The organism is Spartinivicinus poritis, from assembly GCF_028858535.1.
Taxonomy (GTDB): domain Bacteria; phylum Pseudomonadota; class Gammaproteobacteria; order Pseudomonadales; family Zooshikellaceae; genus Spartinivicinus; species Spartinivicinus poritis.
The window spans coordinates 1-44,561 of sequence record NZ_JAPMOU010000043.1 but is presented as its reverse complement, the minus strand read 5'-3'; the positions used below and the strand labels follow the sequence as shown (position 1 = coordinate 44,561).

General features: G+C 40.7%; 64 protein-coding genes. 49 read left to right on the top strand and 15 right to left on the bottom strand.

Going from position 1 to position 44,561, the window contains the following annotated elements:
* Positions 1-349: 349 nt before the first annotated feature.
* The 7 genes from ORQ98_RS22920 (at position 350) to ORQ98_RS22890 (ending at position 6,041) form a co-directional block, all read left to right on the top strand.
* Positions 350-2,185, top strand: coding sequence for a UvrD-helicase domain-containing protein (locus ORQ98_RS22920; protein WP_274691145.1), 1,836 nt, complete (start codon positions 350-352; stop codon positions 2,183-2,185).
* 380 nt (positions 2,186-2,565) lie between these two features.
* Positions 2,566-2,838: an RNA recognition motif domain-containing protein gene (locus ORQ98_RS22915; protein WP_274691144.1), complete on the top strand. Its 273-nt coding sequence runs from the start codon at positions 2,566-2,568 to the stop codon at positions 2,836-2,838.
* 579 nt (positions 2,839-3,417) lie between these two features.
* A complete protein-coding gene (locus tag ORQ98_RS22910; protein WP_274691143.1) occupies positions 3,418-3,633 on the top strand; it encodes a hypothetical protein in 216 nt (71 codons plus the stop codon).
* Positions 3,634-3,694: 61 nt separating this feature from the next.
* The gene (locus ORQ98_RS22905) at positions 3,695-3,976 is read left to right on the top strand and encodes a low molecular weight protein tyrosine phosphatase family protein (protein ID WP_274691142.1); all 282 of its coding nucleotides are present in this window, start codon (positions 3,695-3,697) and stop codon (positions 3,974-3,976) included.
* Positions 3,977-4,531: 555 nt separating this feature from the next.
* Positions 4,532-4,771 (top strand): hypothetical protein, encoded by a 240-nt coding sequence (locus tag ORQ98_RS22900; protein WP_274691141.1) that lies wholly within the window; start codon positions 4,532-4,534, stop codon positions 4,769-4,771.
* Between the two features lie 42 nt (positions 4,772-4,813).
* Positions 4,814-5,128, top strand: coding sequence for a helix-turn-helix domain-containing protein (locus tag ORQ98_RS22895; RefSeq protein ID WP_274691140.1), 315 nt, complete (start codon positions 4,814-4,816; stop codon positions 5,126-5,128).
* Positions 5,094-6,041: a reverse transcriptase family protein gene (locus ORQ98_RS22890; RefSeq protein WP_274691139.1), complete on the top strand. Its 948-nt coding sequence runs from the start codon at positions 5,094-5,096 to the stop codon at positions 6,039-6,041. Before ORQ98_RS22895 ends, ORQ98_RS22890 begins: the two co-directional genes overlap by 35 nt.
* A gap of 44 nt (positions 6,042-6,085) precedes the next feature.
* On the opposite strand, the gene ORQ98_RS22885 is transcribed toward ORQ98_RS22890, so the two are convergent.
* From ORQ98_RS22885 to ORQ98_RS22840, 10 genes are all read right to left on the bottom strand, one after another.
* Positions 6,086-6,307 (bottom strand): hypothetical protein, encoded by a 222-nt coding sequence (locus ORQ98_RS22885; RefSeq protein WP_274691138.1) that lies wholly within the window; start codon positions 6,305-6,307, stop codon positions 6,086-6,088.
* A gap of 122 nt (positions 6,308-6,429) precedes the next feature.
* The gene (locus tag ORQ98_RS22880; RefSeq protein ID WP_274691137.1) at positions 6,430-7,677 is read right to left on the bottom strand and encodes a tyrosine-type recombinase/integrase; all 1,248 of its coding nucleotides are present in this window, start codon (positions 7,675-7,677) and stop codon (positions 6,430-6,432) included.
* 5 nt (positions 7,678-7,682) lie between these two features.
* A complete protein-coding gene (locus ORQ98_RS22875) occupies positions 7,683-8,087 on the bottom strand; it encodes a hypothetical protein (protein WP_274691136.1) in 405 nt (134 codons plus the stop codon).
* A gap of 10 nt (positions 8,088-8,097) precedes the next feature.
* Entirely contained in the window at positions 8,098-8,433 is a 336-nt protein-coding gene (locus ORQ98_RS22870) for a carbon storage regulator (protein WP_274691135.1), read from the bottom strand.
* Between the two features lie 2 nt (positions 8,434-8,435).
* The gene (locus ORQ98_RS22865) at positions 8,436-8,837 is read right to left on the bottom strand and encodes a hypothetical protein (protein ID WP_274691134.1); all 402 of its coding nucleotides are present in this window, start codon (positions 8,835-8,837) and stop codon (positions 8,436-8,438) included.
* Between the two features lie 81 nt (positions 8,838-8,918).
* Positions 8,919-9,701 carry a DUF2303 family protein gene (locus tag ORQ98_RS22860; RefSeq protein WP_274691133.1) on the bottom strand — a complete coding sequence of 261 codons (783 nt, stop codon included), beginning with the start codon at positions 9,699-9,701 and terminating at the stop codon, positions 8,919-8,921.
* A gap of 37 nt (positions 9,702-9,738) precedes the next feature.
* Positions 9,739-10,089: a hypothetical protein gene (locus ORQ98_RS22855; protein WP_274691132.1), complete on the bottom strand. Its 351-nt coding sequence runs from the start codon at positions 10,087-10,089 to the stop codon at positions 9,739-9,741.
* A gap of 78 nt (positions 10,090-10,167) precedes the next feature.
* Positions 10,168-10,368, bottom strand: coding sequence for a hypothetical protein (locus ORQ98_RS22850; protein ID WP_274691131.1), 201 nt, complete (start codon positions 10,366-10,368; stop codon positions 10,168-10,170).
* A 2-nt stretch (positions 10,369-10,370) separates the two neighbouring features.
* Positions 10,371-10,874, bottom strand: a complete 504-nt coding sequence (gene rdgC / locus ORQ98_RS22845) for a recombination-associated protein RdgC (RefSeq protein ID WP_274691130.1) — start codon at positions 10,872-10,874, stop codon at positions 10,371-10,373.
* Positions 10,844-11,287, bottom strand: a complete 444-nt coding sequence (locus ORQ98_RS22840; protein WP_274691129.1) for a helix-turn-helix transcriptional regulator — start codon at positions 11,285-11,287, stop codon at positions 10,844-10,846. Before ORQ98_RS22840 ends, rdgC begins: the two co-directional genes overlap by 31 nt.
* A gap of 169 nt (positions 11,288-11,456) precedes the next feature.
* Between ORQ98_RS22840 and ORQ98_RS22835 the strand changes: the two genes are divergently transcribed.
* Positions 11,457-11,843 carry a helix-turn-helix domain-containing protein gene (locus tag ORQ98_RS22835; RefSeq protein ID WP_274691128.1) on the top strand — a complete coding sequence of 129 codons (387 nt, stop codon included), beginning with the start codon at positions 11,457-11,459 and terminating at the stop codon, positions 11,841-11,843.
* Between the two features lies 1 nt (position 11,844).
* Here the strand turns inward: ORQ98_RS22835 and ORQ98_RS22830 are convergent, their stop codons facing one another.
* Positions 11,845-12,282: a helix-turn-helix domain-containing protein gene (locus ORQ98_RS22830; RefSeq protein ID WP_274691127.1), complete on the bottom strand. Its 438-nt coding sequence runs from the start codon at positions 12,280-12,282 to the stop codon at positions 11,845-11,847.
* A gap of 519 nt (positions 12,283-12,801) precedes the next feature.
* Here ORQ98_RS22830 and ORQ98_RS22825 point away from each other — a divergent pair.
* From ORQ98_RS22825 to ORQ98_RS22760, 15 genes are all read left to right on the top strand, one after another.
* Positions 12,802-13,122 (top strand): hypothetical protein, encoded by a 321-nt coding sequence (locus ORQ98_RS22825; RefSeq protein ID WP_274691126.1) that lies wholly within the window; start codon positions 12,802-12,804, stop codon positions 13,120-13,122.
* 129 nt (positions 13,123-13,251) lie between these two features.
* Entirely contained in the window at positions 13,252-14,121 is an 870-nt protein-coding gene (locus ORQ98_RS22820; RefSeq protein ID WP_274691125.1) for a DnaT-like ssDNA-binding domain-containing protein, read from the top strand.
* A 1-nt stretch (position 14,122) separates the two neighbouring features.
* On the top strand, positions 14,123-14,851 hold the full coding sequence (locus ORQ98_RS22815) for a replication protein P (protein ID WP_274691124.1): 729 nt from the start codon (positions 14,123-14,125) through the stop codon (positions 14,849-14,851).
* Positions 14,852-14,991: 140 nt separating this feature from the next.
* The gene (locus tag ORQ98_RS22810; protein WP_274691123.1) at positions 14,992-15,402 is read left to right on the top strand and encodes a hypothetical protein; all 411 of its coding nucleotides are present in this window, start codon (positions 14,992-14,994) and stop codon (positions 15,400-15,402) included.
* Positions 15,403-15,555: 153 nt separating this feature from the next.
* Positions 15,556-16,032 carry a hypothetical protein gene (locus tag ORQ98_RS22805; protein WP_274691122.1) on the top strand — a complete coding sequence of 159 codons (477 nt, stop codon included), beginning with the start codon at positions 15,556-15,558 and terminating at the stop codon, positions 16,030-16,032.
* Positions 16,033-16,392 (top strand): Ref family recombination enhancement nuclease, encoded by a 360-nt coding sequence (locus ORQ98_RS22800; RefSeq protein ID WP_274691121.1) that lies wholly within the window; start codon positions 16,033-16,035, stop codon positions 16,390-16,392.
* On the top strand, positions 16,389-16,652 hold the full coding sequence (locus ORQ98_RS22795) for a hypothetical protein (protein WP_274691120.1): 264 nt from the start codon (positions 16,389-16,391) through the stop codon (positions 16,650-16,652). The genes ORQ98_RS22800 and ORQ98_RS22795 overlap by 4 nt, the downstream gene beginning before the upstream one ends.
* 171 nt (positions 16,653-16,823) lie before the next feature.
* A complete protein-coding gene (locus ORQ98_RS22790; protein ID WP_274691119.1) occupies positions 16,824-17,141 on the top strand; it encodes a PDDEXK family nuclease in 318 nt (105 codons plus the stop codon).
* A gap of 197 nt (positions 17,142-17,338) precedes the next feature.
* Positions 17,339-18,097: an adenine nucleotide alpha hydrolase family protein gene (locus tag ORQ98_RS22785; RefSeq protein WP_274691118.1), complete on the top strand. Its 759-nt coding sequence runs from the start codon at positions 17,339-17,341 to the stop codon at positions 18,095-18,097.
* A 174-nt stretch (positions 18,098-18,271) separates the two neighbouring features.
* Complete coding sequence (locus ORQ98_RS22780; RefSeq protein ID WP_274691117.1) at positions 18,272-18,838, top strand: hypothetical protein; 567 nt, start codon at positions 18,272-18,274, stop codon at positions 18,836-18,838.
* Positions 18,839-19,112: 274 nt separating this feature from the next.
* The gene (locus tag ORQ98_RS22775; protein ID WP_274691116.1) at positions 19,113-20,789 is read left to right on the top strand and encodes an eCIS core domain-containing M35 family metalloendopeptidase; all 1,677 of its coding nucleotides are present in this window, start codon (positions 19,113-19,115) and stop codon (positions 20,787-20,789) included.
* A 223-nt stretch (positions 20,790-21,012) separates the two neighbouring features.
* Positions 21,013-21,312 carry a YodC family protein gene (locus ORQ98_RS29670; RefSeq protein WP_425347706.1) on the top strand — a complete coding sequence of 100 codons (300 nt, stop codon included), beginning with the start codon at positions 21,013-21,015 and terminating at the stop codon, positions 21,310-21,312.
* Positions 21,313-21,314: 2 nt separating this feature from the next.
* Positions 21,315-21,737 carry an N-acetylmuramoyl-L-alanine amidase gene (locus ORQ98_RS22770; RefSeq protein ID WP_274691115.1) on the top strand — a complete coding sequence of 141 codons (423 nt, stop codon included), beginning with the start codon at positions 21,315-21,317 and terminating at the stop codon, positions 21,735-21,737.
* A 131-nt stretch (positions 21,738-21,868) separates the two neighbouring features.
* The gene (locus ORQ98_RS22765; protein ID WP_274691114.1) at positions 21,869-22,261 is read left to right on the top strand and encodes a hypothetical protein; all 393 of its coding nucleotides are present in this window, start codon (positions 21,869-21,871) and stop codon (positions 22,259-22,261) included.
* Positions 22,262-22,281: 20 nt separating this feature from the next.
* Positions 22,282-22,500 (top strand): HP1 family phage holin, encoded by a 219-nt coding sequence (locus ORQ98_RS22760; RefSeq protein ID WP_274691113.1) that lies wholly within the window; start codon positions 22,282-22,284, stop codon positions 22,498-22,500.
* 28 nt (positions 22,501-22,528) lie between these two features.
* On the opposite strand, the gene ORQ98_RS22755 is transcribed toward ORQ98_RS22760, so the two are convergent.
* Positions 22,529-23,293 carry a substrate-binding periplasmic protein gene (locus ORQ98_RS22755; protein ID WP_274691112.1) on the bottom strand — a complete coding sequence of 255 codons (765 nt, stop codon included), beginning with the start codon at positions 23,291-23,293 and terminating at the stop codon, positions 22,529-22,531.
* A 135-nt stretch (positions 23,294-23,428) separates the two neighbouring features.
* On the opposite strand from ORQ98_RS22755, the gene ORQ98_RS22750 reads away from it, so the two are divergent.
* Positions 23,429-24,163, top strand: coding sequence for a phage antirepressor (locus tag ORQ98_RS22750; protein ID WP_274691111.1), 735 nt, complete (start codon positions 23,429-23,431; stop codon positions 24,161-24,163).
* A gap of 296 nt (positions 24,164-24,459) precedes the next feature.
* Here the strand turns inward: ORQ98_RS22750 and ORQ98_RS22745 are convergent, their stop codons facing one another.
* A complete protein-coding gene (locus tag ORQ98_RS22745; protein ID WP_274691110.1) occupies positions 24,460-24,582 on the bottom strand; it encodes a hypothetical protein in 123 nt (40 codons plus the stop codon).
* 37 nt (positions 24,583-24,619) lie between these two features.
* Here ORQ98_RS22745 and ORQ98_RS22740 point away from each other — a divergent pair, with 37 nt between their 5' ends.
* The 23 genes from ORQ98_RS22740 to ORQ98_RS22635 all read left to right on the top strand — a co-directional run bounded on the left by ORQ98_RS22740 (position 24,620) and on the right by ORQ98_RS22635 (position 43,233).
* Positions 24,620-25,228, top strand: coding sequence for a terminase small subunit (locus tag ORQ98_RS22740; protein ID WP_274691109.1), 609 nt, complete (start codon positions 24,620-24,622; stop codon positions 25,226-25,228).
* The gene (locus ORQ98_RS22735) at positions 25,143-27,161 is read left to right on the top strand and encodes a terminase gpA endonuclease subunit (protein ID WP_274691108.1); all 2,019 of its coding nucleotides are present in this window, start codon (positions 25,143-25,145) and stop codon (positions 27,159-27,161) included. Before ORQ98_RS22740 ends, ORQ98_RS22735 begins: the two co-directional genes overlap by 86 nt.
* Entirely contained in the window at positions 27,158-27,367 is a 210-nt protein-coding gene (locus ORQ98_RS22730; RefSeq protein WP_274691107.1) for a hypothetical protein, read from the top strand. The genes ORQ98_RS22735 and ORQ98_RS22730 overlap by 4 nt, the downstream gene beginning before the upstream one ends.
* Entirely contained in the window at positions 27,364-28,938 is a 1,575-nt protein-coding gene (locus tag ORQ98_RS22725) for a phage portal protein (RefSeq protein WP_274691106.1), read from the top strand. The genes ORQ98_RS22730 and ORQ98_RS22725 overlap by 4 nt, the downstream gene beginning before the upstream one ends.
* On the top strand, positions 28,931-30,268 hold the full coding sequence (locus ORQ98_RS22720; RefSeq protein ID WP_274691105.1) for a S49 family peptidase: 1,338 nt from the start codon (positions 28,931-28,933) through the stop codon (positions 30,266-30,268). Before ORQ98_RS22725 ends, ORQ98_RS22720 begins: the two co-directional genes overlap by 8 nt.
* Positions 30,265-30,627, top strand: coding sequence for a hypothetical protein (locus ORQ98_RS22715; RefSeq protein WP_274691104.1), 363 nt, complete (start codon positions 30,265-30,267; stop codon positions 30,625-30,627). The genes ORQ98_RS22720 and ORQ98_RS22715 overlap by 4 nt, the downstream gene beginning before the upstream one ends.
* Positions 30,628-30,693: 66 nt before the next feature.
* The gene (locus tag ORQ98_RS22710) at positions 30,694-31,623 is read left to right on the top strand and encodes a hypothetical protein (RefSeq protein ID WP_274691103.1); all 930 of its coding nucleotides are present in this window, start codon (positions 30,694-30,696) and stop codon (positions 31,621-31,623) included.
* Entirely contained in the window at positions 31,616-31,957 is a 342-nt protein-coding gene (locus ORQ98_RS22705) for a head-tail joining protein (protein ID WP_274691102.1), read from the top strand. Before ORQ98_RS22710 ends, ORQ98_RS22705 begins: the two co-directional genes overlap by 8 nt.
* The gene (locus tag ORQ98_RS22700) at positions 31,941-32,549 is read left to right on the top strand and encodes a hypothetical protein (protein ID WP_274691101.1); all 609 of its coding nucleotides are present in this window, start codon (positions 31,941-31,943) and stop codon (positions 32,547-32,549) included. Before ORQ98_RS22705 ends, ORQ98_RS22700 begins: the two co-directional genes overlap by 17 nt.
* Positions 32,527-33,090 carry a hypothetical protein gene (locus ORQ98_RS22695; RefSeq protein ID WP_274691100.1) on the top strand — a complete coding sequence of 188 codons (564 nt, stop codon included), beginning with the start codon at positions 32,527-32,529 and terminating at the stop codon, positions 33,088-33,090. Before ORQ98_RS22700 ends, ORQ98_RS22695 begins: the two co-directional genes overlap by 23 nt.
* Complete coding sequence (locus ORQ98_RS22690; RefSeq protein WP_274691099.1) at positions 33,080-33,664, top strand: phage baseplate assembly protein V; 585 nt, start codon at positions 33,080-33,082, stop codon at positions 33,662-33,664. Before ORQ98_RS22695 ends, ORQ98_RS22690 begins: the two co-directional genes overlap by 11 nt.
* Before the next feature lie 69 nt (positions 33,665-33,733).
* Positions 33,734-34,291 carry an ankyrin repeat domain-containing protein gene (locus ORQ98_RS22685; RefSeq protein WP_274691098.1) on the top strand — a complete coding sequence of 186 codons (558 nt, stop codon included), beginning with the start codon at positions 33,734-33,736 and terminating at the stop codon, positions 34,289-34,291.
* Between the two features lie 6 nt (positions 34,292-34,297).
* Positions 34,298-34,651, top strand: coding sequence for a GPW/gp25 family protein (locus ORQ98_RS22680; RefSeq protein WP_274691097.1), 354 nt, complete (start codon positions 34,298-34,300; stop codon positions 34,649-34,651).
* A complete protein-coding gene (locus ORQ98_RS22675) occupies positions 34,641-35,486 on the top strand; it encodes a baseplate assembly protein (protein WP_274691096.1) in 846 nt (281 codons plus the stop codon). Before ORQ98_RS22680 ends, ORQ98_RS22675 begins: the two co-directional genes overlap by 11 nt.
* Complete coding sequence (locus ORQ98_RS22670; protein WP_274691095.1) at positions 35,473-36,189, top strand: phage tail protein I; 717 nt, start codon at positions 35,473-35,475, stop codon at positions 36,187-36,189. The genes ORQ98_RS22675 and ORQ98_RS22670 overlap by 14 nt, the downstream gene beginning before the upstream one ends.
* A gap of 1 nt (position 36,190) precedes the next feature.
* Complete coding sequence (locus ORQ98_RS22665; RefSeq protein WP_274691094.1) at positions 36,191-37,243, top strand: phage tail protein; 1,053 nt, start codon at positions 36,191-36,193, stop codon at positions 37,241-37,243.
* A 50-nt stretch (positions 37,244-37,293) separates the two neighbouring features.
* Positions 37,294-38,451, top strand: coding sequence for a phage tail sheath C-terminal domain-containing protein (locus tag ORQ98_RS22660; RefSeq protein ID WP_274691093.1), 1,158 nt, complete (start codon positions 37,294-37,296; stop codon positions 38,449-38,451).
* Positions 38,452-38,466: 15 nt separating this feature from the next.
* Positions 38,467-38,973 (top strand): phage major tail tube protein, encoded by a 507-nt coding sequence (locus tag ORQ98_RS22655; protein ID WP_274691092.1) that lies wholly within the window; start codon positions 38,467-38,469, stop codon positions 38,971-38,973.
* A 53-nt stretch (positions 38,974-39,026) separates the two neighbouring features.
* Complete coding sequence (locus ORQ98_RS22650) at positions 39,027-39,299, top strand: phage tail assembly protein (protein ID WP_274691091.1); 273 nt, start codon at positions 39,027-39,029, stop codon at positions 39,297-39,299.
* Positions 39,299-39,442 (top strand): GpE family phage tail protein, encoded by a 144-nt coding sequence (locus ORQ98_RS29665; protein ID WP_425347705.1) that lies wholly within the window; start codon positions 39,299-39,301, stop codon positions 39,440-39,442. Before ORQ98_RS22650 ends, ORQ98_RS29665 begins: the two co-directional genes overlap by 1 nt.
* A gap of 18 nt (positions 39,443-39,460) precedes the next feature.
* Positions 39,461-41,935, top strand: a complete 2,475-nt coding sequence (locus tag ORQ98_RS22645; RefSeq protein ID WP_274691090.1) for a phage tail tape measure protein — start codon at positions 39,461-39,463, stop codon at positions 41,933-41,935.
* Entirely contained in the window at positions 41,928-42,344 is a 417-nt protein-coding gene (locus tag ORQ98_RS22640; RefSeq protein ID WP_274691089.1) for a phage tail protein, read from the top strand. The genes ORQ98_RS22645 and ORQ98_RS22640 overlap by 8 nt, the downstream gene beginning before the upstream one ends.
* Before the next feature lie 37 nt (positions 42,345-42,381).
* Complete coding sequence (locus ORQ98_RS22635) at positions 42,382-43,233, top strand: hypothetical protein (RefSeq protein WP_274691088.1); 852 nt, start codon at positions 42,382-42,384, stop codon at positions 43,231-43,233.
* Between the two features lie 31 nt (positions 43,234-43,264).
* Here ORQ98_RS22635 and ORQ98_RS22630 read toward each other — a convergent pair whose 3' ends face one another.
* Complete coding sequence (locus tag ORQ98_RS22630) at positions 43,265-43,687, bottom strand: hypothetical protein (RefSeq protein ID WP_274691087.1); 423 nt, start codon at positions 43,685-43,687, stop codon at positions 43,265-43,267.
* Between the two features lie 176 nt (positions 43,688-43,863).
* Between ORQ98_RS22630 and ORQ98_RS22625 the strand changes: the two genes are divergently transcribed.
* Complete coding sequence (locus ORQ98_RS22625) at positions 43,864-44,067, top strand: tail protein X (RefSeq protein ID WP_274691086.1); 204 nt, start codon at positions 43,864-43,866, stop codon at positions 44,065-44,067.
* On the opposite strand, the gene ORQ98_RS22620 is transcribed toward ORQ98_RS22625, so the two are convergent.
* Positions 44,064-44,243, bottom strand: coding sequence for a hypothetical protein (locus ORQ98_RS22620; RefSeq protein WP_274691085.1), 180 nt, complete (start codon positions 44,241-44,243; stop codon positions 44,064-44,066). The genes ORQ98_RS22625 and ORQ98_RS22620 overlap by 4 nt on opposite strands.
* 16 nt (positions 44,244-44,259) lie before the next feature.
* Between ORQ98_RS22620 and ORQ98_RS22615 the strand changes: the two genes are divergently transcribed.
* Positions 44,260-44,514 (top strand): hypothetical protein, encoded by a 255-nt coding sequence (locus tag ORQ98_RS22615; protein ID WP_274691084.1) that lies wholly within the window; start codon positions 44,260-44,262, stop codon positions 44,512-44,514.
* Positions 44,515-44,561: the final 47 nt, after the last annotated feature.

Sequence of the window (44,561 nt, the reverse complement as noted above, 5' to 3'; positions counted from 1 at the left end):
AAATCCTCTCATAACAGTGGATTATACACATGATGCTGTATTATTGAACCTAGAAATGATTCGCGACTGGTATATAATGCAGATAACGCTAGAAAAAGTGATCATAATACATTAGTTAAAGCTGTTTTAGGTGAAGAGAATGAGGAAAAATCTTATCCTGAAACTTACACGGATGAAGAGTTGAAAAAGTATCGCTACCTATTTTGTACCAAAAGTAAAGTAGCCTCCCATTATCAGGCTATGGAGGATATCTTAGGGAAAGATGATAATGACTTTAAGAAAGCATGCCCAGAATTTATTAAAAAACTTGTCAATAAGTGCTCATCTCTTATAGAGGGAGCTGAAAAAGATGAGTAAATATCTGTCTTCTGACCTATGGAAGCCAAGCAATGGTTTTATAGCTACAGAAACTGAAGATAAAATCATAAAAGAAAAGTATAAAAACTTATCTATTCTTGCTGGCCCTGGTGCAGGAAAAACTGAAATTTTGGCACAGCGTGCCAATTTTTTATTGCAAACCGGTATATGTAAAGCACCTCAAAAAATATTAGCTCTTAGTTTTAAAGTAGATGCAGCTACCAATATTAATAACAGAGTTACTTTACGCTGTGGCAGGGAGTTATCTAGAAGATTTATCTCCTCAACATTCGACGCATTTTTCATATCTATTGTACGTAGGTTTTCCACGCTTTTGCCTGATTGGATACAGATGCCAGCAAATTTTGATGTTTATCCTTTTGATAAGTACTGGTGGGATGATTATCAGAGAAAAGAACTAGGAGGTCAGGTATTTCATTGTAAAAAATCATACTCTCCGTTAGATTTAAGTTTAGAACCCAATGGAGCAATAGTAAATTTTTGGGATTATTGCACAGTAAATAAAATTGCTGACTACTCTATGTGCTGCTCTATGGCTTTTACTATTGTTAAAAATTATCTCCAGGTAAGAAACTTAATTTTATCAACTTACAAATATCTTTTTCTTGATGAATTTCAGGACATGACAAACGCACAATATAGTTTTGTGAAAACTGTTTTTAAGGGGAGTGATACAATAATTACAGCTGTAGGAGATGCAAACCAAATGATAATGGGGTGGGCTGGTGCTAATCCCAAAAACTTTGAAAATCTAAAGAAAGATTTCAATTTAGAGATCATTCCTTTAGTAATTAATCATCGATCTAATTCCAATATTATTGGGCTCGTAAATTATGTTATTAAAGATTTAACACCAAAGGGAGAAGAACCTATAGTTTATCAAGGAACTAGAACAGATTCTCCGCCTGCTCTTAGTATAGGGATAAAAAAATTTGATGATGTAAATAGAGAGTCTGAATACATTTCCAAATTTATTAATTTAATTATAAGTGATAATGTTTATTTAACGCCAAGTGATTTTGTTCTTATATTAAGGCAAAAATCTCAAGATTATTTTGAGCTATCGAACGAAATTTTCCAAAATAATGGCCTTAATCTTCGAAATGAGGATGCGTTGGTTGTTGAGGACGGAGTTAAAATACAAGACCTTATGGTTGAGCCTCTCTCTGTTTTTTTGATACTACTCATTAGATATAAAGTTGGTTATATTAACTACATGCAAGAAAAAGAACTTGAGAGACTTTCGTCATTTTTCACAGGCTATGATTTGAGTCAAGATAGGGACTATAAGAGGCTAAGAGAATTTATTGTAAACTTGACGTTATTTCTTGATCTTTCCAGTTCTATAGAAAAATCCGTTAATAAAATCATAGAGGTCATTGGTGATGAGAGGATAAAAGCTGTTTTTCCTCAATATAAGTCACAATATTTAACTAAGGTAATTAAGTCCTTTTGTACCCTTTTTCAAAATGCGCTGGATAAAAATTTACAGATTATTGAGCAAGCAATAAATGATTATGAAGGAATAAATCAAGTCAAGCTGATGACTATACACAAAAGCAAAGGACTTGAGTTTGATACGGTATTTTTTGTTGACTTCCATGAAGATTCTTGGTGGGGGTTATGCAAAGCTGTTCAACAATGCGATTCAGAGAAACAAAGAGAAGAAAAAAATTCTTTTTTTGTAGGTATTTCAAGGGCCAAAGAAAGACTTTTTTTTACTAAGAGTAAAGGGAAATGGCCGCCAGTTATTTCTGAACTATTACAAGGTTCTGACTTGGTTGTTGATATGCCAGAAATAAAATGAATAGTTGTTTTAGGGTGGGGTGGAACTACCAAACTACTGTGGAAGTTCAAAGTTTTGATAATATGATTATTTTATCGTATGAGTTGCATTTTTAACAAATAAAATTACAGGCACTGTTATGCCTGTAATTTGGGCTTACTGAGTAGGAGCTATCTTTGCTGGTGTGTGGTACTTTAACGACCGACTAAGTTAATTAGTAAGTCCTGTCTTGATAGAAGCTTAGCGACTCTATCCGCTACTTTCTCTTTCCTGAAATTTCAGAACTGTAAATCTTTGCTGTTTCCATGAACCTGTCAACCCTTATTCTCTATCAAGCAATTTGTGTGATTGGTTGCTGGTAGAGTGATTCCTATCAACACACATTATATAGAGAAGCATTCATGAAAATGTACGTTGGCAACCTGTCATACAATGTCACAGCTGAAGATTTAAAAGAAACCTTTTCCGCTTATGGTGCCGTAGCAGATGTAACGCTGATTACTGACCGGGATTCTGGCCAGTCAAAAGGATTTGGTTTTGTTGAGATGGATAATAACTCCGAAGCTGATGCAGCTATCAAAGGGTTAAACGGTTCCTCTTTACAGGGTCGTAATATCAAAGTTAATCAAGCACAACCTAAATCTAATAGCCGCCCTCAACGTAGAAGGTATTAATACCTTTTAACGAAATATCCTGGGAGTGAAAAGCCATAAGCTTTTTACTTTCGGTCAGTGCTCTAATCAATATACTGTTATCGCATACCTAACCAAGTTCTTATTTTGACTGGTTCTTGCCTAAGTGCTGTTTGAGTGCGAAACGAGTGCGAAAATTGTCCCCAAATACACACAAAACCTCACCCTGTAAGATTTTCAGGTAATGCGTTAAGTGGTTGATTTTAAAGGAGTTTGAGGAAATTCAAGGTGAGTGGAAGTGGTGGAGGCGGCGGGAATTGAAAAACCGACGAAAGCCGCTTAACTTATTGATAATTCTATGTTTTATGAGTAGCTAGGGGTTGGGGGAAGTACAAGGGAAGCGATTTGGCTCAAACGACTGTTTAATGATGCTGCCTGATAAGAATGATTCTTATTGGTGGTCGCCCATGAATTTCAGTCTTTTAGTATACATAGGTTTTGGTTAATATAACGGTGGATTTTTTATGACACCTAGATGCTCTTAATATTGAATGAGCAGTGTTCATAGTCCTCATCGTATTACCGCGGCTGCTGAACCCGGTATACAAAGAGGATTTTCCAATGAATGAACTAAGAAACCGTGCCTGGAGAAGATTCAAAAACAGAATTAACAGTGGGCGAGGAATCGGAACTGATGATTGCTGGAAGCCAGAGAAAAACTGGAAGATGGTTTATCTTCGGTCTGAAAAGCTTTCCCGCGCTAGGCAATTAGGGTTTGAATACCCTAGGAAAGATATTCGTCAACTCTTAGATATTGAGTTGATAAATGGTGAGTAGTATTTCAAATCTATTATTTGTTTGCAGCCGGAATCAATGGCGTAGCCCCACAGCTGAAGCTATGTGGAGGAAGTATCCCAATTGCAATACACGGTCAGCAGGCACAAGTCCAAGAGCAAAGAAAACAGTTAGTCCGGCAGATATTAGCTGGGCTGATGTCATCTTCGTTATGGAAAAGAAACATAAAAACCGGCTGGTCGCTGAATTTACTAGAATGCTAGACTTTAAGCCAGTCCATGTACTTGATATCCCTGATGAATATAAGTACATGGATCCAGAGCTGATTGTTGAGTTAGAGGCAAGTGTGAGTCCGTATCTTTGTGATCTTAAATCTCTAGGCTAATCCTATTTTCACTGTGGTTTTTTCTTAACGGCGTGGGGGGAGGCTAGAAAAGCCGACGCAATTCTCTTAATTTATTGATAGTTATTGGTTTTTTGATGTTAGCAGTTTAGGGGAGCTGTAAGGTAGACTCTTGGTTTCTCATTATTTATTACTCACTAGTATTGTACCCTAATATTTATATTCCAACTGCGACCTTACAGTTAGATATGGTGGGCTTCTCTAAGCAAATTTTTACTGTCAGTCAAAAAAGTGTTTACTTTGTTTGGTGGCCACTGTATTATAATTTCAAGGCTAGATGCTATCGTCTAGGTGCTCTTTAAAAGATCTCATCATCCTGTTATCTGGACTTGTTACACGGCTTTACTGCTAAGCCGACCACTCTGGTTAGGTGGTCTTATCCACGGACAAGCCAGTTATTGGTTAATATTAGCCACGACTGATGCTTGCTTCGCAAGCGAACTAGAATGGTCTACGCCTTTACCTCATTCCTATTCGGTTCAGAATAACATTGACGACTGGTGTAATTTTGCACCGAATAGTCAAAGGATGTATTAGATGAGTATGCTTTTACATACTGCTCTTGAATTGTTGAGAGAAGTTAGAAAAGAGGTGCACACTGAGGTTGAGGCAGGTGAACTTGCAAAAATTGATCAGTCAATTGAGTTGCTTGAGAAGCAATTAGAATGCTCTGACAAGAATGTTTCTCAAATGGAAGTCTTGAGTGCTATTGGAAAGGTAGTTCAATACATACCGTCAATTGCTAAATTGATTGAAAAGCTAAGTAATTTGTTGTAGCGCGAGGCACAGTAGGCCATTCAATTTAAGAGGAAGTTTATTTTGAACATTGGAAAGGCAATCAAATTATGTAGAGAATTGAAGGGGCTTTCTAAGACTATCTTGGCTGAAAAAGCTGAAATTTCAATTTCTTACTTGACACTTATTGAGCAAGGCAAAAGAGACCCCAGTTTTTCTACGATTAATAATATTTGTGAGGCGTTAGAAGTACCTCTCAGCATTGTTGCGTTTTTAGGTGCAGATAAAAGTGAGTTATCAACGTTAAGTAGTGAACTAACTGAAAAACTATCGGGTGTTGCAATTAATTTAATAAGAAATACTGATGACTCCCCAGTACACGAAAAAGCCAATAGCTAAGATAAGTTCATTATGTAAATTATTAAATATAACTCATCAAGGGTTATTGAAGCTCTCTTCCAATTCAGACAAGTTTTTCTTTATTACCAAAACTATTGATAAGCCAGATGGCGAGAAAAGAATTACTTTTGATGTCAAAGAAAATCTAAAAGCTATTCACCGATTAATAAAGAGTAGAATTTTTTCAAATATATTGTATCCACAATATTTACAAGGAAGTATTAAAGGGCGCTATTATATTGGTAATTGTCAAATTCATACTGGACAGAGGCTTGTAATAAGCGAAGATATAAAAAATTTTTTTCCTTCAATAAACAGTGATGTTATCTATAGGATGTGGCTAAAGTTATTTGGGTTCTCCCCTGAAGTGGCCTCTATACTAACTGAGTTAGTAACTTTTCAAGGTAGTTTGCCTCAAGGTGCAATTACTAGTAGCTATATCGCTAATCTCGTATTGTGGGAGCAAGAGCCTATACTAGTAAAAAAGCTATCACATAAGGGAATTAAATATTCAAGATATATTGATGATATAACAATTTCGTCTGAACAGTTTTTATCTAAAAATGAAATAACCAACATTATCAGTGAGGTTATTCAAATGATTTTTAGCATTGGAGGGAAGCCAAATAGAAAAAAACACTGCATAATGCCTAGTCATGGTCCTCAATCTGTACATAATTTAAATGTAAACTCTGACTATCCTACCTTGCCCAAAAAGGAAAGAAAAAAGTTAAGAGCCCAAGTTTATAAGCTCGAAAGATTTGCTGAATTTGCAATAGGTGGTGAGCAATATGAGAAAGAATATAAGAGTTTATTTGGTAAAATTAGTCGAATGGCTCAATTGCATCCAGTTGAAGGAGGTAAATTGAAAGAAAGGTTGAATGCAATCAAGCCCAACTCGGATTTACGTTAAATAATAAGGCCAAGTAACAACTTTAATCACTTAGTTATTATAAGCTAAATCCAATAAGTCAAAAACTGTGCAAAGTCGGTAAACGTTTCAGCATCCTTATACCCCTCAGACAAGTGTCTCCAGACTAATTGCCCTGATCTAGGGTGACCTTCACGGAATATTAAAACAAATGACTCACCATAATCAAACACAACAACAGTGTTATCAGGCAGAGATTGACAACCTACAGGAACAGCTTTCTTACGGTCGGAGTTTGTTACTCTCATTATATCTGAGTAGCATGCCAGCTCTTCGTTGAAAGAATCAGGGCAGAAGCCAAGAGTATCCTTGTCTTCAAAGCCACTATAGCAGAGTGGAGTAAAACAGCTGAAAAAATAGGGGTGCTTTATTATTTGATAAGTTCTGCAAAATCACTTTTCGGTTTGTACTGTTTCCCATATTGCTCAATATATTTACCATAGTGTCGATTGATCATTTCAACACCAGTATGTCCCATCTGTTGTGCTATCCAGAATAGGTTTTCATTTTGAGCAATCATTAAGCAAGCAAAGCTATGTCGAGTTTGGTAAGGGTTTCGGTATCTAACTCTGGCTTTGTCCAGGGCAGGGCGCCAAGCCCATTCACGGACTTGTTTGTCATTTAACCACTTTTCTGGGCGGTTAGGATGATGAAAGACAAACTCTTGGTAGTCAGAAGTATATTTTTTCTGATCGAGTAGGGCATGTTCTACAGGAGCAAGCATTAAAATGCGGCGAATACCTTTTTGCCCAGTCTTTGTTTCTTTCATTTCACCATCAACATAGGCGGCATCAACTGTAATATACTTTTTCTTAAAGTTGACCTTATCCCAGGTAAGTCCAATAAGCTCGCTTGTTCGCATGCCAGTAAAAAATGCAGTAGTAAAATAGTTTTTAACCTGTCCCTCCATCACACCTAATATTGCTTCAATTTCGACTAAGCTAAATGGATCGCAAATATAATCACTCCGTTTAGACTGTTTTGTAATCATTTGGTCCAGGTCAATCAGATCAAGTGGATTGGTTTGAATTAGCCCATCTATCATGGCATCCCTAAGCACATGTTTAAGTGGAATTAGATGGTTAGCAATCGTTTTACGCTTGCATGTGAGGCTTTTTTTATATACCCAATCCCGTATATGTTTTGGTTGTAGCTCCCTGGCAGGAATACTTCCAAATTCAGGGATTAACTGACCTCGGATAGATTTAATATAATTCCTGGCGGTGCTCTTTTCTTTAAGCTGCTCAACTTTGTTGATATAGTCTTGTAGTAGCTCACCAATGGTTGTTTTAGCATTATAAAATTCACCAAACAGCTTGCACTTTTGAGAGTTAGGAAAGTGCTTGCTGTAACTAAACAGATTTCTCTCAATTTCATAGAGTATTGTTTCTTTTTTGCGATTAGTATAGGTTACATCTGATTTAAGCTTTTCCTCAAAAGTAGCAAGAGAGGTTTTGCATAGTTCTTTAGGTATTTCACGGCGAGTGACGACTTCCTTACATAGTACCCCTTTATAGATAAAATGTAGACGTATACTGACAAAGTTAATATGTTGACGAAACTCAAGGCCTTTTGGCTTTGTTTTTGATAAACGATTAATAATGACTTTAATGCTCATTGTTATTAGTGTTTAGGAATATAAGTGCTTTTTTCTGCAAATTCATTAACTGCATTAAGGTTAACCCAGATAACGCCATCAGCGGCTTTTCGGAATTCCTTACCTTCTCGCCAAAGCCCTTTGCTTTTTTTGTGGTGAAAACTATTTTGTGTATCACCTGAAAGCTCATAATATTTTTTTAGTTTTACCCAGTTTAACATGCTGCCCTCCATTGCTATATAAGGTTCTTCAGCATCATTAGCTGTATATTTATCATTTACGTATATGACGTTGACCCAGTAGGTGCCATCTGCTGCTTTCCGATATTCTCTATCCTGAAGCCATTCTCCTTTATAACGCATGCGTGTAAATTCAATGATTGATAAGTGGAATAGTTGTCGGTACTTTGAGGCTTTTATCCATTCAAGCAAAATTACCTCCTTAGCTCATTACTCCAAAAAAAGTCCGGTTGGTTTTACTATTTCTACAAAAGCCCGTTTCAACCTCGTCCCGAAGTATTTTTATATGCTTCGGTGCACTAATACTTATCTTTGCTTGCCCCGTTGATTTAGATAAACCCTCCCTATTACTAGGGTATGGATAAACAGTTATTTCATGATTCAGCTTAAAGGGGTGGCCAAACTCAATATCCTTAATACTAATATGGCCTTTATGTAAGGTAGTGAGTGTTACACCACCCACCGTTCTCGCTCGCAATATCACTCGATAATCACCAATCTTTAGTGACTCACCAACTCGACGCGTTACAGTCAACATAACTAAACAACTCCTAAACAGCGCATATACAATACCCCTCGAAAACTCTTGGGGGGTGGGATTCCAGCTTTTTTACAGTCACTTTTTATACTTTGAACCTGTTCAGGTGTGAGCCAAATAAAGTAGGGCTGACGACCTTTATAATCCTCAAAAAACTCAATATATTGGTAAATTTTATTGATTAGTTTTTGGTTATCCTCGCTCAGTTTTTCAATATCAAACTCTTTATTTTTTGGCTTGCTTGAAGTAACCATTTTAACAATTGCCTGGTTGGCTATACCTGCCGATTGGTCGAGAGCAAATTCAGCAATCGCTATATCAATTTCATTGGCATCTTTGAGGTTATATTTGAATACTCGGGTGTGTTGCTTCCATGGCTGCAAGCCTAGTTTGTCATTGATCATTGCTAAGTCCTAATAAGGTATAAGGGTATTATTTTTTTTGATTTTAGGTTTGGCGACAGCTTCCTGCCAAACCTGTTGGTATTATGCGTCCCTACCTTCAATAATCATCAGATCACCAACACCGGCTTGAATACGTTGAGTTACCTCATTAAACGCATCTTCAATAACTCTTTCCGGCTCAACCAGCTTGTACCACAACAGTAGCTGGCCTTCTTGCAATCGATAATAGAGTTTGGCTTTTACTTCGTATTTTTCGCCATTGTGGAAAGGTGCTAGCCCTAGCTTTATTTGCTCAGGGAGTTCGACTGTTCCTTTTTGGTTATCCTCACTATAAGTAAATTGATATTCCCCCGTGCTTAACCGCATGGCTGAGCCAAATACCGCCTTGCGAATAACATTAAACTTCAGAGCAATTTCTAATAGCTCGGCACCACTAGGGTTAACAATGTCTTCGGCTCTTTCTTCCAAAAACTCTGCAAAGGTGGTTTGGTCCATTTTTTCATTATTTCTACACTGCCAGGCTTCCCACTCTCGGGAGAGAGGACAACCATACTCCACAGTGTGGCTACCGCTTCTCGGCTCATCTTGTGACACATGAAAGTCAATTACAGCATTAAAGGATTGTCTTGTGTCATCAGCAAAAATAGTAGTATGTGGATTTTTAAAGCGATTAATGTAGTTAATTAATGATTGAACTGTATTCATTTTTACATGTTGACGCATTTTAATCGGATGTGGCAAATACTGCTCAATGCTTGTTAATTTATAGTCATGGCTAATCGCAACAAAGGGAATTCCTTCTTTGTTGTGAATAACTTGGCTAGCACCTAACTTAATTAACTCTTGCACGCTATTGTGTTCCATGCTGTCTCCTTTTGGTTAAAGTGAAAAATACTGCTTATTAGTTAATAGATTTTAGGTTTTGATTTGCGCCATTAGCTGGCACGGTTTTAAGGTCTAACTCTGATTGCTTGGGATCATTACGGAGTAAGTCACCATCAGCAGTAGACCAAAAAATGGCTTGGGGTTGCTCATGCTGAGGAATGCTCGATTTAATATTGGGCGTAATTTTTACCGTATCCTCATTATTCGCACTGAGCATTTGTACTTTGAGCTGTAGAGTTATACTGCCAGCTTTACGAGTATCTCTCACAGCCTGTACCAGTTCAGATAGCGTTTCAGTTAGCTCACTATCCAGGCTACCACGATTGATGTATCCAACTGTTTGACTAAATGGAGTATTTTCATTCATTGACAAGGTCTCCTTTTTTTAGGCAATAAAGTGCCGTAGCTCAAAACTGAGTGATTAAAAACTAATAATTTAATTAACTTAAAATGTTGCTGGTTCTACAAATAACTTATGCCGGGTTTTATCAAGCACATACCGCATACGACAGCGCAGGCTATTATGAATAGCTAAATCAGCTTGATATTTTTCGGTTATTTTATCCCACATCAAATCGGCTTCTGTTTTTCTTCTCCTTAGCTGTTGGTTATTAATTATTTCGTTCTTAGGTAAGCGAGTAGCCATAGTCATGCTGCCACCGTATCTAACGTAATAGCTCTTGAGCTACTACCAAGCGTTTGCATAAATAACTGTATCAAAACCTTATTGGCATCTTTATCAGGATTGTTAACGACTAAACAACCTCGCTCTGTATCAATGTAAGCCTCAACCACTGTCGTTATCGTTGGTGCCCGAGGAAGCAACCCGGTTCTAACTTCCTGCTTCAAGCTTTCAACCTGCTGTTTTGACATACGTTCGCCAGTCAGGTCTTTATGATCTTCAACCGCCTCAACAACATGTTTCCTTAAAACAGCTGGAGATAATATTTTTTTCTCTAATTTAACCCTGAACAATGCTTGTTTCTTACGAGTAATTAAATAATCGCCTTTTTTAACTGGCACAAACCCATAACTTAATTCTTCATATTTACCACAGGGCTTAAACGCTGCTTCTCCAAACCCACCTAATAACATTTCTACGACATAATCAGCATTGGCTTTTAACTGATATATAGTTGCGTCTTCATACATAGCTCGTCTCCTTTTGCATTATTGTCTAACGGCAAATACTCTGGCCGTCTTCCAGTCCGTTGTACTATGCGGACTTGCCGGGGTTTATCAGGGTTATCATTCACTACCAAAGGCACGCTATTCACAATAAATACAGCCATTAATATCATCACCACAGGTGAAACATTGAGTGTGACGATTTTTAGCCGTATTAACTCAGCAACCAGATGCGCTCGATTAGCAGTTTTAAGCTTGTAATGTACGTTTTTTATTCTGCTGCTCACTGACTGCGGTTCGATATCATGATCGCGAGCAATTGACTTATCAGTCTTACCGGATAGAAGCCCTAAGCAGTATAAGGTCTCGCGTGGTGCTAGATACGGATTTTCTAAGTGAGCTTTCCAGGTTCCGTCTGTGATTGTGTTGCCGTCCATAGCACTATCCTCAAGAAGTTAACTATTAAGATACGTGTTAATATGGAAATTTGCAAGATTGTAATATGGAAATTTGAAAGGTTTTAGTGTGAGATACTATAAGCTGCTGTTTCAACAGGGTTTGAGGTGATGCTAGAATGTTTATCCTAATACTTTGGGCAAGCAAGTAATGATTAACTTATTTGAAAAGATCAAAGAGGCTAGAGTTAGGGCTGAGTTAACTCAAGAAGAGCTGGCTGAAATGTGTGGTGTTAGTAGAGCTACTGTATGCCAGTGGGAATCGCAAGATTCAACTAAGAGATTAAAGCCACGAAAAGCAAACTTACACAAGATTAGTCAAGCAACAGGTGTTTCTTTACACTGGTTAAAGTCAAAGTCTGAACAAGTACATATAGAGAGTGGGTTAGAAAAGGAAGTATTAAACTTGCGTCAAGAGCAGAAAGCAAAGGCTAAAAAGGCAGTGCAAGATCTATATGCAATGGTTGTGAATGATGAGCTAAATTCTGATGAAATAAGTGCAATTGTCGTTTTGGCAAAAGTCCTGGGTAACAAGTAAGTTATTGCTTGTGAGCTCTACCTTTAATTGCACTAGCTAATGCAATAATGACTTCAGCGTCATCGTAACTGATAGTATCTTCAATCACCATAGTGTGGAGTTCAAGTAAGGCTCTTTCTAGGTCCTTTCTATTACTTTGCTTTTGAGTTTTAAGTCGATTTTCTAAGCTTTTACTTTGCAGGTCAGGGTTTTGAAGAATAAATTCTGGGTCAATTTCTGAGCTCTCTGAAACTAGCCAGTTATAGGGTGCCCCAGTGACTTCAGCTATTCTTCTTAACATTTTTTCTCTAGGTTTTGAACGCTTGCTTGGGTCTGGTGTTTCCCATACGCCAATAGTAGGTCGAGCAACACCTAGCTTTTCTGCCATTTCTTCTTGAGTCAAGCTGGCACTGGCTCTTGCCGCTCGTATTCTTTCCCAGAGTTCACTCATATCTTGCATTAAAGTCTTGCTTTGTAATTATTAGGCTGCTAACCTGACTAACGTATTTTAAATATATGACATTATGTCATGAATGTATAACAATACGACAACAAAAGACCGGAACACCAAAGGCGTCCCGGCCAACTAATAAACCCGAATCAACAAAGTGCTAAGTGATGCCTTGCAGCACGCGGCCTGGGGGTGAGAGCAAAAGGAGTAAAAGCACTCATCCATTACCGTTACACTGTAACGCCTTGTTGTATAGGGAAAATATACCTAAACCATGCAGTTTTGTCATTAGACTTTGTGTTGCTGTACGAGTGTACAGTATCCAATACAAAAGGAGAGCTGATATGGAAGTAGTGAAAATGAATCCACAGTGTATCTATCCAAAATCTCAATCAGGATAACTTAGTCGTATTAATTAACCGGGCTTAGGCTCAATAAAATTAATTAAATCCTAATTTAGTAGCAAGCAAATAATTGTATTTTGCTGGCAGGGTATTTTTACGCTTAAAAATTGGAGAGCAAGAGTAAATGGAAGTTACTTTTACTACAAAAATAATTGGTCATATATCTGATCATGAGCTAGCAAATGTGTTATTTGATCGAGCGTCAAAAATTGAGCAGAACTTAACGAGACAAGGTGAGTTCTTTACTGATTTAGAAGGTAATACTTACCGTCATTATTATTACAGTTACGAACCTGTTGAGTTAGTTAGCTCAAATCCAGATGTAGCAGCTTTAATCGATGCTCACAACGCACTGAACCCGATCAAAAAGGCTTTTGAAAAATACAAATATTCAAAAGAAGAGATAGAACAGCTAAAGAAAACCTTATTTGTAGCTCAAGACTAAATTTTAGACATAAAAAAACTGCTTTACCCGACCAAGAGAAGCAGTTTTTTTAACAACAAAGGATGTAAATATTATGCAGAAAACTGCCGAAAAAATCAACGTTTATACAGTGTTTCGGGAGGGTTATTTATGAGTGTACAAGCGATAGCTTGGGCGTTTTCCCTCTCAAATCTCGAACCCAATAAAAAAATAGTTTTATTAGCGTTGGCTGATAATGCTAATGACCAAGGCTACTGCTGGCCTGCAATGGATACAATAGCAGAAAAAACATCATTATCTCGCTCGACAGTCAAGCGACACATCAAGTCTTTAGCAGAATTAAATTTATTAACAAAATTTGAGCGAGCTTCAGCTAGTGGTGCAACCACATCCAATCATTTTTATTTACATGTGGGTTGCCAAATTAATTTAGATCACTCCTCTGAAGCTGAAGAAAATGAGGGGGATCAAAATGACCCACCCTCAAATAATGGGGGAGTTCAAAATGAACTACCTGAAAATATAGGGGGTTCACCTATGAACCGGGAGGGGTGCACTAGTGACCTGGGGAGGGGTTCACCTGTGACCCCCAAACCATCATTAGAATCATCATATACAACTACAACAAACACGCGCGAGGTCAAAAATTCAGAGCCTGATATTTTTCAAAAAAAATACGAAACCCGAATAAAACCCCAAGGTACCCCCATGACTGAAAATTGGGAGCCTGATTGGAAAAGGGTGAAAGCCAGTTTAATTCGGGCAGGCATTACCCCTGACTTTGCTAACTTAAAACTCGATGAATTTAAACTCTACTGGCTTGGTCGTGGTGATCTGCATCCAGCTTGGACAGCCCGTTTTATACAACACCTGATAGACCAATGGCCTCGTCACCAGAGGCAGCAAGAGCTTAACCAGGCTTTGGACCAAAAAAATGAGCAGCAAGTAAAACAAATCCAAAAGCAGTGCGAAAACATGCAGTCAAGCGAAGGTTGGTCAGGTGACTTAGGAGATTTTTAGCATGGAACAAGCAACTAAAATTGTATCAAAATTAACTTTTAATCCTGGTCAGCAAGATATTCACAGTAACCAAAACCAGGCACTCAACCAGCAACAAACTGAGAAAATTATTAACCGAGTGTTTGATCAATTGAAAGCGATTAGACCTGCTTGGAAACTATCGCTACCAGACGGGCGAGCAGAAGCCATTGCCAAAAAAGAGTGGACCAAGGCATTCATCAAAAACGGTATTTTGAGTTTTGAACAGCTACGCTTGGGTTTTGATAAAGCCAGATCAATTGATGATAAATATTTTCCTGATCCTGGCACATTCATCAAGTGGTGTACACCTCAGCCCGAAGACTTGGGTCTACCTGAGCCTGCAACCGCTTATCACGAAGCTTGTAAACACGCTCATGAGCTAAACCCAAGCAAAGCCAAATGGTCTCACCAAGCCGTTTACGAAGCAGCAAAACAAACCGGTTTCTTTGAATTAAAGTCAATGGCAGAAAAACACATACTGCCTGTCTTCACAAGAAACTACGAAATAATCACCAAAAAAATACTAAAGGGTGAGCCAATCAGCGATATACCCAAAGCCCTACCCGGCCAAGTACAACAAACCATCGCTGAACGTAACAAGGCTTACCACGATGAACAGCAACAACAATCAATTCAACAAGCAGGCTTAAGCCATTTAAATAATAAAACTGATGCAATGACAGCAATTAAGGGAATGTTAAGAAGGTAAAAAAAGCATTGCTTCGCCTTTGGGTCTTTATTCGCGGATTAAACAACGAAGCAATGTGAATAGGAGTCATTTCATTATCAAGAATAGATATACCTCAATATTTTTACAAATTTATGTATATCAACTGTATAGGGATCAACATGACTAGCCAAACCAAACAACAACGCCTTGAAGCAGTAAACGAGTTAATCAAAGTCATTGCCAGCTGTGGCCGGTGCTTTTTCTCAGAAAATGCATATGGTTTTAAGCAAGTTGAAAATCCTTTTATTTCAACAATGGAAATCGATGAACGAGGAAAAATTTGGTTCATTGATTCAGAGACAAAAGAGCGTATTTACACCCACTACCAGCATAGGTGGAAAAACTTTAGTCAAGGCGGAACGCTAAGAGGCTTAATCGAAAGCTTCAGAAATTACATATCTAAAGGCCACCAACTAAGAGCAAACTATTTTCAGCCAGACATGGGCAACGGCTTTAGAAACCCGTGGGGCTACGGTGATGACATATTAATAGTTAAAGAAGCAGCGCTAAGACTGGGAATAGCCAAATAAAAAAAGCACTGCTTCGTCAACGCTGTTTAGGGGTAGTGAGTAAAACGAAGCAATGCACACGGGGGCTACCGTGCAATCAGTAAGACCCTAGCCAATTAAAGAAGTTCACCGCTAACGATGTACACCTACTTATAAAATCACTGGGTGAATAATATGGATAAAAAATCAAATAAATCTACTGAAAATAAAATTAACAAACTATTTGAGCAAGCCATTATGACTCCACCAGAGTTTTTTAACATTGTTGAGACACCAGAGCCGATTAACGAAAGCAAGTGCGTTAACTGTGGCATGAGAGAAATAAGCAGTGAAGTCGCTGGTGTTCATACAGGCGTTATGGCAACTACCTATGCATGTGGTACCAAGATAATAGGCCAGCTGTTAGAAACCACGGAAGTATGTGACGAAATTACCTCGTTAAAAAATAAAATATCAAGCTGGAATAAATTAACTAACATCACCTTCTCAAACGCAGTACAAGATATAAGGGAATCCCTCACCCTACTGTCAAAAACTGGTAAGCAAGGCAAGAAAAAAGCAAAAGATGGTCGTGAAGCATTAAACGCCATTATTCAACACGAAGGCCGCTTAAGACACCACGCCGACGTAAATAACAGGCAGGTATTTTAAGTGCTAGGCCGTAGCGTAACCAAAGCACAAAAACAATTCCATGATGCCCTGGCAGAACACGTCGGATGTATTGCCTGTAGAAAAGCAGGCAACCAAAACAACTGGGTATCAATCCACCACATAGACGGCAGAACAAAAGACCATGCTCATTGGTACGTATTACCCCTATGCGCTGGCCACCACCAGGATGGAACTGGAAACAAGCAATTAAACGGCTGGGCCATCCACCCCTATAAAGCACGATTCGAAAAACGCTACGGCACCCAACACCAGCTGTATATCGAATGCCTACACCTACTCGCTAGACATAACTACCGCTTACCAGAAGAACTTAAAACTTGGATAAGGGAAACAACATGATAGAAATCAACAAACAACTCATCAAGCAAGTATTCCCCGACTCAATGTTCAAACAGCTAGCCAGACCCACTGTCAGCCAAACCGCAATAAACGTAAAGCCTGGCCAATGGGTATGGGAAGACGGACAAGGCAACACATACAGCCTAGATGGCGTTACCCAATGGCATATCAAAAGCGGCCCGGATGATGAAGCCCAAGCTATGTACGAAGTTTATTTACATCTAAGCCAACTACACGGGCATTCTGTAGAGCGATGCTAAAAAAAACATTGCCTCAGCGAATAGTACGGACCATCAGGGGGACTGAGACAATGAACCATAAACAGGTGGTTTTAAATGTCTTATATCTTTCGAGTCAGACAATACAACACAAGAAGTTTACTTTGCTAGCACTTCTTGAACGACAAGTCATAAAACAATTTAAAGTTTGATATGAGTCAACTGGAGTCAGTCTTAGAATTTCATTTGAAAGCCCACAAGCTACCCAAGCCAATAACAGAATACAAATTCCACCCAACAAGAAGATGGCGCTTTGACTTCGCCTGGCCAGATAAGAAATTAGCCGTAGAAGTTGAAGGCGGAGGATGGATAAACGGAAGACACAACCGAGGCCAGGGCTTTGCCAACGACATGGAGAAATACCACGAAGCCATGAACCTGGGCTGGAACATATACCGCTGTAATAGCGAGCTAATCAAAAGTGGCCGAGCGGTAGAGCTTATACAAAAGCTGTTGTCTGCTAGTCGCTAGTAGGCGTGCTAGACAGTCCGAGACCAAATTAGGGGGTGAGACACACAACAACGTAGTAAGCCTAAATCAGCCGCTAATAAGCATTCTAGAACGGCTAAAACCAGTCTCAAAGACACAAATACGACAAAAAGCAACACGTCCATTAAGCCCTAGTAGGCATGTTAGAGGGGCTGAGACCAGATTTAAAGGAGACAAGAATGGAGTACGTAATTTTTGCCAGTTACGGAAACGACAGCATTGCATTAATTCAGTGGGCATTTGATCGAAAGCTAAGAAGCGTAACTGTCGTTTATTCTGATACTGGCTGGGCATGTGACTTTTGGAACGAACGCGTTATAAATGCTGAAAAATGGGTAAAAAGCCTTGGCTTTAGTACTGCCCAAACTAAAAGCGAAGGTATGGAAAAGCTGGTGTTTAGAAAAAAAGCCTGGCCACGTGGGGGTGGTGGTAGGTTTCAGTTCTGTACCGAAGCATTAAAAAAAGAACCTGCACGACAATGGCTTGATAAACACGACCCAGAAAAACTATCAACCTGCATGAATGGCGTAAGACGCTGTGAAAGCCGAAACAGGTTAACCGCTCCTGAATGGGTAGATTGCAGTCCTGATCACGGAGATAGAGAACTATGGTCACCACTAGTTCGTCATACAGATGAAGATAGAAATGCGCTAATCGCTAAAACGCCATTTGATGTACTTCCATACAAAAGCAAGGAGTGCTGGCCATGTGTCAACGCAGGCAAAAGAGAAATCAGGCACTTAGAACCCGAGAGAATTAATTTGATTGAGAGAATTGAAAAAAACGCAGGAGTAAATAGCAAAGGCAACCAAAGAGTAATGTTTTCACCCAGTAGACACAATGGAGCAGTAGGAATCAGAGCCGTTGTTGAAGATGCATCAAAAGGCATGAACGATTTAATTCCAGTCCGAATTTGCTCGTCAGGTTGGTGCAACTAAAAAGACGGCTCACCTTTTACTAACCCAAAGTACAAAGAAGCTTTAAAGCAAATATTAGAAGAAGCCAAAAGGCTCGATTAGTAATACAAAAAGCCCCTACTTAAACGCTACTTATCGAACTAGAGGGGCTGATACATATTAGTAAGAACGAATAAACCCTTAAAGGAGTGAAACATGACAGTAAACGTAATGGCATTATTAGCCCATGGCAGTATCAACTACGAAGGTGTACCTGGTGGTACCCCACAATTAACCGCTGAAGATGTGGCTGGTGCTTTAGGTATGGGCAGCTTACCACGGGAGGCGTACTTATTAGGACTATTAAAGTATGCAGGTGATAAAACAGTATTACATGAGCTGGATACCCTGGTTCAAAAGTATGTGATAGGTGTGGGGGTGAAGGAGAAATGGCGTGAACCATGGCCAAATGACAAAAAGCGATCCTTAGTGTTCTTTAAGCAATTTGCTCGACTAATGATTAACGAAATAGTGTTCGAAAACCTATGTGATGTATGTAAAGGAACAGGCATTGACAAACGGTCAAATAAATTCAGAAAGTGTAATTGTAACGATGGGAAAAGACCACTAACCAAAATGAAGCAAGCCGAATTTTGTGGCATATTTGAAAAATGCTGGCGTGTGCGTTGGCATACTCGTTATGAAGAATGTTTAAAGCAAGCTCATAAATGGCATGCTCAAATTATTTTTCATTTAAGTGAGTATTTAGAAAAAAATAAATGACTTATCATGCCTGGCCAACTTGCCCCAAATAAGCACGTTGGATTGCAGTTAAAATCAATAAATGTAATAAATTTTCAATAAAATTTTAATTTTGTTAACGACCCCACACCGGCATTTTCAGCCCCTTTCTCAAGCCTTAATTGGGGGGCACACCTCCCTTTTCAAGAGGAAATAGAGATGCTATATATAAAATACTGTTATAAAGCAAGTGAATTTTCAGATAATTATCATCATTCAGCAACCGCCGCTACCAAAAAATGAAAGGATTCGATATATGTATTCGAATGAAGAAAAGGACAATAAAAACCACCTTTCTGTTGAATATACGACCCAAAAAAAAGGTATAGGCAAACAGAGTATAAGCTTTGTAGATAATCGTCCACAAAGCAATCAGATTGCTCAATTACAGAAAGCTATGTCAAGTACTAGGCCAGGTCAACCTCTCTTACAGAAAAAAGAAAATAATACCGGAATGCCTGATAAGTTAAAGTCTGGTATTGAAAATCTATCAGGTGTTGATGTTTCTGATGTACGAGTGCATTACAATTCCGATAAGCCAGCACAATTACAAGCTCACGCATATGCACAGGGCAATAATATTCATTTAGGTCCTGGACAAGAAAAACATTTACCACATGAAGCATGGCATGTTGTGCAACAAAAAAAAGGACGCGTCAGACCTACTCTGCAAATGAAAGGAGAAGTATTAATCAATGATGACCAAGTTTTAGAGAAAGAAGCAGACATCATGGGCGCCAAGGCTCTTCAAATGAGAAAAATAGAACAAGGTGAACAAATAAACACAGAGAAATACTTCTCACCTGTAGTCCAAAGAGTACCTGTAGATAACAATACTGGCATAGAAAAAAGTCCTGATAAAGTTAGAGCAGCATTTAAAACAGCCCAAAGCTATATAGCTGAAACAAAAATATATTTAGGGCTTGAATTCAATTATGCTCAAGCTCATTTATATCCAGATTTAAATATCAGTGATATAACAGATGGAGTGGACAAAATTAAAACTCAATTAGACTATGTGATAAATAATGGAGATATTTATAACGAAGCAGTAAACAATGGTGTGGATAACCCTGGAAACTTTAAAGGTTATAGGTATATTAATAAAAGTACTGGCTCATATGCTTCTAATAGGGGAAATGGCAACAATGCATTAATAACTTTTAATAATGCAGGTGTCCAGCAAGAAGCTACTCATTTAGCCGGAACAATAATTCATGAAGCTTCCCATGGTAGTCAATTATCTACTGATGATGTTGCATACTTGCATGATGACTTATATGAAAAAATAAAAGACTTTCCAGATCTAATTCTTCAAAATGCAGACAGCTGGAAAAAAATTATAACTACAACTCGAAAGCCAGGCCCACAAGCACAGCCTACAAATCCTATAACATATGCAGGAGATCCAAATGGGGATACTAACTTCGAAAATACATATGATGACAGTATGCAAAAATACTTATTTCTAATGAGATTTGTGACCCGATATATTCGAGATTGGGGCTTTAGTAGCGTAAATATGTTTTTCATGGATATGTCAATAGCAGATGAAACAGAAATCCCTCAACCATCCCGCTTTGTTAAGGCATTTTATGAATTAATGGCTGAGGAGGGTTTAGCGCCTGACTTAACTGACCTTACAGACACCAAAGCAGATGAAATCTACAGCCAATTAACTGAACCAGTATCACGATTGCTGCGCAATATTGAAAATAATCCAAGGGTAACTATTACTGGTGCAAACACAATGACAATGTGGAATCAAAACGTCAGTATGACAACACTTACAACGCATGGCTTTTTAAATCAACTTCTTAATAATAATGCTAATCAAGTCAAACTTCTCAAACTATTATTTGGAGTGAATGATTTAAATGGAAGAAAACAATTTACTGATAAACATGGCACAACCTTTAAAATACTGACCTAAACTTAGAAAACCAGCTGTAAAAACAAAAGTTGTAGGTTCGAGGAGTGGAGGTATGTCCGTCACGATCAGAGCTATCCTCTTTCTTCTAACCACAAGCCAAGTTTACATCAAAAAAGGCCACAGGCTTCAAACCATCATGTTCACTGGGCTGAAGGTGGTAATTTCTAGGAGAAATAAAAATCCCTTTGACAGGGGTCGCTAAAATGTGTACTCTACTTCCAGAATGTATTTTTGTGTCTACACTAAAGTGCGTTCAAGTATAGAAAATTTTGGGAAAAGGCCTCATCATCTAGATGGGGCTTTTTTATGCCTGCAGCAAACCACTTCCCTACTAAATATCACTATGGACACTACTAACTTGTTTACTGGCTCGCTTGTCAGATTAAAGTCGGGCGGCCCATTGATGACTGTTATTAATGTAAACTCTTATTCAGTACACGTCGAATGCCGTTGGTTTGACGGTGCTACTCCACACAAAGATGTCTTTCCAAAATCCGCTTTAGAGCAAGTGAATTCTTTTTAACTATGAAAATCACGAAACTCGTTGTGCATTGCTCTGATACACCCGACGAACGAGATATATCAGCCGAAGATATTCACCAGTGGCATAAAGAAAAAGGCTGGGATGGCATCGGCTACCACAAAGTCATTAAACGCGATGGCACTATTGAAAATGGCCGCCCTGACTATTGGCCTGGTGCTCATGTTAGAGGCTACAACAGTTATAGCCTTGGTGTTTGTTTAATTGGTCGTGACTGCATTACTTCCGAGCAGTTAGTTAGCTTGGAAAAAGTAATTGACGACTGGCTGTTAAAATATCCAAAAGCTGAAATAGTTGGGCATTGTGATTTAGACCCTGGTAAAACCTGCCCTAACTTTGATGTGCAAGACTGGTGGAGCATAGTTAAAGACATAAGGAGCTACAGCCAAAATGGATATAGTAACTAACTTTTTCATTACTTTGGCAGCTGCTTTTATTGTTATTGTTTTACCTGCACTTGGTCTATTCATTTACTGCCACCACCAGCGAACTACATACTCTCAAGATTATTTAAACAGAAAGCGCAACTCAAAGAAAAATGATAGCCACTATCGTCACAGCCGTTAGTAGTTTATTTCAATCCTATTTAACCAACAAACAGCACAAAGCCGAACTTAAGCAAGCCATCCACAAAAAGCAACTAGATGAAATCCAGCAAGGTAATATCAGTGCTTCAGAACTGGATTCAATTAGTATTCAGTCACGAGGCTGGAAAGATGACTTTCTACTGATTATCACTGTTTTACCTTTAGTTGTTTGCTTTGTACCTGGTATGAGTATTTATATCCAGGACGGCTTTGACGCATTAAAAGCCAGTGTACCAGAGTGGTATTTATACGCTTTAGCCCTCGTTTTTATTGATACCTTTGGATTTAGACGAATACTGCGTAGTGTGTTAGTTCAGTATTTAACAAACAAATTTGGTAAATAACTGACAATACGGTTAGCCTGATGGTAACTGCAAAAATCATCTCAAACGCCCCTTATGTCGCCAGTGTAGTCACTGTGATTGCTGGTCTAACACTCAAAGACTGGGGTGTCATTATCGGCATTATTCTCACCACGATTACTGTTGTTGTGAATTGGGTGTACAAGCATCGGCAGGATAAGCGGGAGACGGTTTTGTTTTACCAAAAAGTAAATGAAGCAGTTGAGCAAACAGACAAGTAAATGTTTTCAAACTACTATTAGAAGGGTATTATTTTTTTAAATAATACCCTTCTAATAGCTTATTATAGTATTCATCATAAGTACCATCTTTATGCATAGACTTCAATGCTTTATCAAAAGCCTTAAGGAGTGGCTCGGAATCTTGTTTTGTTTTAGGAAATAGAAGGTATAGGTTATCTGTAGTAATTGGTTTGGAGGAGATATCTACTAGTTTTGCTGTTCCTGGCGCAAATTTATGGTTAAGTATTGAATAGCCAACTATCATTGACAGCGCAAATAAGTCTATTCTTTCATTTAGTAGCATATTCAAACCGATCTCATCTGAGTTAATGGTTTCAATAGTTAATCCATGTTCCTCAGATTGCAATTTAGGAGTATAAGCGTAACTCCTTGTAGTCCCAATTCGAAAATGAGCAAGATCACTAAGTTTCTTCCATTCACCAACTTGTGTAGTTCTTAGATGAAAAAAAACTATATCCTCTGAGGCAAGTGGTTCTTCATTACAGTAATAGTCTTGTTTTCTTTTTACCGTACAAAACCAAAAAGCTGAAGCATGGTATTTACCAGACAGTCCTTCTTTATAAGCCCTAGCCCATGGGAAATAATAGTAGATAACATTATAACCAGCTCGTTTAAAGGATTCTTTTATAATATGACTAATAAATCCACCATGTTTGTAATTTTGAGAAGACCATGGTGGGTAGTCACCAGTCGTAATCTTTATCATCTTTTTTTCTGCTCCATAAGAACAAAAACTAAGAATTATCAGTAAAATAACAAACCACCGACTCATTATGATTAAGTCCTTGATCACACATATATTCAGAATAGCAATTTCTCTTAACTTTCACGAAAACAATAATTGCGAACATTTGATCTAGCTAACCCCTACAAAACTTTCCTTAAAGTCATAAAAAGAGCGTAAAAAATGAATGACATAATTCCATTTCAATTCGGCTCATCCTCCATTCGTGTCATTAATAGAGAAGGCGAACCTTGGTTTGTGGCCAAGGATGTTGCTGATGTACTGCTGTACTCTGAAGCAAGTGCGATGACACGCACTTTAGATGATGACGAAAAGGGTCTGCAGATTATACAGACCCTTGGTGGAAGCCAGGGGTTACAGGCTATTAACGAATCGGGTCTTTATTCAGCCATCTTAAGAAGCCGCCGGCCCGAAGCCAAAATCTTTAAAAAATGGGTTACCAGTGAAGTGCTTCCAACTATTCGTAAAACTGGCAGCTATGGTACAACTCAAATTGATTGGACTAATACACAGCAAGTGGCAGGGATACTGGCGCAGTCAATGGAAAGAATCCAAGAACAAAGCCAACAAATAGGCGCTATGAAGCCTCAAGTTGAAGCCCTTGAACGTATCGCTAAATCCGATGGTGGTATGTGTATTACCAATGCTGCTAAAGACTTGCAGGTTAGGCCAAAGGATTTATTTAGTTGGTTATCTAAGAATAAGTGGATATATCGTAGGGCGGGCCATGCTAGCTGGACGGCCTATCAAAATAAAATACAGCAAGGTGTTTTAGAACATAAAGTCACTGTTGTCAGTCGTTCAGATGGATCAGAGAAAACCACTGAACAAGTGAGGGTGACCCCTAAAGGTTTAGCTTTATTAGCCGAACGATTTAACCAGTTTGAAGTTGCTTAAATAATTTCACGCCTAATATTCATAACCCTTGCCCACTTCGGTGGGATTTTTTTATTCAGGTATTTATCATGCAATTAATATTATTAGCTGTCTTATTATCTTCCATTTTTAATTACTCAATAAGCCTGGGCACTCCTGTTAGTGATGACAAAACAATTAATGATTAATGGTAATTACAATATTATTGCTCGCATTATTGCATTACTATTATTACTGCATCGTCACTGTCACAATAGGTTCTTCCGGGGGCAGCAAATATTATTGCGGGTCGTAGAGCCGCGCGGTTTGCGTATTTTTCAATTTGCCAAAAAAGCTGCCCTTCTTCCACCTTTATCGTTCAAATCATAACCAGATGGTAAAGCTAACTGATTGTTTTTTTTGACATCCTTGTTTTCAAAAAAGGTGGCAAAGGTGGACATGCCTGGACAGCCTAGTTGCCACCTTTTTGGAATCTAGATGGGTATACCCACATTTCTGAACAAAAAAGACTATGCCGACCTGCGGGGTGTATCTGAGCGAACGGTTGGTCGTTGGTTATCTGAAGGGTTACCTCATGATGGCAGTGGTAAAAAGGGCGACCCCATCCAAATTAATTTAAATGCGGCGATTGCATGGGAGATTGAACGGGAAGTTGAAAAGCAACTGGGGGGCAAACATACCCCAGGTGATGAAAGCACCACTTATGCTCAAGAAGAGTTATTAAAGCTACGCGCTGAGCGTCGTATTAAAGAAGCCGAAGCCGATTTAAAAGAAGTCGAGCGTGATGAAAAAGCACAACAGGTGATCGACTTAGAACAAGCCTCCATCAAAGTGGCTGAAGCCCTTACTCAAATCAGCATTATTTTAAAGCCCGTGGGCCGTAAAATTATTCCTAAAGTGATGATTGCGCAAAATGAAGCCCAGGGTTTAAAGCTTTGGGATGATGAAGTGAACCGTGCCTTTACCACAGCTGCCAATATTCTCGAAGAATTAGCCATTAATGAACAATCAGCTAGCAAAAATACTGGCAGTGATGGCCAAAGCGATTCGACCAGCGCCACGTCGAACAGCATGGCAATGGGCTGATGCTAAACGGGTGTTACCCCCTGGTTCACCAGAGCCCGGTCCTTGGAATAGTAACCGCGCTCCCTGGGTAAAAGGCATTACCCATGCTGTCGCCGATCCGTTGTATAAAGAAATCTGCGCGGTATTGGGTGCGCAGATGTCCAAGACAGATGGTGTGTTATTAAACTGCATTGGCTGGAAAGCGGATGAAGACCCAGGCCCAGCGATGTATGTGGGGCCAACCCGTAAAAATGTGGAGTCTATTTCTAAAGACCGCTTTTCTAAATTAGTGAAAGCGGTTCCCAGCTTATGGGAGGCACTAGCCAAAGGTAAAAAAGAAACCATCCACGAAAAATTTATTAATGGCCAACGGCTGGGGTTTGGTTGGGCTGGCTCTGCTACCGAGTTAGCCTCCCACCCGGTGAAAGACGTTTACATTGATGAGCTGGACCGGATGACCAATGATGTGGGGGGCGAAGGTGATCCTTATACGGTAGTGGGTGCACGGATCAGTAATTACATTGATGGCAATATTAGTGTTGTCTCTACACCAACTGTCGGCCAAGCTGAAACCTATATTGATAATGATATCGAACGCTGGGCACTGGTGGATAAAGAGAATTTATTCTCACCGATTTGGTTGATCTGGCAACAAGGCGAACGATTTGAATGGGCTTGGCCATGCCCTGAATGTCATCAATATTTTATTGCTCGGCAGAAATTATTATTTATTCCTGATGAGGCGACACCGACAGAAGCGAAACAACAAGCCCATTTAATCTGTGGTTGTTGTGGGTGTGCCATTTACGAAAGAAGCAAGGAATGGATGAATGATCGTGGGGTATTTATTGCCCCCGGCCAAAAGCCCACGGCTTTTAATGATCAGCTTCATACAGCGACTGTTGTGCAAGAGGGCCAATCTCATCATGTTCCTTTCGGTTTTTATTGTCGTTCACCCACCAATAATTCAATTGCGTCGTTTTGGGTGTCCGGCTTATGCAGTCCTTGGCAATCGTTTGGTGATCGTGCACGGGAATTAGTTGCCGCTCAACAAACGGGGAAGCCAGGCAAAGTCCAAGGGATTATTAATACCCGCTTTGGTGAGCTGTTTGCGGTGGTAGGCGATGCCCCTGAGTGGAAATTGGTATTTGAACGACAACGACCTTATTACCTGTGCCAAATCCCCGCTGGGGTAAAAAAGATTTTAATGGGTGTGGATGTTCAAGGCGACCGACTAGTGTATGTGGTGCGTGGTTTTGGTTACCACTTTACTTCCTGGTTATTGGATTACGGTGAAATTCTGGGAGAAACAGAATATGAAGCCGTCTGGCATGAATTAGCGGCTTATATTCAACGGCCTTTTGCTGGCCAATCGATTCATCGGGTACTTATTGATTCCGGTTTTAAACCCGGTGGTAAAAACAACCCAAAACACATGGTGTATGAATTTGCTCGGCGTTTTTATGGTTATGCAATCCCCACCAAGGGAAGACCTACCCAGGATAAGCCGTATAAATTCTCGGAAATCGATCAAAAAGGTCACGCCAAGCAACCCTTAAAGCGGATGCTATTGGATACCGATCACTTTAAATCCTGGGTGCATAACCGATTAGCCTGGCCAGAAGATCAAGCTGGTGCCTGGTTTGTGCCGATGGGGATCAGTGATGACTATGCCAAACAGGTAACAGCAGAAGCCCGCTCGATTGATGAAAAAGGCACAGTGCACTGGATGAAAATACGCACCCATAACCACTATTTTGATGCAGAAGTGTTAGTGGCTGCAGGGGCACATTTAGAACAAGTACATCGGTTACCCCCGACGCCTTTGGATTTAGCCATGGGCGAAACCAGTGCACCAACAGCAGAAAATAAACCACTTGTTGTATCCGCGCCGCCACGTCCAAGCCGAAAACGTCAAAAGCGGCGTGGTGCACTCAGTGAATGTAAATTATGAGCCGACAAACCATTCAAAACGAATTAGCCTCGATTAATCAGGCCATTACTACCATTTTAGAAACGGGTCAAAGCGCTACCATCAGTACTAGTTCCGGTACCCGACAAGTGACCATGGCTAGTTTAAATACCCTTTATCAACGTAAAGCCGAACTGGAAAAAAGGCTCCGCGGTGGACCTAAAGTGTTTAAGGGCATTCCTATATGAGAATGAACCTACTGGATAAGGTCATTCACTATATAAACCCAGTCAAAGGCCAAGAGCGTTTTCAGGCACGGGTATCTGTGGCAGCTGCCAGCTCTTTTACCGGTGCTTCTCGCAGTAAAGGCGCGCTAAAAGGTTGGTTTACTTCCCGCAAGCCAGCGGATGAGGATATTAATCCGGAACTGGATGAACTACGTGCAAGGTCACGGGATTTAGAGCGGAATAATGCGTTAGCCCATGGCGCAATAAATACCAAAGCGGTTTATGTGGTGGGTACCGGTTTACGACCCGAGCCGAATATTGATTATGAGTTTTTAGGCTTAACCTCAGAAGAAGCCGAAACACTCCAAGGCCAAATTGCTAGGGAATTTAATCTAGTCGCGGAAAGCCGCGAGGCGGATATTGCAAGACGCAAAACTTTTTATCAAAAACAATTCGAGCTTTACCACAGCAGCAAGGTTAATGGGGATGCGTTTTTATTATTGCCCTATTTAAATCGAGCGGATTTTCCCTATCAAACGAAATTCCAATCCATTGAATCGGATCGGGTATCGAATCCCAATTTACAGCGGGATGATGAAAAATACTCAGCGGGTTTTCAGCTGGATAGGTACGGTGCCATTAAAGGCATTCACATTAAAACTAAAATAGGCAATAAACCTACTTGGCGTTATGTACCGTTATTTGCCAGTAATGGCAGACCTAATGTCTTAATTGCCTCGAATAAAAATACCCGTGCCAGCCAAACCCGTGGCATACCCGACTTGTCGCCGGTGATTGAAGTGATTAAACAGTGTGGTCGCTATGTGGATGCTGAATTAATGGCAGCGGTGATTAGCTCTAAATTTACAGTATTTGTTAAATCCTCCAGCCCAGAAGCCGCTGACGCTTTTGCGCCAAATGCTGGTGGTGCCAGTCATTTTGATGATGAAGCTGAGGAAAAAATCAGCGAAGAAAGACCCGAATATCGCTTAGGTGATGGACTGGTGGTGCAACTGGATGAAGATGAAAGCATTGAGACGGCTAACCCTGGTCGTCCTAATGCGGTGTTTGATCCGTTTGTTACGGTGCTTTGGAAACATATGGGAGCCGCACTGGGTATCCCGTTTGAGATTCTAGTCAAGCATTTTTCAGCGTCTTACAGTGCCAGTAAAGCGGCTTTACTCCAGTTTGCGCATTTTATTGCGGTAGATCGAGCGAATTTAGTGGTGGATATTTGCCAGCCCTATTATGAAACCATTATCGCAGAAGCAGTGGCCAACGGTAGGCTACACATGCCGGGTTTTTTAAATGATTTACTGATTCGTAAAGCCTATACCCGTGCGTTATGGCATGGTCCTGTATTGGGGGATATTGATGAAGTGAAAGCGGCTAATGCCGCTGAAAAACGCCTTAACATTGGCATCAGCACCCACGAAGTCGAAACACGCCGGCTATTAGGTCATGACTGGGATCAGATTAACCAGCGCCGGATTATTGAAGAGCGCAAAAAATATAAACCCACTACCACCGAAAGCCCGGCCACTGAGCCGGGTTTTTTAATGGACGAAGACGAAGCACAAGACGATGAGTAAAACACTCGCCTTAAATTGGCTGGCTACCCAGCAATGGTTAATTCGGCCTGACGTACTGGAAACGATGACGGGTATTGCTAAGCGTGAAATCGTTCAGCAACTGCAAGACATACAGCTAGTGTCAGTAGAAGGTGAAGCGGCTGGCAACAGCACCACGATTACCTCAAATGGTGTCGCCCTGATTGAAGTCACAGGGGTCATTTCTCGCTATGCCAGTTGGTTTCACGATATTTGTGGCGGCATTTCCACCGAAGCCCTGTGTACAGATTTTAAAGCGGTCTTAGCTTCACCCGACGTGAGCGGTATTGTGTTTCGCTTTGATTCCCCTGGCGGCAATGCCAAAGCCATTCATGAGTTTGCGGAAATGATTTATCAAGCGCGCGGCCAAAAGCCAATAATGGCTTATGTCGGTGATGAAGCTTGTTCGGCTGCGTATTGGATTGCCAGCGCCTGTGATGAGGTGGTGATTGATCCCACGGCAAGTGTCGGCTCTGTCGGCGCGGTCCTGACCTTATCCATTAGTCAATCTGATAAGGATGAAGAATTAATCGAGTTTGTCTCCAGCCATGCCCCAAAAAAGCGAATTGATCCGAGAACTGATGAAGGCCGTGAAGAATATCAAGAACGCGCCAATGCGTTAGAAACTGTATTTATTGATCGAGTAGCACGGAATATGGGCGTCTCGATTGAGCATGTGCATGAACAATTTGGCCAAGGCGGTGTTTTAGTCGGTCAGGCAGCCGTTGACCGGGGGATGGCGCATCGGCTGGGTAGCTTAGACGACATTTTAGGTGAATTAACCACAGAGAGAGTAATGATGACAACAGCAGCTTCTACAACAACGGAACCTACCGTAAACACAGCAGCCACAACCGAGCCCACCCTACAAATTGCTGCCGGCGCTTCAACCGAGGTGATTATAGAAACCTTAAAAGACGATCACCCGACAGTTGTTGCCGCCTTAATAAATGAGGGTAAACAACTGGAAAATCAGCGGGTAAAAGCCGTGTTTGAACAAGCCATGCCTGGTCATGAAGCGCTATTAAATACCTTGGCGCTTGATGGCAAGACATCTGGACCAGAAGCGGCTATGCAAATATTACAAGCAGAGCGCAAGGCCGCACGACAATACCTGCAAACCAGCCAAAAAGAAGCACCTAAAGTTGAAGATGTACCGACATCAGATGGCTCTGAAGGTATCGATAAAATTGATGCTAACGCCCTAGCGAAACAAGCCCGTCAATTAGTCATGGCCGCTGAGCAACAAGGCGAAAGACTCAGTTACGCCCAAGCCATTAAACAAGTGCAAACAGGAGTAATCACAGAATGAAATTAGGTTTTATTAAGGGGTATAAACCCGACACCGATATCCCTCCTTTTCGGATTGTCGCTTATGGGGCGACACCAGGCAGCGTGAAATTAGCGGCTAATGGTAAAGCTATATTAAAAGGTGTCACAGGTAATTTAGTCTCAAACGCTGGTGAAATGTCAGATGTGATTAGCACAGGCATTGGCTGTATTGAATACGGGACTAATGTTAATTATGGGCAATGCCTGACAGCCGATAAACATGGGCGCGGCATCCCCGCTAAAGCCACTGATAATATAATTGGCTATGCCGAACAATCCGGGGTTGAAGGCGACGTAGGGGATGTCTATTTACAAATCACTAATCAGCCCGCCACCTAATTAATTATTATTTTATCTTCATTTTTTTATTTTTAGTTTTTACCTTTATTTTTAATAGGATTATTTATGCAACGTCCGTTTAAGATCGAGCCTCAACGGCTCGCGTTAACCATTGCCTATCAAAATAAAAAGCTGATTGCAGATCAGGTCTTGCCCCGTACCCCCGTTGGCTCTGAAATATTTAAATATTCGGTATTTGCCCCTGAGCAGTTTTTAACAGTGCCAGAGTTAGAAGTCAGTCGTCGGGGAGTCGTGAATGAAGTGGAGTTTACGGGTGATGAAACAGAAAGCTCCACCAAAGATTATGGTCTGGAAACCTCGGTACCCGAAAGTGATGTTGAAGAAGCCCCAGAACACTATGACCCGATTGATATTGCAGTAGAATCCACCACCGATTTAGTGTTATTAGGCCGTGAAAAACGGGTGGCAGATATCGTATTTGATCCCGCTAACCATGGGATTACCCGCAAGCTGAAAAAAGAAGAAGCCTTTAATAATGCCGATGCGCCGATGCAGGATTATTTAATGGCACTGCTCGATGAGCCGCTTATTCGACCGAATAAAATGGTGTTAGGCCGCGCACAATGGACCGCTATCCGTAAAAATAAAGCCCTGGTTAAAGCTCGTAATGCTAACAGTGGTGATAGTGGCATGATCTCCAGACAGGAGCTAGCAGATTTATTAGAAATTGATGAGGTCATTATTGGTGAAGCCTTTTTGAATATTGCGGTTAAAGGGCAAAAGCTGGTATTGAAAAAAATCTGGAGTGATCATTGTGCTTTTTTGCATATCGATCAGTTGGCGACGAGCCAAAATAACCGGATTACCTACGGGTTTACCGCGCAACGTAAACAACGTAGTTATAGGGAATGGTTCGATGAAAATATTGGGGTGGATGGCGGTACCCGAGTGCGCGTTTATGAAAAATTGCGCGAGTTAATCGTCGCGAAAGATTGCGGTATTTTATTGCAAGACGTTCTCCAACCGAATGGTTAATAAAAATTCAATTAATGCCCGCGCCCTGAAATTAACTACTGATACCCCTGTCACTTTAATTAAACCCAATGGCGACACGACCAATACTCAAGGTATTTTTGGTTATGCGCTGGTGGATTATGAAGCCGACGCCCCAAGCGGTGTGGTGTTTCAAAAAAGACAAGCCGTGTTAACACTGTCTACAGCCGACTGCGAAGAAGCCGATCAATCCTGGCAGGTGAAAATTAACAACCACTTGTTTTTTGTGGCACAGGGTTATCCTGATGGGCAAGGCATTACCGAGTTATGGTTAGCGAATCCACCAGAGAATAATCCCAATGACAAGTGGTGTTGATATTAGTTTTGCCCAGGAAATTGCCCGTGCCAACCGCATTATTCAGGCAGCTCCAAAGCAGTTAGAAAAAGCCTCGCAACGGGCCATGCGTAAAACCATTCGTTGGTTAAAATCCCGAATGGCCAGAGAAATCAGCAAAACCATGAAAGTCCCACAAAAGGTGATTAAAGAGCGGTTTAAGGATGCCACTACCGGTAAAGGGGTCAATAAAGTTTTTACCTTATGGATTGGTACCTTACCGTTGGCAGCCGAGCAAGTGAGCAAACCGAGGCAGACGAATAAAGGTGTGTCGGTACGTTCCCACCGGTTTGAGGGGGCTTTTTATAAACCGGTGTTTGATGGGCAAGCCAAGGTGTGGATACGCAGCAAACGTAATTTAACCTTAAATTACCCCAGCCTGAATCCTAAAAAGAAAAAGGCGATTGGCCAAGTACCTAAACACTTAAAGGGTCGTTTTCCGATACAGCGTATTGGTGTGCCTATTGATGGCGTCACCGAGGAACTATTTAAGCGTTATAAAAACCGTGCCGTCGAACGTTTTTCAACCCTGCTACAACAAGAGTTAAATTATGCAGTCAACCACGAACGATGATCTTACTTATGTCCATCAACAGATGGTGAATGCTATTCAGCAAGCCATTCCTGAAATACACCATGTGGCGGCTTACAACCCGTTAGTTGATAAAAAAGTTAAGACGCCTGGTGTGTTATTGGAAGTCGTCGGAATGGAATTAGACACCCCGATTTCCGGCGGAAGAACCGCTGTAAAAGTTGAGTTTGCTGCTCACTGCATTTTAAGTGTGGCTACCCAGCAGGTGGAGTTAGAAGTACGGAATTTTGCAGTTAAGGTTATGCAGGTGATCAATAAGAACCGCTGGGGATTAGGTGCTTTAGCACAACAACCCACGGCCTTAAGTGCTTTTCCGGGTAGTTTTAAGCCGGATGTTAAAGGTTTTAAAACTGAGGAAAAAGGCTATGAGTCCTGGGTAATCAGCTGGGAGCAAGTATTTCATTTAGGGGATATCTGGCAAGGGGTAGAATTTACCCCTGATGAAATCCTGATTAAAGGCACTCACCACATTGAAAGCCCATTTACTGAGTTTGAACCCAGAATAACTAACGATGGACTCTGATTTATTACAACGTATTGAAGCTTTAGAGCGTAAGCTAGGGCAAGTGGTTGTCAGAGGTCGTATACATGCAGTGGATCATGGGCGCCACTTAGCTAAAGTGGAATATGGCGCTGAAGGCCAACAGCAAACCACTGGCTGGCTACCCTGGAAACCACAACGAACGGGTAAAACCATCACTTGGTCGCCACCAGATATTGGTGAAGGTGCCACGGTGATTTCTGAGGGGGATTTAACCCTGGGTGAAATCATACCTGGCTCCTATTACAACCAGTTTCCAACACCCTCAAATGATAAAAATATACATATCACTGTGTATGCTGATGGTGCTAAAGAATCCTATAACCAGGAAAGCCATCATTACGAAATCCTTTTACCGGCCAGTGGCACTGTCAAGATAGTCGCCACTGGTGGTGTTGAGATTGAAGGAGATGTAAAAGTGATCGGTAATATTAAAGCGACTGGTGATATAACCGATCATACCCGTAGCATGCAGGGTGATAGGGATATTTATAACGGGCATGGTCATGATGTGCCAGGTCATGGGACAGCGGTGCCGACGGGTAATAAACAATAGTTTTACAATTATTTAAAGCAAACTAGATTGTTATTTATGGGCATGTATTTTTTAAACTAGGAAAAATTTATGCTGACGCGAATTCATAAAATATTAATACTTTTATTTGCACTTCTACCAGTTGGTCTTGCTTGTGCTAATGACATAGCAGCTTTTTTCGATGCTATAGAAAAGGGTTCTTCACAAGATATTGCTAGGCTAATTGATAAAGGCGCTGATATTGAAGATAAAAACTATCTTGGTAGAACCGCTTTAATGTATTCCGCCTATAAAGGTCAAACACACATCATAAAATTCCTTATTAATAAAGGTGCAGATATAGAGGCTAGAGATAATAGCGAAGACACTGCATTAATGTTTGCTACTCGGCAAGGCTACATTGACGCAGTAAAATTACTTATTGAAAAAGGAGCAAATATTGAAACAAAAAACAATTATGGGGTAACACCATTGATTGTTGCTGCTTATAAAGGTCATGCCGATATAGCACAACTTCTTATCGATAAAGGTGCTGATACACAAGTAGAAGATAATAAAGGTCAATCAGCGCTATTGCTAGCAAGACAAGCAGGTAATACCGAAGTTGCAAATATAATTGAAGAAGCAATAAGAAAAAATAGTAAATAGAATTTTATGAAAACCGGCACCCACGCTCACACGGGTAAAAACACCACCGGTCTCGCCTATTTACAGCAACGTATTCAAGATGCTTTAAACACGCCGATTGGCTCCTTAGTGGGCCATCGGGATTATGGCTCGCGGGTTTATGAGTTGGTTGATCGTAATGTGGACCCAGGCTTTTATATGCAAGCTTATATTCGGCTGGCTGAAGCCATTAATAACCCTGTTAATGGTTTGAATGACATTAAATTAACCACCATGGCCATTACCCGCGCAGAAGAGCATCAAATTGAATTAACTTTGCAGTTTATTTTATTGGAAAATGGCGAGCCAATTAAAATGGAGGGCATCTTAATTGAGCAGTAGAAATGCTATCGACTTATCTAAACTGCCTCCCCTTAACATTATCGATGAAACTCATTACCAAGATGAGCTAGCCACGGTAACCGAAAAAGCCAAGCTCCCCAATCCAAGCCCTGCAGATCCTGCTTATCGTATCGCCTCTGCCATGTGTTATCGGCATCGGCTACTGCGACAAAAAATCAATGAACAAATTTACGGGTTAACCTTGGCTGGAGCGATTGGACCACAGTTAGATCATATTGGACTAACCTATTACCGTACGCCCCGGCATGAAGAAGAAACCGACCAGGACTTCCGCTACCGGCTACAACTGGAGTATGAAGGTAAATCCGTGGCTGGGCCTGAAGGCGCTTATATTTTTCATGCACTGTCGGCTGATGGCCTAGTAAAAGATGTGGCAGTGAATTCCCCCGAACCGGTTGAAGTCGATTTATATATCCTGACCCATGAAAACACCGGGCAGCCGACGGAAGCCTTATTAAAAAAGGTTCGTGAATATCTGGAACCTTACCGGCCATTAACCGATAAATTAAATATTAAAGCCCCGAGTCAGCTTTTCGAATACACCATTGATGCTGTCTTGTACTTAAAAGGAGGCCCTGAAGCGTCTATTGTCGAGAATTTAAGTCGTCAACGCCTACAGCAGTACGTCATCCATCAGCATTATTTAGGTGCACAAATTACTGAGAGTAGTATTCATGCGGCGTTAACGGTGGAAGGCGTGGAAAACGTCACGTTAAAAAACTGGACTGATATAAAGTGCAAACCGTCAGAAGCGGCCTATTGCAAGAAAATCACCCTAAAAACTCAACAACTGGCAAGTGATGGCTGGTCATAACTCCCTATTACCGAGTAATTTAACCGAATTAGAGCGGGATTTAGAAGCAGCACTAGCGGATGCAAAAGCGTTAATTCCAATACCGCTTGAAACCATTTGGCACCCGTATCAATGTCCTACACCGCTATTGCCGTATTTGGCCTGGGCTGTGTCAGTCGATCATTGGCAATCCAGCTGGCCAGAACAAATTAAACGCCAGGTAATCGCCAATAGTATTGAAGTCCACGAAATTAAAGGCACTCGTCGTGCACTAGAGAAAGCCTTAGCCGCGTTAGACTTTGATATTGAGGTTAAAGAATGGTTTGAGAAAAAGCCTCCCGGTAAACGGGGGACGTTTGAGATTAAAGCCAATTTATCCAATCGAGGCATTGACGAAGCGGAGTATCAGAATGCCCGGCAAGTGGTAGATAGCGCTAAAAATATGCGAAGTCATTATGACTTAACTCTGTATCTTACTAATCAGACACCTCTGCCTAAAATGGCAATTAGTTGCCAGCAAGGCCAACAAGCCACGGTGATTCCCTATTTAGTTAAGCAAATTAACAGTCAAATTTGCAGTTGCCTGACATCAGGTTATCAAAGTGCAACCGCCCATTTAGTTTACCCAACAATCACCACCCAATTAGACAGCCAGTTAAGTCGCACGATTATAACTGGTTATCAGTCAGTGAATACCTTAACTGTTTACCCAAAAGGAGCCTGAATTGAATCAAGATTATTTTAGCTTGCTCACTGAACAGGGGCAGGCCAGGATTATTAATGCCCAAGCGTTGGGAAAAACCGTTAAATTAACTACCTTAAAAGTGGGTGATGGTGGCGAGGACGGTGGAAAAGTAACAGATCCCAAAGAAAACGACACATCACTTGTGCGTGAAAAATGGGAAGGGCCGATTAACAGTATTTTTCAGCATCCAGAAAATCATAACTGGCTAGTGGCTGAAACGGTCATTTCAGAGGAAGATGGCAATTTTTATATCACGGAATTTGGTTTATATGATGAGGATGATAATTTAATTATTGTCGGCAAATACCCAAAAACCTATAAACCCACCCTTGCTCAAGGTAGTGGTAGTAGTTTATATGTACGGGTAATTCTTGAGCTTAGTAATACCTCAACCGTTGAGTTAAAAATTGATCCAGCGATTGTATTAGCTTCACGACAGTATGTCGATGATAAGTGGAAAACTCATTTAGAAGCGGATCACCCTCACCCGCAATATGTTAAGCAAGCTGTTTATGATAAAGAGAAGCTTTATACTGGGAAACCAGGTGAAATTGGCAGTATTCGGCATGGCCTGGTGCAAGGAGTGATTGTACAGACCAGTGTCCATTCGCCTACCAGCGGTCCTTATTCTAACGGTGATTTTCCTACCACTGATTTAGAAACAGATGTTAATGTGACTTGTCATTTTGTTACGCCATTTAATATTAATAAGCCTATTGACAGTATGTTTTGGTTTCATGCTAAAGGGTACTCTTTTGGGGGCGGCAAAGAAATTGATGCAATGTTTGTGGGGTATTGTTATGGCAGTGCCAATAAGCTTATCAATGTGAATAAAAAGGGTAATTTCTCACCCAATATTTATACCGATAGACATGGCAATGTCATTTTAGCCCTCACTTTTAATAATATTATTTATACCACCATCACCATCGATTCAATGCGGGTGGGTAATGCCATCGAACTAAATAAAGGTGATATTACCTGCATACTGTCCCTCGAAACTACCATTACTTATGAGCCTACTGCTCCTTAACTCGATTACAGCCACCTTTTGTAAACACCTTTCACTATAGAGAGACAATCATGACCACCGACTATCTACACGGTGTCGAACAGTATTTGCTGGATGACCCGGTTAAACCTATTCGTATTTTATCAGCCAGCACCATTGGCTTAATTGCCACGGCTGATGATGCAGAGGAAAAAATATTTCCACTTAATACGCCAGTATTAGTAGCCAGTGATAAGTTAATTGAAAAAGCGGGTAAAACAGGCACACTGCGTGCCGCACTGCAAGATATTTACCGCCAGTCTGGCGCGGTGGTTGTTGTGGTTCGGGTGCCTGAGCCTAAAAACCAAGCAGAACCCACAGAAGAAGAGTTAGCCACTATTATTGGTACGGTCGATAATGACACGGGCATTTATACCGGCTTAAAAGCCTTGCGTATTGCTGAAGCATTACTTGGGGTTAGACCTCGCTTAATGATTGTGCCTGAATTTTCCCATTTGTATGATGTGGCTGCCTCAATGGAGACTGAAGCTAAAAACCTCAATGCCATTCCCATTATTGATGGTGATGAGTCAGGCTATAGCAATGTCATTCAAATGGCGGACAAATTCAAAGAAGCTTTTTTTGTTAACGGTGGGATTAAAATATTAGACCCAGCCGCGAAGAAAAAAGTCACCCGTAAAGCCTCAGCCACTATTGCAGGCCATATTGTCCGGGTGGATTTTAGTGAGGGGTATTGGCATTCGCCGTCTAACCGTAAAATCTATGGTATTACGGGCACGTCTGAGAAAGTGGATCATGCCATTGGTTCCCGTACAAGCAAAGCCAATCTTTATAACTCGGAAAATGTCGCAACCATCGTGAATCAGCAAGGCGGCTGGTATTTATACGGCAACCGTCTTTGTAATGGCGTCATGCTCCCACATCAACGGGTACGCTATATTGTCGGAGACTCCATTCTTTATGCGCACCAAGAAATGGTGGACCGCAATATTACCCGTGATTATGTCGATGCAGTCAAAGCACGGGTGAATAACTTATTACGTCGACTAAAAGCACGGCAAGTGATTTCGGGTGGTGAATGCTGGATAGATGAAGAGCTCAACCTGGCGGATATTGGTACTGGCCAAGTGACTTGGGATTATGATTTAGGGCTCTATGATATCGCTGAGCGTTTAACCTTCCGCCAACACATCAATAAAACCTACAACGAACAAGTCTTTACCAGTTAATAAGGAATTAAATCCATGAGTGTCCCCAGTATTTTGACGGATATGAATGCCTTTTTTAAGGATGAATCCTTTGTGGGTATTTGTAACACCATCACTTTGCCGAAAGTAGCCTATAAAACCAGTGACTTTACTTTGGCAGGCGTGGCCGGTGATATCGAACGCAGTTTACATAAGCTGGAAAAGTTAGAGGCAGAAGTCACCGTCTCGGATTACAACGCGAAGGTCATTGATTTATTAGGTCAGCCCGAAAGCAAACAAGAAGAATTTCGTATTCGCGGCTCATTGGATGTGAACGGCGAAATAAAAGCCATTATGGTGAAACTCAAAGGGCTTTGGAAAAGCATGGAGTTTAATGAATTTAAACCCGAATCTGAAGCCACCTTAAAATTCGCTATCGTTGCCGATGTGTATGAGTTTGAAATGGATAATAACCAGCTCATTTATATCGATAAGAAAAACTACGAAGTCAAAATCAACGGTGTGGATCGCACTAAAGCGATTCGCGAGGCGTTGGGTATTTAATTTTCAATCGTTAATTCAACTTTAATTATTAGTTTATCTATAAAGGAAAACACATGACAACAACCATTACCTTAACGTCACCCATTAAACGAGGTGACACCACCATTGATCAAGTCACCTTACGAGAACCGCGCGCCGGTGAACTACGCCGCCTTAAATTAATGGATGTGATCCAGCAGGATGTTAGCAGCCTGCGAATATTATTACCGCGTATTTGTGAACTAACGGCTAATGAAGTGGATGAATTAAGCCTGGTGGATTTGGGTAACATTGCGTCGGAAGTCACCCTTTTTTTCATGGACTCGACTCAATACCCAGCGATGTAATGGCTATTGAGGCTGATTGTTTTATGGTGTTCCAAGGTTGGGATATCCAAACTACAGCTGACATGTCTTTAACCGAATTGATGCACTGGCACGCTCTTGCCGTAGAACGTCAAACCGCTATTAACGCGCAACTCACTTCCTAATCAAGCTAATTTACATTTATGTCTGGTAATACAACGACACGTCTGCAGTTGGTGATGGCACTGGCGGATAAACTCAGTGCACCTATGCGCCAGGTTACCCAGCGGACAAATCGCTTTAATCAGCAAATTACCAATAGTCGTGAAGCATTAAATCGACTGGGCAATACGCGCAGTGCCATCAATAACTTTCGGGAGTTAAGGCGTCGGACCAATCAAACGGCTGCCGCGTTAACAGATGCACAACGGGATGCGGCAAGGATTGCACAACAGTTTAATCGTACCAGCAATCCGACCCGGCAGCTGACCCGACGCATGCAGGAGGCCACCCGACATGTAAGACAGTTACAACAGCAGCAACAAAGTGAACGGCAAGAGCTGCAGTGTATGCGAGGTGAGTTGCGGCAGGCTGGCGTCTCTACCAATAACTTAGCCCAAGCCACTCGTCGTATTACCCAGCAGACCGACCGCTACAACCAGCAGTTAGAAGAACAGCAGCAACGATTAGCACGGGTACGCCGAGCTGAAGAGCGCATGGGACAATTGCGTGAACGTAATAGTAACTTAAAGTCGAAATTAATGGGTGATACCGCCAAGGTGGGTGCTGCAGTTTTTGCTGTGAAAAAACTCACGGATGCTTATGGTGATATGGTATCTGCCAAGGGCGAAATAGGTTCCCTGGGTATTGATGAAAAAGGCCAGGAAATCATTGCAGCCAAAGCCAGGGAGTATTCCAATCAGTGGTCAAAAACCACAACAACTGAATTTATTAGGGCCTCATACGACATTAAGTCAGGCATTGCCTCACTTGGGGATGCCGCCGTGGGTGAGTTTACCAAAATAGCCGCGTTAACGGGTGGTGCAACCAAATCCAGTACCGAGGAAATGACCAGTCTTTTTGCTTCAGGCTATGCCATTTATCGCAAGCAATTTGATGGGTTTGCTGCCAGTTATATTAAAGATTGGAAAAGCCTGAGCGAAGAAGAAAAAGATATTAAGTTCGGAGAAATGCTTAGCGCCGGTATTTCATCCTCGGTGCAAATGTTTAAAACCGATGGCTCGAAAGTTTCACAAGCGTTAAGTTCATTGGGTGCTACCGCGACGGCGGCAGGCGCTTCTATCTCTGAACAATTTTCGGTATTAGGGATGTTATCCGCTTCTATGGAAGGCGGTGAGGCGGCCACTAAATATGCCCGCTTTATTCAAAAAGCGGGTAAAGCCAGTGAAAAACTTGGGCTTAATTTTTTTGATGCAGAAAACCGCTTATTACCCGCCGTGGATATTCTACGCAAAATTAAGGAGGAATATGGCGAGCTTGATGAAGTAGAAAAGCTTGAAATATTTAAAGCCTTTGGCTCAAAGGAAGCAGTTGGCTTTATCGATACATTCTTACCTAAAATTGATGAGCTGGACGACACCATTGGTGTCATGCAAAAAAACTTGCAATCTGGTATGGCAATCACTGAGACCATGGCAGAATCCATTTTAATAGGAGGTCCTAACTTTACATTAATGGGGCAGCGGTTTAATAACTTAGCTATTTCTGTAGGAAGAGTTTTTGCCCCAGCCATGAGCTTTGCAGTGGAATTACTTGGTCGACTCGCTGAATCCGTTGCTTGGTTTATTGATAATGTGCCTATCGTGCCCGAGATTATATTATACGGTGTAAGCGCACTACTGGCTTTTAAAACGGCCACCATGGCTTGCAGAGTTGCGATGCTCGCTTGGAATGTGGCCAATATGGCAGGTATTGCCACGACAAATGCCTTGAACCTGGCCAGCATTCGAACCGGAGCGATTCAATTAGCCTTAGCCGCTAAAACTAAAGCGGTTACGGCTGCCCAGTGGTTATGGAATACAGCTCTGATGGCCAATCCGATTGGATTGGTAATTATGGCAATTGGTGGCTTAATTGCGACGGCTGCCTATTTAATCGATGACTGGGGAGTAGTCGGTGAATTTTTTAGTGGTTTATGGGAATCCATTAAATCGGTATTTAATACAGGTTGGGAATACCTTAAAAGCTTATTAGCTTTTACACCGCTCGGCATGGTAATGGAAAACTGGGCACCCTTAACCGAGTGGTTTGGTAGTTTATGGGCAACGATTAAAGCGCTATTTAGCCAAGCCTGGCAGTGGATACAAGACACTATCGTTGGTCCCATCATGGCGATTAAAGATACCTTGGGTGCAGCTTGGGATAGCCTGTTTGGTGATGATGAAAAATCGGTAGAAGTCACCCAGAAAGTAAAGCAGATGTCAGATAATGCAGCGGAGGTGATTGAAAAATCGCCGGCCATGCAATCTTCCAACAGCGCTGCACCATTAACAGGCCAAGCCAGTCGAGTTAATCAAACTCACAACCAATACAACGTAAGCGTTGAAGTGAAACAACCTAATGCTACCCCTGAAGAAATTAACCGGGCAGTCGCTAAAGCCTTAGATGAACACCAACGTAAACAAGCACGCTCCGTAAGAGGCAATCTCCATGATTAATGACATCCCTAACCAGGTCATGATGGCGTTAGGGGATTTTATGTTTAGTGTCAGTACCGTGCAGTATCAAACCTTAAAAACCAGTCAGTCCTGGCGCTGGGCGAAAAAAGATCGCTATGGACGAAAACCTGCAAAACAATTCCATGGGCCGGATGCCAATACTAAAAAGTTAGATATTGCTGTTTATCCAGAAATCAAACAAGACTTTTACTGGTTTGATAAGCTCAAGCAACTAGCCGATAAAGGCGAGCCACTACGGTTAGTTGGTGGTTCACCTTCGGGTGGTGTGGATTTGGGATTATGGGTTATAGACCAAATTGACCAGGATGATAATTATTTTTTTGAGGACGGCACACCCATGGAAATAAAAGGCAGCCTGGCGATATCTGAATATGGGGAAGATATATAACTAAAATAGGCTATATTTTATAAAAGCTGGAGGAATAATGGTGTTTAGATTTAGTATATTAATATGGCTAATAGTATGTAACTACTCGATAGCAGCTATCGAGTGTGTAAAAAGGGATAAGCCTGAAAAGGGAAGTATCTTTGAGCTTGGTGACTCAATAAAAGAGTATGATCCTAAAGATATACAAGATCGCAAATATTTAGAGTCACTTGATTTAGATTTTGATTTAAGCAAACAGAATAAGGTAACATTTACAATTCCTCCATTAATAAACAAAGTATTAGTTACAATTGATTCTCTTGAAGAAAAAGTTAAAGTAATACCTCCGGGTGAGAGCAATGATACAGGTTTTAGAAGATTAACTAAAGGGTGTGAAATTTATCAAAATAAAGCTATTGCAGGCACCTGGATAGTTGAGAGTAAAAGTGGTCTTTTAAATGTAAAGGGACAAGGCTTATTAACGTCCTTTGATATAGAAGCTCGAGTCCTTAACCCTGGTCGCCACACGTTTACTACAAGGGTTAGCAAGATTGGGAGTGAGTTTCATATAATCGGAGTCAAGTTTGATACTTATGAAGCTATGTCATTTCATTATAAAAAAATCTCTCTTTTAGAATTAAAAAATGGACAAACGACTACACTTGAAACAATTGAGGATATCCCTAAGTGTAATATTAATAAGCTAGAGCATTTGTTTGTCTATATTCAAGCCCCCAAAGAATCTAGTAGAATCATAGCCTGTCAAGATAAACAAGAAGATTATAGAAAAGAGTATATTGCTAGAGTGAATCTAAGCAAAAAATATAAATACAATAATAATTTTTATGTTGAAATAGATTTTACCTTAAATAAAAATCAATTTGCGCATAGGTTTCGGCTTAAAAAATAGTCAAGTCTTATTTTGAAACCAAAGCAAAAAACTAAAGGGCCATACTATCTTGGACTTTTTTCATTTTAATAGTTTCACCCGTTTCGTAAACACAATATGTATACTCTTCGCTTGATAGACTAGTAATAATATATGTATATGAAAAGCTATGGCCTCTTTGTTCTGGAGAAGGATGGCTATCTTTAGGTAGATTCATATCATTTACAAACTTTAATGCACAACAATTTCCATTTTTAAGTCTCCAAACTCCAAAATCAGCACTTTGTCCAAAGCCACTTTTCACCTTATATTTATATCTTCTGATAAAATTTTTATCAGATTGAAAGTCTGTTATCCAACTATATTCAGTATTATTAGGTAGCTTTTTTTCGCCTTTCCAATACCCAACTAAACTCTGGTTAACCTTATCTTTCTTCAGATTCGCATTAGACTTTTGGCATTTAGTTTTACTCATATCTAGCTGCTTTGAGCTATCAGTATCAGAGCACCCATTTAGTAAAAAAATAGTAAATGCTATTACTAGTCGCATATTTATCTCAAAATCAATGGATTAAATCATAAACTATTTACAAAATAGTACATTAACAAGCTTATTGCACCAAAAAATACCTTAATTCAATAGATAGCTATATGAAATATATCACCCAACAAAACGACATGCTCGACGCCATTTGTCACCGATATTATCAAGGTGATATCAGTACATTAGGTGCTGTATTAGCAGCCAACCCAGGCTTAGCTAATCACGGGGCTTTATTGCCTGCTGGGCTGGTGATTGAGTTGCCAACAATTCGGGCAGAAGAAAATTTACAGCGGATTACGCTTTGGGATTAGCCTGAGCTTAGGCTGAATGCTATTCCAAGTAAAAGCACCCAAGCGGCAGCTGCAATAACAATAAATGCAAAAAATATTAAAAGCAGTTCTAAGGCTATATGTAACTTTGCTTTGCGAATTGGAATACAAACTAAAGCCCATAAAATTACAGCCACAGCAACAATAAAATAAAACACTCAGGAATTCTCACACTTGCAAAAGCTTATTTATAAAATTTTAGCTAACCGCAAAGATATCACCCAGCTAATTGCAGATCGCCTTATTAAACTTACTGTACAGGATGAGGCAGGCGTTAAATCCGACGCAGTAACTATTGAGCTGGATAACCGTGACCAAACCATACAACTTCCAAAAACTGGGGCTGAATTAGAGGTCTGGCTACAGGGGGTGTATAAGGGTTTGTATGTGGTCGATGAGTTATACCAATCCTGTTTATTAGCTTGTTAAAACAGCCCAGCACCTGGAGCACAAGCTTTTAATGTTATTTTTCTTAT

Bases quoted from the DNA above. Each gene is read 5' to 3' on its own strand.
- ORQ98_RS22870 (WP_274691135.1), bottom strand. From the start codon at position 8,433: ATGTTGACTGTAACGCGTCGAGTTGGTGAGTCACTAAAGATTGGTGAT.
- ORQ98_RS29670 (WP_425347706.1), top strand. From the start codon at position 21,013: ATGTATTTTTGTGTCTACACTAAAGTGCGTTCAAGTATAGAAAATTTT.
- ORQ98_RS22745 (WP_274691110.1), bottom strand. From the start codon at position 24,582: ATGTCCACCTTTGCCACCTTTTTTGAAAACAAGGATGTCAAAAAAAAC.
- ORQ98_RS22830 (WP_274691127.1), bottom strand. From the start codon at position 12,282: ATGCAAGATATGAGTGAACTCTGGGAAAGAATACGAGCGGCAAGAGCC.
- ORQ98_RS22780 (WP_274691117.1), top strand. From the start codon at position 18,272: ATGACAGTAAACGTAATGGCATTATTAGCCCATGGCAGTATCAACTAC.
- ORQ98_RS22805 (WP_274691122.1), top strand. From the start codon at position 15,556: ATGGATAAAAAATCAAATAAATCTACTGAAAATAAAATTAACAAACTA.
- ORQ98_RS22695 (WP_274691100.1), top strand. From the start codon at position 32,527: ATGCAGTCAACCACGAACGATGATCTTACTTATGTCCATCAACAGATG.
- ORQ98_RS22810 (WP_274691123.1), top strand. From the start codon at position 14,992: ATGACTAGCCAAACCAAACAACAACGCCTTGAAGCAGTAAACGAGTTA.
- ORQ98_RS22730 (WP_274691107.1), top strand. From the start codon at position 27,158: ATGAGCCGACAAACCATTCAAAACGAATTAGCCTCGATTAATCAGGCC.
- ORQ98_RS22775 (WP_274691116.1), top strand. From the start codon at position 19,113: ATGTATTCGAATGAAGAAAAGGACAATAAAAACCACCTTTCTGTTGAA.
- ORQ98_RS22920 (WP_274691145.1), top strand. From the start codon at position 350: ATGAGTAAATATCTGTCTTCTGACCTATGGAAGCCAAGCAATGGTTTT.
- ORQ98_RS22795 (WP_274691120.1), top strand. From the start codon at position 16,389: ATGATAGAAATCAACAAACAACTCATCAAGCAAGTATTCCCCGACTCA.
- ORQ98_RS22885 (WP_274691138.1), bottom strand. From the start codon at position 6,307: ATGAGAGTAACAAACTCCGACCGTAAGAAAGCTGTTCCTGTAGGTTGT.
- ORQ98_RS22865 (WP_274691134.1), bottom strand. From the start codon at position 8,837: ATGATCAATGACAAACTAGGCTTGCAGCCATGGAAGCAACACACCCGA.
- ORQ98_RS22825 (WP_274691126.1), top strand. From the start codon at position 12,802: ATGGAAGTTACTTTTACTACAAAAATAATTGGTCATATATCTGATCAT.
- ORQ98_RS22625 (WP_274691086.1), top strand. From the start codon at position 43,864: ATGAAATATATCACCCAACAAAACGACATGCTCGACGCCATTTGTCAC.
- ORQ98_RS22915 (WP_274691144.1), top strand. From the start codon at position 2,566: ATGAAAATGTACGTTGGCAACCTGTCATACAATGTCACAGCTGAAGAT.
- ORQ98_RS22890 (WP_274691139.1), top strand. From the start codon at position 5,094: ATGACTCCCCAGTACACGAAAAAGCCAATAGCTAAGATAAGTTCATTA.
- ORQ98_RS22900 (WP_274691141.1), top strand. From the start codon at position 4,532: ATGAGTATGCTTTTACATACTGCTCTTGAATTGTTGAGAGAAGTTAGA.
- ORQ98_RS22850 (WP_274691131.1), bottom strand. From the start codon at position 10,368: ATGGCTACTCGCTTACCTAAGAACGAAATAATTAATAACCAACAGCTA.
- ORQ98_RS22755 (WP_274691112.1), bottom strand. From the start codon at position 23,293: ATGAGTCGGTGGTTTGTTATTTTACTGATAATTCTTAGTTTTTGTTCT.
- ORQ98_RS22710 (WP_274691103.1), top strand. From the start codon at position 30,694: ATGCAACGTCCGTTTAAGATCGAGCCTCAACGGCTCGCGTTAACCATT.
- ORQ98_RS22660 (WP_274691093.1), top strand. From the start codon at position 37,294: ATGACCACCGACTATCTACACGGTGTCGAACAGTATTTGCTGGATGAC.
- ORQ98_RS22770 (WP_274691115.1), top strand. From the start codon at position 21,315: ATGAAAATCACGAAACTCGTTGTGCATTGCTCTGATACACCCGACGAA.
- ORQ98_RS22630 (WP_274691087.1), bottom strand. From the start codon at position 43,687: ATGAGTAAAACTAAATGCCAAAAGTCTAATGCGAATCTGAAGAAAGAT.
- ORQ98_RS22635 (WP_274691088.1), top strand. From the start codon at position 42,382: ATGGTGTTTAGATTTAGTATATTAATATGGCTAATAGTATGTAACTAC.
- ORQ98_RS22765 (WP_274691114.1), top strand. From the start codon at position 21,869: ATGATAGCCACTATCGTCACAGCCGTTAGTAGTTTATTTCAATCCTAT.
- ORQ98_RS22750 (WP_274691111.1), top strand. From the start codon at position 23,429: ATGAATGACATAATTCCATTTCAATTCGGCTCATCCTCCATTCGTGTC.
- ORQ98_RS22815 (WP_274691124.1), top strand. From the start codon at position 14,123: ATGGAACAAGCAACTAAAATTGTATCAAAATTAACTTTTAATCCTGGT.
- ORQ98_RS22835 (WP_274691128.1), top strand. From the start codon at position 11,457: ATGATTAACTTATTTGAAAAGATCAAAGAGGCTAGAGTTAGGGCTGAG.
- ORQ98_RS22650 (WP_274691091.1), top strand. From the start codon at position 39,027: ATGACAACAACCATTACCTTAACGTCACCCATTAAACGAGGTGACACC.
- ORQ98_RS22740 (WP_274691109.1), top strand. From the start codon at position 24,620: ATGGGTATACCCACATTTCTGAACAAAAAAGACTATGCCGACCTGCGG.
- ORQ98_RS29665 (WP_425347705.1), top strand. From the start codon at position 39,299: ATGGCTATTGAGGCTGATTGTTTTATGGTGTTCCAAGGTTGGGATATC.
- rdgC (WP_274691130.1), bottom strand. From the start codon at position 10,874: ATGTATGAAGACGCAACTATATATCAGTTAAAAGCCAATGCTGATTAT.
- ORQ98_RS22670 (WP_274691095.1), top strand. From the start codon at position 35,473: ATGGCTGGTCATAACTCCCTATTACCGAGTAATTTAACCGAATTAGAG.
- ORQ98_RS22690 (WP_274691099.1), top strand. From the start codon at position 33,080: ATGGACTCTGATTTATTACAACGTATTGAAGCTTTAGAGCGTAAGCTA.
- ORQ98_RS22880 (WP_274691137.1), bottom strand. From the start codon at position 7,677: ATGAGCATTAAAGTCATTATTAATCGTTTATCAAAAACAAAGCCAAAA.
- ORQ98_RS22700 (WP_274691101.1), top strand. From the start codon at position 31,941: ATGACAAGTGGTGTTGATATTAGTTTTGCCCAGGAAATTGCCCGTGCC.
- ORQ98_RS22860 (WP_274691133.1), bottom strand. From the start codon at position 9,701: ATGGAACACAATAGCGTGCAAGAGTTAATTAAGTTAGGTGCTAGCCAA.
- ORQ98_RS22790 (WP_274691119.1), top strand. From the start codon at position 16,824: ATGAGTCAACTGGAGTCAGTCTTAGAATTTCATTTGAAAGCCCACAAG.
- ORQ98_RS22725 (WP_274691106.1), top strand. From the start codon at position 27,364: ATGAGAATGAACCTACTGGATAAGGTCATTCACTATATAAACCCAGTC.
- ORQ98_RS22735 (WP_274691108.1), top strand. From the start codon at position 25,143: ATGAACAATCAGCTAGCAAAAATACTGGCAGTGATGGCCAAAGCGATT.
- ORQ98_RS22645 (WP_274691090.1), top strand. From the start codon at position 39,461: ATGTCTGGTAATACAACGACACGTCTGCAGTTGGTGATGGCACTGGCG.
- ORQ98_RS22785 (WP_274691118.1), top strand. From the start codon at position 17,339: ATGGAGTACGTAATTTTTGCCAGTTACGGAAACGACAGCATTGCATTA.
- ORQ98_RS22655 (WP_274691092.1), top strand. From the start codon at position 38,467: ATGAGTGTCCCCAGTATTTTGACGGATATGAATGCCTTTTTTAAGGAT.
- ORQ98_RS22855 (WP_274691132.1), bottom strand. From the start codon at position 10,089: ATGAATGAAAATACTCCATTTAGTCAAACAGTTGGATACATCAATCGT.
- ORQ98_RS22640 (WP_274691089.1), top strand. From the start codon at position 41,928: ATGATTAATGACATCCCTAACCAGGTCATGATGGCGTTAGGGGATTTT.
- ORQ98_RS22840 (WP_274691129.1), bottom strand. From the start codon at position 11,287: ATGGACGGCAACACAATCACAGACGGAACCTGGAAAGCTCACTTAGAA.
- ORQ98_RS22680 (WP_274691097.1), top strand. From the start codon at position 34,298: ATGAAAACCGGCACCCACGCTCACACGGGTAAAAACACCACCGGTCTC.
- ORQ98_RS22820 (WP_274691125.1), top strand. From the start codon at position 13,252: ATGAGTGTACAAGCGATAGCTTGGGCGTTTTCCCTCTCAAATCTCGAA.
- ORQ98_RS22910 (WP_274691143.1), top strand. From the start codon at position 3,418: ATGAATGAACTAAGAAACCGTGCCTGGAGAAGATTCAAAAACAGAATT.
- ORQ98_RS22905 (WP_274691142.1), top strand. From the start codon at position 3,695: ATGTGGAGGAAGTATCCCAATTGCAATACACGGTCAGCAGGCACAAGT.
- ORQ98_RS22685 (WP_274691098.1), top strand. From the start codon at position 33,734: ATGCTGACGCGAATTCATAAAATATTAATACTTTTATTTGCACTTCTA.
- ORQ98_RS22760 (WP_274691113.1), top strand. From the start codon at position 22,282: ATGGTAACTGCAAAAATCATCTCAAACGCCCCTTATGTCGCCAGTGTA.
- ORQ98_RS22720 (WP_274691105.1), top strand. From the start codon at position 28,931: ATGAGTAAAACACTCGCCTTAAATTGGCTGGCTACCCAGCAATGGTTA.
- ORQ98_RS22715 (WP_274691104.1), top strand. From the start codon at position 30,265: ATGAAATTAGGTTTTATTAAGGGGTATAAACCCGACACCGATATCCCT.
- ORQ98_RS22705 (WP_274691102.1), top strand. From the start codon at position 31,616: ATGGTTAATAAAAATTCAATTAATGCCCGCGCCCTGAAATTAACTACT.